Raw genomic sequence first — 50,074 nt, forward strand, 5'->3', positions numbered from 1 at the left:
TGGAACCACCTGATCCCATCCCGAACTCAGCAGTGAAACGATGCATCGCCGATGGTAGTGTGGGGTTTCCCCATGTGAGAGTAGGTCATCGTCAAGATTGAATTCCGAAACCCCTGTCTGCTAACGCAGACAGGGGTTTTGTCGTTTAGCAGGCACAAAAAAGCCAGCGCCGAATCACAGGCGCTGGCTTGGTTCGAGCGCTAGCGAATCAGAACTGATAACTCACTGTTGCGCTCACATTACGTTCCTCCCCCAGGTAGCAGAAGTTCAGACTGGCACAGGACGCGACATACGTCTCATTGGTCAGGTTGTTGGCATTCACCCGCACATCCATACCCTTCAATCCAACCTTGCCCAAGTCATATCCCACCGAAGCATCAAGCAACGTATAGGCCGGGACTTTCATCGTATTTTCCGCATCCGCCCAGCTATAGCCCACATACCGCACCCCGCCTCCAAGCCGTAAACCGTCTAACGCACCGCTATTGAATTTGTAATCCGCCCATACCGACGCCATATGACGAGGCGCCTGCGTCGGTGAGTTGCCCTTGTTTTCGATCAGATTGTCGGCCGTGCTCAAGGTGCTCACCATCGACTTGGAATACGCGATATCGGTGAATGTATAGCTGCCCAAAAGCTTCAGGTTATCCGTCAGTTGCATATGCGCTTCCAACTCAAGCCCCTGGGAGCGAACGGCCCCTACAGCGCGATAGAAGTTTTCCTGCGGCAGTTTGGTCGCCAGGTTCTCCTGATCAATACGAAACCACGATGCGGTAAACAGGTTGTCAGTACCTGGCGGCTGATACTTCAACCCCACCTCCCATTGCGTCCCATCGGTGGGTGCCAATGGGTTGCCTGCACTGTCCGAATAGGAGTTGGGATTGAAGGATTCGGAATAGCTGACGTAGGGCGCCAAGCCGTTATCAAACAGATATAGCGCACCTGCGCGCCCAGTGAGTTTGGTGCGCTTATCACTGATCTCGGTACCTGCTGGCCGGTTCGCTTCAGCAATCCGATTCTCATCGGACGTCTCGACCCAGTCCTGACGCAGTCCGAGGGAAAACCGCCATTTATCCATTTCGATCAGGTCTTGCAGATAGACGCCGGTCTGCTCCAACCGTCGCAAGTAGCTGGTCGGGCTGTAATAGCTGATCGCCGAATTGCCATACACCGGGTTGAACGCGTTGATCGGCTGCAACGAGCCGCTGGTCCAGTCCACCACCGTTTTACGTCGCTGATAATCCGCCCCCATCAGCACAGTGTGTTTGGTCGCCCCGGTAAAGAACTCAGCTTGCAGCATGTTGTCGATGATGAAGGCATGGAGCTTCTCATCACCCCCGGAGTAGTAGCGATTCAGCTCGTTACTGGTCGGGCTGGTCCAGCCATAGGCATACACCTGATCCAGTCGCACCTTGGAGTCCAGATAGCGAAAGTTCTGCCGCGCCGTGAAGACATCATTGAAGCGATGTTCGAATTGATAACCAAACGACTGTTGATCACGCTTGTAACCATCGACCCCAGGCTCGCCCTCGAAAAAATGGCTGGAGATTCGCCGACCATTGCGCTGATGCAATGCGCCATCTGCCGGCATGCCGCCGTGATAGCCGCCATCGGGATCATGTTGCAGATAGGCTTGCAGCGTCAGTGACGTGTCCTCGGTAAAGTCGATGCTGACGGTTGGGGCCAATGCGAAGCGCTTTTCCTTGGCATGGTCAAATTGGGTGTCGGACTTATCCGCCAGCCCAGTCAGTCGATAGGCAATACGCTTGTCGTCATCTACAGGGCCGCTGAAGTCAAAACCCATGCCCCGTTGGCCGTTACTGCCCAGCGTCGCCTGAACCTGATGATAAGGCTCGAACAGGGGCTTCTTGCTGGTCAATGCCACCAGCCCGCCGGGCGAACTGCGGCCATACAGCACCGAAGATGGACCCTTGAGGATATCCACTCGCTCCAGGAAATACGGATCGACCTGCATGGTGCTGTAGGTGCCGCTGTCCCCCATGGATTTGAGCCCATCCAGGTAAATGTTATCCACAGAGCCGTCGCTGAAACCGCGCATCGCCACATAATCGTAGCGATGCGTTGCGCCATAGGGGTTGGTCAGCACACCCGGCGTGTAACGCATGGCTTGAGCAACGGTCTGGGAGCCTTGGTCGTCCATCTGCTCGCGGGTGACCACCGAGACGGTTTGCGAAGTCTCCCGCAAGGCGGTGCTGGTCTTGGTCGCAATCTGGCTGTGCGTCGCGTTATAGCCTTCCATGCTGCCCAAGGCATTGCCCAGGGCAAAGCCTTTGATATCGGTGGTCGGTAAGCTGAGCGCGCTATCTTCTGGCGCCCGCTGTACTACAAAGCTCACGCCATCTGCGGAAACAGCCTGCAACCCTGTGCCGTTGAGCAAGTGATTCAAGCCCTGCTCGATGGAGTATTCGCCGTGTAGACCGGACGATTGCCGGTCCTGGGTGTAAGCAGGTGTGCTGGACAGCGTGATGCCCGCCTGTTGCGCAAACTGGTTGAGCGCCGCGCTCAGCGGGCCGGCAGGAATCTCGTAGCGTTGATGGGTTTGCTCGGCACCCGCTTGCGCGGCCATGCCGGCCAGCGGCACTGCACTGATCCCCATCGCCGTCGACAGCAGCGCCGCACGTACGGCTTTACTCAATAATGGGTAGGACGAGTTACGGGGAAAATACACAGTCATGATTAGGATCCGTGAAGGCAGATAGAGGGCTTACTGTCTAAGCCGGACTCACGGAAAAAAGCCGCCAAAAAAACTCAGGCCGATCGCTCCAGGCTCACCCACCAACGGCTGCGATAGCGCAATTGAACCGGCAGCGTCTGTGGCAGGATCGCCAGCAACTTATCGGTGTCCTCCAGGCGAAAAACTCCCGATAGCCGCAAATCGGCGATATCAGCCGAGCAGCCCAAGTAGCCATGACGATAACGCCCGACTTCTGCAAGAAAGTCGGCCAGGCGCATATCCCGCGTCACGATCAACCCGTCCACCCATGCGCCAATCTCCATATCCAAAGGCGGGGCGAGTAGGGCTCCCGTCTGACGCACCAGATAGCTTTCTCCGGCATGAACCTGCGTCGAAAGCCCATTCACCTGATGCGGTGAGTGGATGGCCACATTGCCGCTGACCACAGTCAACCGCGTGCAATCACTGGCTTGGCGCACAGCGAAACGCCCATCGATTCCTTCGAACAAACCATGGCGTGTCTGCACCAGCAAGGGCGCCGAAGAAGCAGCGCCGCATGTCACCAGGATTTCCCCGCGCAGCAGCGTGATCATTCGCTGCTGCGCGTTGAAGTCCAGGTCCACTGCACTGTCGGTATTGAGTTGCACACGAGTGCCATCCGGCAACTGCACGCTGCGGCGCTCGCCTGTAGCGGTGGCGAGATCCGCGGTCCAACGCTGCCAACCGGTGATATCCCGGCTGAGCCACGCCGCCGAGCCCACTGCCAGCACGCCAGACAGCAGCTTCAATGCTTGCCTGCGGCCCAGGCCCTGCGCGCTGTTTTCCAGTGCCCTATGCGCCCCCGGAATTGTCGCTAGCTGGCTGTTCAACTCCTGCTGTAACGCCTGCACCCGCTGCCAGGCCAATTCGTGGTCGCGGTGGGCTTCTCGCCAGTCTTCACATTGCGCGTGCAGGCGCAGATTGGCGCGGTTGTTACGCAAGCGCAGCATCCAGTGGATAGCCTGTTTGACCACCTCGGGGCTGGGGCCGAAGCGAACCACGTTATCCATGGGCGTCATGTTTCATAACGCAGTACATAACAGTGGTAGAGCGCCTCGGCGACGTAACGCTCGACCGAGCGCAGCGATACACCCATCTGCTGTGCGATCTGCTTGTATGCCAGCCCGTCGCACTGAGCCAAAAGAAATGCCTTACGCACCTTGGGCTTCAGCCCCTCAAGCAATCTGGCAATTTCTTCGAGCAACTCCAGCACCAGCGCACGGGATTCAGCGCTGGGTGCCAATGCTTCGGGTAGGTGGGCGATGGACTCCAGATAAGCCCGTTCGATTTCCTCACGGCGCCAGTGATCAATCACCAGGCCCCGGGCGATGGTGCGCAAAAACGCCCGAGGCGCCTTGAGTTCAAAGCGTTCGGTCTTCTGGAGCAGGCGCACAAAGGTGTCTTGCGCCAGGTCCGCAGCATCGCAGGCGTTGCCCAGACGGCTGCGCAGCCAGGTGTTCAGCCAATTGTGATGGGTGAGGTAAAGCGTCTGTACAACGCTTTCACGCGGGATGTACTCAGAAGATGGCATTCACACAGACCTGGCCAAACGTCACAAATGATAATTACTCGCATTGTTTGGGAGGCCGTAAAATTTTGCAACTCTGATCCTTGTACGACAACCGCTGGTCGGTTTCCTACGTAAAAATCAGATACATCCCACAATTTCCTCAGTTTTGCCGAGGCTTGGCCGAAAGCCTGACGAGCCATGCGTGCACCGAAATAGAGCGTTCGGTTCCATGCTCCGTTTGGCACGCTAACCCCCCTTTGGCAAAAGAAGTCGATGAAATGAATCTCAAGTTCAGTCATAAAATTCTGTTGGCCGCGTCAGGCGTCGTGGTTCTAGCCTTCGCGTTATTCACGCTTTACAACGACTACCTTCAGCGCAGCACCATCAAGCAGAACCTGGAGTCATCCATCCAGCAATCCGGTGAGCTCACCGCCAGCAGTGTGCAGAACTGGCTCAGCGGGCGCATCCTGGTCCTCGAGAACCTCGCGCAAAACGTCGCGCATCAGGGCAGCGCTGCGGACCTTCCAGGGCTGGTCGATCAGCCGGCGTTCACCTCGAACTTCCAGTTCACCTATGTTGGCCAAACCAACGGTGTATTCACCCAGCGCCCTGACGCCAAGATGCCCGACGACTATGATCCGCGTCAGCGCCCTTGGTACAAGCAGGCCGTGGCTGCCGGCAAGCCCATGCTGACGCCGCCATACATGGCTGCCGTGGGTGGGCAGATCGTGACCATCGCCATGCCGGTGAAGAAAAATGGTGAACTGCTCGGCGTGGTCGGCGGTGACCTGAGCCTGCAAACCCTGGTGAAGATCATCAACTCGGTGGACTTCGGCGGCATCGGCCATGCGTTCCTGGTCAGCGGGGACGGTCAGGTGATCGTCAGCCCGGACCAGGACCAGGTGATGAAAAACCTCAAGGACATCTACCCAGGTGCCCAACTGCGTATCGAGAAGCTCAACCAGGACGTGGTCCTCAACGGCCAGGATCGCATCCTGTCGTTTACCCCGATCAGCGGTTTGCCGGGTGCCGATTGGTACATCGGTCTGTCGATCGACAAAGACAAAGCCTACGCACCGCTGGGTAAATTCCGCACCTCTGCGTTGATTGCCATGCTGATTGCCGTGGTCGCGATCGCCGTGCTCTTGAGCCTGCTGATCCAAGTGTTGCTGCGTCCGCTGACCACCATGGGCGTGGCCATGCAAGACATCGCCCAAGGCGAGGGCGACCTGACCCGCCGCCTGGCCGTGACCAGCAAAGATGAGTTCGGCGAGGTAGGCAGTGCGTTCAACCAGTTCGTCGAGCGTATCCACGCCTCCATCTCCGAAGTGTCGTCGGCCACACGCCAGGTGCATGACCTGTCCCAGCGCGTGATGGCCTCGTCCAACGCCTCGATCATCGGCTCGGACGAGCAAAGCGCGCGCACCAACAGCGTGGCGGCGGCGATCAACGAACTGGGGGCTGCTACCCAGGAAATCGCCCGCAACGCCGCCGATGCTTCCCAGCACGCCAGCGGTGCCAGCGAACAGGCTGACGATGGGCGCAAAGTGGTGGAGCAAACCATCCTGGCGATGTCTGAGCTCTCGCAAAAAATCAGCCTGTCCTGCACGCAGATCGAAACCCTGAATGCCAGCACCGACAACATCGGCCACATTCTTGATGTGATCAAAGGCATCTCCCAGCAGACCAACTTGCTTGCGCTCAACGCCGCGATCGAAGCGGCCCGTGCCGGCGAAGCCGGGCGTGGGTTTGCCGTGGTGGCCGATGAGGTGCGCAACCTGGCGCACCGCACCCAGGAGTCGGCCGAAGAGATCCACAAGATGATCACTTCGCTGCAAGTGGGCTCGCGTGAGGCGGTAACCACCATGAACGCCAGCCAGGCTTCCAGCGAAGAAAGCGTCGAGGTGGCGAACCAGGCCGGTGAACGCCTGATCAGCGTGACGCAGCGGATCGTCGAGATCGACGGTATGAACCAATCGGTCGCTGCCGCGACAGAGGAGCAGACCGCCGTGGTGGAAACCCTCAACGTGGATATCAACCAGATCAACCTGCTGAACCAGCAAGGCGTTACCAACCTCAACGAAACGTTGAAGGATTGCGACGCGTTGTCCCAGCAGGCCAGTCGCTTGAAGCAACTGGTCGACAGCTTCAAGATCTGACGACGCGCGCAGGAGCGAGTGATCTCGCTCCTGCCGCTCAGCCGAGCATCCGCTGCACGTTGTCCAGGGCACTGTCGGCAAACGCCTGCATGAATTGTTCAAACCCCGCCCGCGCCGCTTCTACCGGCTCGGCAACAATTGTCCAAGTGGCCCTGGCGCTGTGTTCGCCCAGTGCTTCCACACGCATCGCCGCCCATAGCCTGGCAATTCCCAACGTGTTGTAGAGCGTCGTCCAGGTCATGCACATGACGTCGTCGTCCCGGCTGTTGAGTTGCTCGACGACGCAATGCCCATCGCGGAAAAATTTCGTACGCAAGGCGCCGATGCCAGCGCCGGTCATGGTGATGTGCGACAGGGCTGGAATAAACGTATCAAAGCCGGCGAAATCACCGACCAACGCCCACAGCTGAGCGGCATCGCAGGCGACCACCACCTGGGCCACCACTGGTGCGCCAACGGGGTTGCGGATCAATGTATCGGGTTGCAGCGGTTTCATGGAGATGTCCTGGCGCGGTTCAGAGAAAGCCGATGGCCTGTAGATAGTCACAACCCCGGCGTAACAACGCCGGGCTTTTTTCGGGGTACTGCACGCGCATTTTTTGCACGCCCCAGCGCGCGTTGGCGTGATGGATCATGACGGTATCGCCGATGTCTTCACCCAGGCCGTCCAGGTAAAAACCCAACACGCCAAACAGCGCGTTGTCGCGGCCTATCGTTTGCAGCGCGCATTGCCAGCGGGCCACGCTGACTCGCTCGAACCGATAGCCTGCCTGGCTGAATGCATCGAGGTAGTCGCTCCAACTCAGTGGCTGCGGATTGTGCAGGTTGAAGACGTTGCGCCCGGGTTCACACTGGCCACAATGGAAGGCGAGAAACTGCGCGAAAAAGTCCACCGGCATCAGGTCGTGGTTTGCCTCCAGGCGCGGCACCAAACCCAATTGCAACGAGCCCTTGAGCATCAGCATCAGGCGGTTCTTGTGCGGCTGGCAAACCCCGCTACGACTGTTGAAGCTGATATTGCCCGGGCGCAGGATATTCACCCAGGCGCCTTGTTCCACCGCGCGCCCGACCAGCCGCTCGGCGACCCATTTGGACAGGTTGTAACCGTTCTTGATGTACAGCGGCAGGCTGCTTGCGGCAGGTGTTTCGAGGACGTGCCCTGCGGCGTCGATGCTGCTGCACGCCGACAGCGTCGAGATGAAGTTGAAGACCTTCTTGCAGCGGGTTTCGCACAGGCGCAGGCATTCCAGCACCGGATCGACGTTATCCCTGGCCAGCGTGGCATAGTCCAACACATGGTTGACCCGCGCCGCGTTGTGCACCAGCACACCGAAGCCCCCCGCGAGGTGCTCATACACATCGTCGGTCAGGCCCAAGCGAGGCTGGCTGATATCGGCGGCATACACCTGCACCCGGCGCAGGTCGAGGTGCTCCAGGCGGTACTCGCACAGTGCCTGGGCAAAGCGCTCCTGCGACGAGTGGCCGGGTGACTCGCGCACGAGGCACGCGACCTGCGTGGCCCCACCGGCCAGCAGCGCCTCGACGATATGCACACCGATAAAACTATTGGCGCCCGTCACGATGACTTTGCGCGGATCGCCCGCGCGGTCTGCGGCCAGCACCTGCACCGGCAGCACTCGCTCGGCATCGCGAATCGCTTGGTTGCACGGCGCGGTAGAGGGCACACCATCTGCCATCAGTGAGGCGAGTGTGCGAATCGTCGGGGCTTCGAAGAACCGGTTCAACGCAAGGCTGCGGCCAAACCGCTCGCGGATACGCAGCAGCAGGGTAGAGAGCAAGATGGAGTGCCCGCCGAGGTTGAAGAAGCTGTCGTCGACAGACAACTCGGCCACGGGCACTCGCAACAACTCGCTCCACAGGCCTGCCAGCTGTGCTTGAAGCGGTGTTTGCGCCGGCTGGTCGGCGGCGCCCGGTATCGGTCGAGCCGACAAACCCAGCAGCGCCTGGCGATCGACCTTGCCGCTGCTTGTGTAGGGCAGGCTCGGCAACTCGGCCCACACGCCAGGTTGCATGTACTCCGACAGCCGCTGGCGCGCGTACAGCTTGAGCGCCGTCAGCGTGGCGCCGGGTTCCGGCTGGGCGACCACGGCATGGATTTTGTACTCGGGCCCCACCACCACGGCCACCTGGCGGTACAACCGACTGTCGCGCAGGCACTGCTCCACTTCCTGTGGCTCAACTCGAAACCCGCGGATCTTTACCTGCCCGTCACGCCGCCCGCCGAGCACGATGCCGTCGCTTGTCCACTGCGCCATGTCCCCACTGCGATACGCCTTCAAGGTCTGGCCGTCGGGCAGTGACAAGGTCATGAACGGGTTGTCCTGCGGTTGCACGGCGTCCACATACCCCAGGCTCACCCCCGGGCCGACGATAAACAATTCCCCGATCACTTCTTCGCCCACCGGTTGCAGGTCGTCGTCGAGGATCAGCACTTGGCTGTTGGCGATGGGATGGCCCAGGCTGCAATTGTTGTCGCCCGGTTGCAGGCGCCGATGGGTGACCAGCACCGTGGTTTCGGTGGGCCCATAGAGGTTGTGCAGTTGGCACTGGCCGGCTAGCCGCTCGATGACATGGGGTTCGCAGGTTTCACCGCCCGTCAGCAGGTGCTGCATGCCCAAGGGCGGATCCGGCGGCAGGATGCTGAGCAGCGCCGGCGGCAGAAACCCATGGGTGACGCGCTGCTGGCGGATCAGTGCGACCAATTGCTGCGGATCGCAGCGTTGCGCCGCGCTGGGCACGATCAACTGCGCGCCGGCGATCAGGCTGGGGAAAATATCCATCAGTGAAGCATCAAACCCCAGCGAGGCGAATTGCAGCACGCGACTGTCTTCACTCAGGGCCATGCGGCGGGCGAACCACGCGGTGAAATGCGCGAGGTTGCCTTGGCTGAGCTTGATGCCCTTGGGCCTGCCGGTGGTGCCTGAGGTGAACAGCACCATGCACGGTGTATCCAGGCTGGGGCGATGTTGCAGCAACGCTGGCGTGGTGGCCTGTTTGTCGATGGTGCTGACATCCAGCGCAACAAAATGCTCGCGCAACGGGTGCCGGCCATTGTCGAGCAACACGCGCGCCCCGGCGCTTTCCAGCTGGGCCTGCTGGCGTTGTGGTGGATGCTCCGGCGCCAACGGCAGGTACACCGCGCCGCAGCCCAGCAGGGCGAGAAGGCTGGCGTACAGCGCGGCGGATTTCTCCAGGCACACACCGACCACCACGGGCGTCGCAAGATTGCCCAGCAGCGGTCGTAGTTGTTGTTGTATCGCCAGCGCTTGAGTGTGCAGTTGCCGATAAGTCAGCACATCGCCCCCGATGTTCAACGCTGGCCGCTCGGCGAAGGTTTGAAGGCTGGCCTGCAAGCGTTCGATCATGGGTACTTGGGCGGCTTGCAGCAGGTCCGGGTCAGCGGTGCGATTGAATCGATGCAGGAACGCCACGGCGTCCAGGCCCAGCAAGCCCTGTTCAGGCCACGTGTTGGCGCAGGCCTCGCTGGGTAAATATCCTGGGTCGCGGGCGAAGCCGCTGACGTGCAGCGCCACCCATTGCGCCAATGTGTCGGTCGCCTGCTGGCGCAAGCACTGGCCATTGCCGCTCGGTTCCTCGGGTGCCTCCAGGGTGGCCAGCAGCCGTTGTTGGTGGTCATAAGCGCGCAGTTGCAAGGCGGGCAGGCCGTATTCGGTCAGCGGGCCAACCCCCAGGCGCAGGCTGATCCTGGGTACTTGGGCCAGGTGGGCCGGTAGCGGCAGGCTGGCATCTTCGATAAGCAGATCGGCCAACGCCTGCGCAGTCCCATGACCGTATTGCTCGACCCACTGCCTCACGGCCTGCAAGGCTTTGCTGGTACCGACCCAGCTAATGTGCAGGCGCCTCATGACGTGCTCCCGGTGACGGGCAGAAAATCCCCCAGCGCCTGTGCCACGCCGGGCGTCTGTAGCAACCCGCTGCGGTTCAGGAAGCCCATGATATTACCGATCAGCGGGTGTTGGCGGGTGATGGGAAACACCAGCGCCTCGACTTCATCTCTCAGTGCCTGGCGCACCGCCGTGTTGACGTCCAGGTGTTCGATCAATTGCAGGTCAAAGCGCTGTTGCAGGTCATTGGTCAGGTAGTGCGCCAGGAACGTGGGCAGGACATGGGCGATGGCGTTGCGGTCATCCGGGCTTGCTCCTTGCCAATAGTGGCGCACCAGGTGCGTCCAGAACTGCGCGTGGCGGCCTTCGTCACACAGATGATCCGCCATCAGGCCGCGCACGGATGCCTTGACGCTGTGGTCTTTGGCGAACGCCGCCACATCATGGGTGACGGTATTTTCAGCAATGGCCACGCAGATCAGTTCCACGGCATCGCGCAAGTGCTTTGGAGCCTGTGCCAGCGCGAGCGGCAGAGCGCGGCTCAGTTCGATCTGAGGCGGCAGGTCGAGCGGTGGGATGCCGGTCATGCCTACGGTCTGTTGCAGGAAGTCCAGCGCGACCAGGGCGTGATAGTCCTCGTCCACCACCACCGTCATCGCGGCGTATCGGACAGTGGCAGGGAAGGGCAGCGAGAAGCGGTTCTTGGCAATACTGCGCGCGGTCTTGTCGACGATCTCGGTCTCGAAGATCACCACGTCGTTGATGAATTTGTAGAAGCTTTGCAACAACACAAAGTCGCGCCATTGCGGACACTGTTCGAGAAAGGTTGCACTGAGCGCCAGCGGTTGGCGCGACAGGGGGTAGATCAACTTGTCGTCGTCTTCCAGCAAGCGGCGCGGGCGTGTGCGCACGGTGGCGCGGCGCTCCCAGTCTTCGGCCACGCAGTGGTAGTCACTGACATTCATGGATGTGCCTCCTGCAATGAGGCGTGCACGTCGTCCCAGAGCGCGATGCGACTGTTCACGGCCGCGAGGGCGGTATCGGCGGTTTGCTGCTGGCGCTCGGGGTCGGTGCCGGTGAGGCATTGCAGCAATCGCTGGGCGCCTGGCCCGTGGTCCTGGGTGTCCAGTTCGATATGGCGATTGAGGTAATGGCTTAGGGTGGGGGCGCGGCGATGGATGATTTCACAGCCCTGGAGCAAGCGTTCGAACATGGCTGGGATAACACTCTCCCGACCATGCAGGAAGGCCGCTGCCACGCAGTGCGTCGGCGCGTGCAGCGCGATATCCAGGGTCTTGGCGACAAAGCGCACCACGCCCGGCAGCACGTCAATCTGTTGCAGCGCAGCAGCGGCCTTCACACCTTGGCGTTGCAGGGCGATGAAGGTGTCGATGGCGACGGTGCTGGCGCCCACTTCTGCCATGGCGTCCCGGTACAGCTCGAAATGACTGCAATGACCGCGCTCCAGGTGCGCGTCCGACTCTTCGCTGAGCACGATTTCATTGATCAGCCGTGCGGCCTCGGAGTTGGTCGGTGGGAGCCAGGGCAGTTGTGTGCATGTCAGGTCTTGTTGCAGGCGTTTGGTGAGGGTCATGAAGTCCCAGACGGCAAACACATGGCTTTGCATAAACACTTGTAACTTGCCAAGAGAGTTGATTTCGGTAAATAACGGATGAGTGCACATCTGTGATTTTTTTTGTTCTAACAAAAGTTGATACATGGTTGATGCCTATGAGTTGCGGCGACTGCTCTGACAGCCGTGATGGCTTTTACAGATGAAGTTGGATCGACAATGCGTAAGCAAAGCGCATGCGGCGCCCGCAAATGCAAGGAGTTGCGCAGTCGATTGAAGTATTTGGTTTATTGAAAAGATAATAAGCTGATTAAACGTTTGGATGAGCTTATGAATGTATTAGATGTTTTTTCGAAAAGTTACTGTGTGCGTAACTTGTAGAATTGTAGGTGAGAAGTTTCCCTGGCGTGTGCGGGCGTTATTTAATCGAGAGGTTTTATAATCGCGCGGGGTTTCCTGGATTGGACGGTTACCCCGCAATGTCCGATGTGCACTAGCGTGCATTTTTCCTGTTGGCAGCATCAAGACTGTTCAGGTAGGTGGTGATCACCTCCATGCCGCGCGTCAGGTGATTGCGCAGCGTCAGCACGCTTTCATCGACTTTCTTCTGCGTTACAAGGTTCAGCAGCTCACGGTGGTCCTCTTGGGACGTCTCGCCCAGACCCATCGCTTCAAGGTTGAAGCGCAGGAAGCGTTCTTCCTCGTTCAAACCGTGTTCAACCAGTGTGAGCAACCGCTGGTTGGGAGCCTTGCCATACAGTGCCATGTGGAACAGGCGATTGAGGCGGCCCATCTCGGAGTAATCCTTTTCCCGCTCCAGGGCACTGATACAGGCGTCCGCCTCGGCGATGTCGGCCGCGGTGAGCAGCGGAATCGACAGGCGCAGCGCTTCGGACTCCAGCAACATGCGCAGGGCGTAGGTCTCCGCCGAATTGTCTTCGATCAAGGGTGCAACCACGGCGCCTTTGTGGGTCACCACATGCAGCAATGATTGGGCTTCGAGCTGGCGCAAGGCTTCGCGCACGGGCATGCGGCTGACCCCGAACAGACTGGCCAGCTCTTGCTGGCGCATGGCAGTGCCACAGGGCAATCGGCCATCGAGGATGGCATTGCGCAAGGTTTCTTCAATCACGGAGCGAGCAAGATGGGCGGGAATGGGCCCGCTGACTCGGATGCTACTCAAGGGGTTCGGCTTCTGCGTCACGACTACGCTGTCCTCCTTATTAAAATGGGGTGGCGCCAATTGGATCCAAAGAACACTAGAGGCTGCCCTACGGCTTGTCAAACGGGCAAGAATTGCCGCTTGTAAGCGGTTAAACACCTGGCTCAAGGCGCCCACATCGGGCTTTTCCAGCGTCTTACACGTCACTGTCATAGTGCTATGAACTGAGCGCTTCGTCGCCCTTGTTTATGCCTTAACCGCCGTACGGCATAGGTTGCGACGCTACTTTCCCGCATATGTATATTCTCTAACGGTATTTAAAATGCGGTTCTTATATCTATAAAGTCACTCTCCTGTCTGACCGGGAGTGACCTCATGTCCGCCACCTCTACTGTTCCAACAGCGACCTCTACCGCCCAACGCTTTGAGATTCGCCCGCTGCCCGGCAGTGTCGGCGCCGAGATCATCGGCCTGGACTTGTCCCGACCGGTCAACGACGAGGACTTCGCGCGCATCCACCGCGCGCACCTGGATCACCATGTGGTGGTGTTCCGCGACCAACGCATCACCCCCGAGCAACAGATCGCTTTCAGCCGTCGATTCGGCGTGTTGCAGATCCATGTGCTCAAGCAGTTCCTGCTGGCCAACCACCCGGAAATCCTGATCGTCTCCAACATCATCGAAAATGGCCAATCCATCGGCCTGGGGGACGCGGGCAAGTTCTGGCATTCGGACCTGTCCTACAAAGAACTACCGAGCCTGGGCTCGATGCTGCATGCCCAGGAGCTGCCGTCCGAAGGCGGCGACACCTTGTTCGCCGACATGCACAAAGCCTGGGACCAACTCCCCGAGCACCTGCGCAAGGCCGTCGAAGGCCGCAGCGCCGCGCATTCCTACACGGCGCGTTACAGCGAGACCAAATTCGAAGGCAACTGGCGCCCAACGTTGACCCCCGAGCAACTGGCCCAGGTGGCGGAAGTGGTGCACCCCATCGTACGTACCCACCCGGAAAACCGCCGCAAGGCGCTGTTCGTCAGCGAAGGCTTCACCACCCGCATCGTCGGCCTGCCGGAAGACGAAAGCCGCGACCTGCTTGCCCAGCTCTACGCCCACAGCGTGCTGCCGCAAAACATCTACCGCCACCAATGGCAGCCCCACGACCTGGTGTTCTGGGACAACCGTTCACTGATCCACCTGGCCGCCGGTTGCCCCAGCCACCTGCGCCGCAAACTCTTTCGCACCACCATCCAGGGCGACGCGCCTTTCTGATTCGGAGCATGACCATGTCCAAGAGAATTCCATTCGCACGGCTGGCCGCGACTGTCGGCCTGGGTGTCAGCCTGCTGGCCGGCAGCCTTGTTGCACCGACGGCCGCGCAGGCCGAAGGCGAGATCCGCATCGCCGAGCAGTTCGGTATCGTCTACCTGTTGCTTAACGTGGTGCGCGACCAAAACCTCATCGAGAAATACGGCAAGCAGGAAGGCATCGACATCAAGGTCGACTGGACCCAACTGTCCGGTGGCGCAGCGGTCAACGACGCCTTGCTGTCCGGTTCCATCGACATTGCCGGCGCCGGCACCGGCCCGCTGCTGACCATCTGGGACCGCACCCACGGCAAGCAGAACGTCAAGGCGGTCGCGTCCTTGGGCAACTTCCCCTACTACCTGGTGAGCAACAATCCCAAGGTCAAGACCATCGCCGATTTCACCGAGAAAGACCGCATCGCCGTCCCGGCAGTGGGCGTGTCGGTACAGTCGCGCTTCCTGCAATACGCCGCCGCCAAGCAGTGGGGCGACAAGGAATTCAACCGCCTCGACAAGTACACCGTCGCCGTCCCGCACCCCGACGCCACGGCTGCACTGATCGCCGGCGGTACCGAGTTGACCGGGCACTTTTCCAACCCGCCGTTTCAGGACCAGGCTCTGGCCAACCCCAACGTGCATGTGGTGCTGAACACCTATGACTTGTTCGGCCCGAACTCGCCGACCGTGCTGTTTGCCACCGAGAAATTCCGCAACGACAACCCGAAAACCTACAAGGCCTTCATCGACGCATTGACCGAAGCCGCGCAGTTCGCCCAGAACGACAAAGGCGCGGCTGCCGACACATACATCCGCGTGACCAAGGCCAAGATCGACCGCGCCGAGTTGCTGAAAATCATCGACAACCCGCAGTTCGAATTCAGCATCACGCCGAAAAACACCTACCCGCTGGCGGAATTCCTCTACCGCGTCGGCGCCATCAAGCACAAGCCTGAATCGTGGAAGGACTACTTCTTCCAGGACGCCAAGCCGCTGCAAGGAAGTTGAGATGAACGCGCCCTTGCAAGGCCACGCGGCCAGCAACCTGCACACCGTCGCCCCGTTGCTGGCGGTGGATAACGTCAGCCTGGAATACCGCACCCCCGAACGCGTGGTGCGGGCCACCCACCAGGTCAGTTTCGAGATCGACCCGGCCGACCGCTACGTGCTGCTCGGCCCCTCGGGTTGCGGTAAATCCACCTTGCTCAAGTCCATCGCCGGGTTTATCAAACCCTGCGAAGGCGAGATCCGCCTGCTCGGGCAAAAGGTCGAGCAACCCGGACCGGACCGCATCGTGGTGTTCCAGGAATTCGACCAGTTGCCGCCGTGGAAAACCGTCAAGCAGAACGTGATGTTCCCGCTGCTGGCGTCCAAAACCTTGAAGCGTCGTGAAGCTGAAGAACGTGCGCTGCACTACCTGGAAAAAGTCGGCCTGAGTGCTTTCGCCGATGCTTACCCGCATACCCTTTCCGGCGGCATGAAAGCCCGTGTGGCGATTGCTCGCGCGCTGGCCATGCAGCCGAAAATCCTGTTGATGGACGAGCCCTTCGCCGCTCTCGACGCCCTGACCCGACGCAAGATGCAGGAAGAGTTGCTGCTGCTCTGGGAAGAAGTGCGCTTCACCCTGCTGTTTGTCACCCACTCCATTGAAGAAGCGCTGGTGGTGGGCAATCGCATCCTGCTGCTGTCGCCCCATCCGGGGCGCGTGCGCGCAGAAATCCACAGCCATCAATACGACCTGCACAGCCTGGGCGGTGTGGAATTCCAGGCGTCGGCGCGGCGGATTCATCGCCTGTTGTTCGATGAAGCGCCCGAGGCCGAGCAAGCGCTGGGCTTCGCCGATATTCGCATCGCTTACTGAGGGGCAACTTGTGCGCCAAGAATACGAAATACACCTCGAACCCCTGCTCAGCGTCCCCGTGGAACGCGAGCTGCCCCTGCGTCAACGCCTGTGGCAGCAAGGCTGGCTGCGCAAGGGTTTGATCCTGATCGTGCTGGCGATCCTCTGGGAAGCCGTCGCGCGCTATCAGAACAACGACCTGCTGCTGCCGAGCTTCTTGCAGACCTTTGCTGCGCTCTACGACGGCCTGCTCAGCGGCGAGTTGCTGAGCAAGGTGAGCATCTCGCTGGTGGTGCTGCTCAAGGGCTACCTGATCGGCATCGTGCTGGCGTTTGCCCTGACTACCCTGGCGGTCTCGACCCAATTGGGCCGCGATCTGCTCAGCACCCTGACCTCGATGTTCAACCCGTTGCCGGCAATTGCACTGCTGCCGTTGGCGCTGCTGTGGTTTGGCCTGGGGCAGAACAGCCTGATCTTCGTGCTGGTGCATTCGGTGTTGTGGGCGCTGGCGCTGAACACCTATTCGGGGTTTCTTGGCGTGTCCGAAACCCTGCGCATGGCCGGTCGCAACTACGGCCTCAAGGGCATGCGCTTTGTGCTGTTCATCCTGATCCCGGCCGCGCTGCCGTCGATCCTCGCCGGCCTCAAGATTGGCTGGGCGTTCGCCTGGCGCACCCTGATCGCCGCCGAGCTGGTGTTTGGTGCAACCAGCGGCAAGGGCGGCCTGGGTTGGTACATTTTCCAGAACCGCAATGAACTGTACACCGACAAGGTGTTTGCCGGGCTGGCCGTGGTGATCCTGATTGGCCTGCTAGTGGAGAACCTGGTGTTTGACACCTTCGAGCGCCTCACCGTGAAGCGCTGGGGCATGCAGCGCTAAACAGGAATGATTGCTCTTTGCCCGCCGTGAACCCGATAATGCCGGCCGATTTTGACGCTACGATGGCGTCGAGCGGCTCTGGTAAAAGGATTTACGAACATGCGCTTTTTTGTCTTGGCGGCGGCCTTGTTGTTATCGACCTCGGCGTTGGCGGAGTTTGTGCCCGAAGCCGTGTCCATGCCCAAACCGGTTTATCCCGCATCGTTGACCAACACCCAGGGGCACGCGCGCATCAGCTTGAACATCCACAACGACGGTTCGGTCAGCGATGTAAAAGCGCTCTCTGCCACCCGCCCCGAGTTCGGCGTAGCGGCGGTGGAGGGCGCGCAGCTGTGGCGCTTCAAACCCTGGACGGTGACGGCCGAGCGGCTGGCCGTGCTGGAGGCGCAGAACGACATGATTTTCACGCCTGAACCGCCGAGGAAGGAATCCGAGCGGCTGACCTTCACCCAAACGACCTATCAATCCTGCAGCGCGTTGAACGACGAAGTCGTCCAGTTCCGCCGCGATCACCCCTCTCGCCCGCTCGTCCAGATGAAGAGCTTTGCCATCACCCGTGTTGCGGTGATGTTCTCGGCGCTGAGCGGTAAAAGCGACTACAACCAAAGCCTGATCCAAGCCGACGAGCTGGAAAACGCCCTGCCGGACATCGTGAAAAAGTGTCAGGCGAATCCCAAAGCCCCCTACGCCAATTACCTGCCCCGCAGCCTGCGGCGCTACCTGTAAAGCCTGCTACGATTGCGCGCAATTCACTCCCAACGAACCACGAGTGCTTGGCATGCAACTACCGGACATGAACCTGCTGGTCGCCCTCGACGCCTTGCTCGACGAGGGCAGCGTCGTCGGCGCCGCGCGCCGCATGAACCTCAGCCCGGCGGCCATGAGCCGCACCCTCACGCGGATTCGCGAAGCGGTGGGCGACCCGATCCTGGTGCGTGCTGGTCGCGGCCTGGTGCCGACGCCCAAGGCGCTGCAGCTGCAAGCCCAGGTGCGCAACGTGGTGGAACAGGCAGCGCTGGTGTTTCGTTCGGCGGACCAGGTGGACCTGAGCACCTTGCGCCGTCGTTTCAGCGTGCGCGCCAATGATTTCTTTATCGGCGTGTACGGCGGTCGCCTGTTCGACACCATGGAGCGCATGGCGCCGCTGTGCGAGCTGTGCTTCGTGCCCGAAGGCGACACCGACGACGAAGCGCTGCGCGAAGGACGCCTGGACCTGCGGGTGAGCAACACCATGCCCAGCAGCCCGGAGGTGAAGGTGCAGAACCTGTTTTCCACCACCTTTGTCGGCCTGGCGCGGGAAGACCACCCCCTGTTCGACGACGACATCACCGCCGCGCGCTTTGCCAGCTATTCCCACATCAGCATCTCGCGGCGCGGCATTGCCCGAGGGCCGATTGATACCGCGTTGAACGCCCAAGGCCTGGAGCGCCGCGTGGCGATGATCGCGCCGGGGTTTCATGGCGCGATGTTCATGCTGCCCGACTCCGACCTGATCCTGCCGGTGCCCAAGGAAGCGCTCTACAGCGCCAACCGCCTCAAGTTGCCACTGCGCGCGTTTGCCCTGCCGATCTCCCTGCCGACGCTGGTATTGGCGCAATCCTGGCACCCGCGCTTCGACAAAGACCCGGCACATAAGTGGCTGCGCGAGACCATGCGCGAAAGCTGCCACGCCACGTGGCTGGAAGCCCAACCGACCTAAAGTGAACGCGGTTCAAAATGTGGGAGCGGGCTTGCTCGCGAAAGCGGAGTGTCAGAAACACATTATGTGAATGACCCACCGCATTCGCGAGCAAGCCCGCTCCCACACAAGCCAGCTCCCACAGGAATTCGTGTTGGGTTTGAGCATTGCGTCTGGCGCACTTATAAGCTGCCGACATGTAACTTTTTGTCATGTGTGTGCCTGATTAAACTGCTCGGGTATTTCCCATTCCGAGTTATCCGTTCATGACTTCCCTCGCTGCCCCCGCACTCCAGGCCGCAGCCAAACCCATCGCCATCACCCCGCCCGTCTTCGGCCCGCGCATCATCATCGGCCTGGTCGGCGTGTTGTTGGCGGTACTGGTGTCCGGCCTCAACGAGATGGTCACCAAGGTCGCCCTCGCCGACATCCGTGGCGCGCTGTACATCGGCTTTGACGAAGGCACCTGGCTGGTCGCTGCCTACACCGCCACCTCCGTCGCGGCCATGGCGTTTGCGCCCTGGTGTTCGGTGACGTTTTCCCTGCGCCGCTTCACCCTCTGCGCCATTGGCCTGTTCACCTTGTTGGGCATCCTGTGTCCGTTCGCGCCGAACTACGAAAGCCTGTTGCTGCTGCGCACCGTGCAAGGCCTGGCCGGTGGCGCGCTGCCGCCGATGCTGATGACCGTGGCGCTGCGTTTCCTGCCGGCCAACGTCAAGCTGTACGGCCTGGCCGGCTACGCGCTCACCGCCACCTTCGGCCCGAGCCTCGGCACGCCGTTGGCGGCGTTGTGGACCGAATACGTCGGCTGGCAATGGGCGTTCTGGCAGATCGTCGCGCCGTGCCTGTTGGCGATGGCCGCCGTGGCCTACGGCCTGCCGCAAGATCCACTGCGCCTGGAGCGCTTCAAGCAATTCAACTGGCGCGGCCTGCTGCTGGGGTTCCCGGCGATCTGCATGCTGGTGATCGGCATCCTCCAAGGCAATCGCCTGGACTGGTTCGAGTCGGGGCTGATCACCTTCCTGCTCAGCGGCGGTACGGTTTTGCTGGTGCTGTTTATGATCAATGAATGGTCGCACCCGATGCCGTTCTTCAAGCTGCAAATGCTCGGCCTGCGCAACCTGGCGTTTGCCCTGATCGTGTTGGCCGGCGTGCTGATGGTGCTGACCTCGGTGATTATCATCCCGTCGAGTTTTCTCGCTCAGGTGCAAGGCTATCGCCCACTGCAAACCGCGCCGGTGATGCTGCTGATGGCGCTGCCGCAATTGATCGCGCTGCCGCTGGTAGCGGCGTTGTGCAACTTGCGCTGGGTCGATTGTCGCTGGGTGCTGGGCCTAGGCCTGGGCATGCTGGTGCTGTGCTGCGTGGGCAGTGCGCATCTCACGTCTGAATGGATTCGCGACGATTTCTACGGCCTGTACCTGCTGCAAATCTTCGGGCAGCCGATGGCGGTGTTGCCGTTGCTGATGCTCTCCACCGGCAGCATCCAACCCACCGACGGGCCGTTCGCCTCGGCCTGGTTCAACACCGTCAAAGGCCTGGCCGCCGTGATCGCCACTGGCGTGATCGACACGCTGACCACCCAGCGCCTGCACTTCCACTCGACCATGTTGGTGGACCGTCTGGGCAATTCGCCCCTGGCCGACGGCGACGCGCCGGGCCTGGCGCACCGCCTGCACGAGCAGGCCGTGGTGCTGACTTCTTCGGATCTGTATTACGTCATGGCCGCGGTCGCGGTGGCGTTGATCCTGCTGATTTTCTGGATGCCCACGCGGATCTTTCCGCCGCGCGCACCGACTTGATTAAAGGACTGTTCATGAAACGCAAAGACAAAATTGCCGTCACCGTTATCGCCGTATTTGCCGTCGGCATGCTGGTGTACCTGGTTGCACCGGGCGTGCTCGGCAGCAAGCGCCAGACCACCAACGACGCCTTCGTCGCCGCCGACTTCACCCTGGTGGCGCCGCGTGTGGCCGGTTTTATCAAGGAAGTGCTGGTCGAGGACAACCAGCGCGTCAAGGCCGGGCAACTGCTGGCGCTGATCGACGACCGCGACTTTCGTGCCGCCGCCCAAGCCGCCGACGCCGATACCCTGGTCGCTCGCGCCCAACTGAAAAACGCCAGCGCCACCCTGGAGCGCCAAAGCTCGGTGATCGCCCAGGCCCAGGCCACCGTCGCCGCCGACCGCGCCGAAATGGCCTTCGCCGAACACGAACTGAACCGCTACAACCACCTCGCCGGTGTCGGCGCGGGCACTGTGCAGAACGCCCAGCAGGCCAAGACCCGCATCGACCAGGCCACCGCGCGCCTGGCCAACGCCACGGCGGTGCTCGCGGCCGAACGCAAGCAAGTGGAAATCCTCAGCGCCCAGCGCGATGCCGCCGAAGGCGGGCTCAAACGCGCCCAGGCCGCGCTGGAAATGGCCAGCTACCAACTGTCGTACACGCGCATCGTCGCGCCGGTGGACGGCATGGTTGGCGAGCGCGCGGTGCGCGTCGGCGCCTATGTGACGCCGGGCAGCAAGATCCTCGCCGTGGTGCCGTTGGCCGAGGCCTACGTGGTGGCCAATTTTCAGGAGACCCAGCTCTCCCATATGCACGCCGGCCAAACCGTGCAGGTGCGCGTCGATAGCCTCGACGGCGAGCTGCTCAATGGCCATCTGGAAAGCCTCGCGCCGGCGACGGGGGTGACGTTCGCGTCGGTCAAGCCAGACAACGCCACCGGCAACTTCACCAAGGTGGTGCAACGCATTCCGGTGAAGATCGTGCTGGAGCCGGGCCAGGCGCTGACTGAGCGCCTGCGCGTGGGCATGTCGGTGGAAGCCAGCGTCGATACGCAACCGGTGGCGCAGCAGCGTGAGGTGGCCCAGCAATGAAACGAGTCGCCTGGCTCACCTTGAGCCTTATCAGCCTGAGCGCCTGCACCGTCGGCCCGGATTTCCACAAACCGCAAAGCGCAGCAGTGACGCAATGGAGCGAACCCCAAGGCCGCCAAGCCGCCAGCCGCGCCGTCAGCGACCCGCTGCAAGAGCGTTGGTGGGACGTGTTCCACGACGCGCAACTCTCGGCCCTGACCCGCCGCGCGCTCACCGACAACCTCGACCTGAAACTCGCCAGCAGCCGCCTGCAACAAAGCCGTGCGGTGCGCCAGGTAACCACCGCCGAGCGTTACCCCAACGTCGATGCGACAGGCGCTTACCAGCGCAAGCGCAACAGCGGTAAAGGCTTGAGCGACCCGTCCGGCGAGAACGGTCGCGCCGCGTTCAACCAGTGGGATGCGGGCTTCTCGGCATCCTGGGAGCTGGATTTCTGGGGCCGCGTCAAACGCGAAACCGAAGCCGCCGATGCCACCTTGCAAGTCGCCGAAAACGACCGTCGCGCGGTGCTGCTCGCGGTACTCGCTGAAACCGCCCAGGACTACATCCAGCTGCGCGGCGTGCAAAACACCCGCGCCGTCACCGAGCAAAACCTCGACGTGGCGCGCCACAGCCTCAAGCTCTCGCAACTGCGCCTGGCCGACGGCGTGGCGACCGACCTGGACGTGGCCGAAGCCGCCGCCCAAGTCGCGACCATCGAAGCGCGCCTGCCGGATTTGCAGCAGCGCCAGGACCAGTTGATCAACGCCCTGAGCCTGCTGATGGGCGAGCCGCCGCAAGCGCTGCACGCGCAACTGTCCAAAGACGCCGCCGTGCCGCAAACCCAGCGCCAGGTCGCCATTGGCCTGCCGTCGGAGCTGGCCGAACGGCGCCCGGATATCCGTCAGGCCGAAGCGCGCTTGCACGCGGCCACCGCGAATATCGGCGTGGCCAAAGGCGATTTCTACCCGCGCATCACTTTGTCCGGCAGCCTGGGTTCCCAGGCCATGCAATTGACGGATTTCGGCTCGTGGGGCTCACGCGCTTTTGCCTTCGGCCCGCAGTTCAGCCTGCCGCTGTTCAATGGCGGGCGTCTGGAAGGCATGCTGAACCTGCGCGAAGCCCAGCAACAGGAAGCGGCGCTGGCGTACCAGCAGACCGTGCTGCGCGCCTGGCATGAGATCGACGACCAACTGACCCGCTACAACGCCAGCCAACTGCGCCGCGACAGCCTGGCCGAAGCGGTGCGTCAGAACCAGATCGCCCTGGTCACGGCACAACATCAGTACGTCGAAGGCGTGGTGGATTTCGTCAACGTCCTCACCGTGCAAGGCGCGCTGCTGGCCACGCAAGAGCAATGGGTGGAAAGCTCCACCGGCGTGTCCCTGGCCATGGTTGGCCTGTACAAAGCGTTGGGCGGTGGCTGGGAATCGGTGTATCCGCTGCACACCGCCGGGCGTTAAGTACAAAGAGTTTTTGTCAGTCGCGAAATAAACTGTAATGATAATTGCTCTCAATAGTGTATCTGAGCTTTTTCATGGACAGCGCGACTGACGGCCAGCAACAGCTTCACCTCCTGTACCGCGACCATCACGGTTGGCTGCAAGGCTGGCTGCGCAAACGCCTGGGCGACCGTGAGCACGCCGCCGATGTGGCCCAGGACACCTTCCTGCGCCTGCTGGTGTCGGGGCGCTTTCCCGGTGACAAGGAAAGCCGCAGCTACCTGGTGCAGATCGCCCGCAACCTGGTGATCGACCAATGGCGGCGCCTGCGCATCGAGCGCGCGTACCTGGACAGCATCGCGCACCTGCCGGAGCCGGAGTCACCGTCCCTGGAAACCCGCGCGCTGATCCTCGAAACCCTGATGCAGATCGACGCCATGCTCGACCGCATGCCCGACAACGTGCGCCGTGCCTTCCTGCTGTCGCAGTTCGAAGGCCTGAGCTACGCGCAGATTGCCGAGCGCCTGGGGGTGAGCCTCAGCTCGGTGCAGAAGTACATGACCCGCGCCATCGTCGCCTGCTACCAAGTGGCCTACGCCGAATGAGACACGACGCGCCCATCGCCCCGGCCGTTGTCGAGCAAGCCAGCGAATGGCTGATGCTGCAATGGGGCGGCGACCTGCACGGTGAGCAACGCCAGGCGTTTGCCCAGTGGCAGGCCGCCGACCCGGAGCACCGCCGCGCCTGGCAACGCTTGCAGCACTTGCAACAAACCCTCGGCGGCGTGCCCGCCGACAGCGCCCGCGCGGTGTTGCGCGACACCCCGGACCCCCAGCGCCGCGCTGCCCTCAAGCTGCTCGGCCTGTTGTTGCTGGCCGGCGGCAGCGGTTACCTGGTGCAGCGCAGCGAACCCTGGCAAGCGGCGTTCGCCGAGCATCGCACCGCCACCGGTGAAATCCGCCATGTCACCCTCAGCGACGGCACGCGCCTGGACCTCAACAGCGACAGCGCAGTGGACCTGCGTTTCAGCGCCACCGAGCGGCGCATCCGCCTGATCCGTGGCGAGGTCTTGCTGACCAGCGGCCACGATCCGGTGCGCCCGTTGATCGTCGAAACCCCGGCCGGTGATGTGCAGGCGCTGGGCACCCGTTTTGCCGTGCGCGAAATGGCCGACGGCAGCCGCGTCGATCTGTACGAAGGCCGCTTGCGCATAACCCCGTTGCACGGCGCGGCGGTGCAGATGAAGGCCGGCGACAGCCTGTGGTTCAACCCCCGGCAAAGCTCGGCGCTGATGGCGGTGGACGCCAACCGCAGCAGTTGGACCGAGCACCGCCTGATCGCCGAACGCCAGCCGTTGGGTGAGTTCGTCGCGCAACTGAGCCGCTATCGTCCCGGGTTGCTGCGCTGTGATCAGGCGGTGGCCGGGTTGTTGTTGACCGGCGTGTTTCCGCTGGACGACACCGATGCCATCCTCGCCGCGCTGGAGCGCTCGTTGCCGGTGCAGGTGCAGGCGGTCACGCGCTACTGGGTGACGATCAAGGCGCGGGTCTGAAAAAAAATTTTTGCAAAGCACTTGTCGGTTTCTGCGGCCCGCTCGGGATACCTCTTGAAAGCCAATCAAGAAGCGATTTCACGGGGAGTCCTGCAATGCCGCACCACCAGATCAAACCCTTGGCCCGCGCCCTGCGCCGTGGCGTGTTTGTCGGCCTGCTGGCGACGGTGCCCTTGGCGCCGAGCCTGGTGCAAGCCGCCGAAAGCGCCGAAACGCAACGCGCCTATAACATCCCGGCGGGCAACCTCGACCAGGCATTGAACCGCTTCGCCAGCGCCTCGGGGATTTTGCTCTCGGTGGACGCTTCGCTCACCGAGGGCAAGCGCAGCGCCGGCCTGCAAGGGCGTTACGCGGTGGGCGCCGGGTTGGAGCGGTTGCTGGCCGGCAGTGGGTTGGTGGCGGTGCAGGCCCAGGGCGGTTGGTCATTGCAGGCGATTTCCGGCAGCGGCCCGTTGCAATTGGGCGCCACCCAGATCAGCGGCGAGCAGGCCCAGGAAAGCGCTTGGGGCCCGGTGGACGGTATCGTCGCCACACGCAGCGCCTCGGGGAGCAAGACCGACTCGGCGCTGGTGGAAATCCCCCAGACCATCAACGTGATCAGCGCCGCCGAGATCAAGGCGCGCGGTGCGCAGAGTGTCACCCAGGCGTTGCTCTACACGCCGGGCATGGCGGCGGGCGGCTTTGCCGACCGGGTCAAATTGTTTGACGAACCGACCTCGCGCGGCTTCTCGCCGACGCCGCTGTACCTTGATGGTTTGCACCTGCCCTACGGCGGCGGCAGCACCGGTGGCGCGTTGCAGATCGAGCCGTATTCCCTGGAGCGTATCGAAGTGCTCAAGGGCCCGGCCTCGGTGTTGTACGGGCAGAACCAGCCGGGCGGCATCGTCAATATGGTCAGCAAGCGCCCCAGCGAAACCCCGGTGCACCAAGTGGTGCTGGAAGCCGGCACTTACGAGCACAAAAGCGCGGCCATCGACCTCGGCGGCCCACTGGATGAACAAGGGCAGTTTCTCTATCGCCTGACGGGCTTGTTCAGCGACGGCCAGGACGAAATCAACTACGTCGAAAACAAACGCCAGTTCATCGCCCCCAGCCTCACCTGGCGGCCCAACGACGACACCAGCGTGACCCTGTTCGCCCAGTACCAGAAAGACAAAGGTGTGCCCGAGGCCCAAGGCCTGCCGGCGTCCGGCACGTTGTGGGCCAACCCCAACGGCAAGATCAAGCGCGACCTGTTTATCGGCGAGCCCGGCGTCAACCAGTACAACCGCGAGCAGTACGTGCTGGGCTACGAGGTTTCCCATCGCCTCAACGACACCTGGACCCTCAAGCAAAACGCCCGCTACGCCGAGGTTGACGACCGCTATACCGCGCCGTTGCACGGCTACGCTTTCATCGCCAACCCGGCCACCGGTGTGCAGGACCAACGCTACCTGCAACGCTACGCGGTGGACTGGGCGCAGAACAACAAAGTGTTTGGCGTCGACAGCATCGCCCAGGCTGAATTCGACACCGGCGCGCTGGCCCATACGATGATTTTCGGCCTGGATTACTACCATTCCGGCTCGCTGTTCCACGGCCTGTACGACCGTACTGCGCCGGCGATCGACCTGTTCAAGCCGGTCTACGGCCAACGCATCGACTACCGCCAGCCGTACCGCTGGGACCGCACCCTGAGCCAGACCGGCCTGTATGTGCAGGACCAGATCAAGTGGGACAAATGGGCGCTGGTGCTCGGCGGCCGTTATGACTGGGCCAGCGTGGTCAACAAGGAGCCGATGCAGGGCACCCGCTTCGCCAGCAAGGACGAAGCCTTCACTGGCCGCGCGGGCTTGGTGTACCTGTTCGATAACGGCCTGGCGCCGTTTGTCAGCTACTCCGAATCCTTCCTGCCGCTGACCGGCACCGATGCCGATCGCAAGCCGTTCGATCCGTCTACCGGCAAGCAATATGAAGTCGGCGTGAAGTACCAGCCGCCGGGCCAGAAGAGCTTCGTGCAAGCGTCGGTCTACCAACTCGACCAGGAAAACGTGATCACCACCAACCCCAACGACACCTTTAGCACCCAGAGCGGCGCCATGCGCTCTCGGGGCGTGGAGCTGGAAGCCAAGGCTGTCCTCAGCGACGCCTGGGACATCATCGCCTCGGCCGCGCGCAACGACATCAAGTACACCAAGGACGAAGAGGGCCGCCAAGGTCGTCACCCGGCTGGTATCTCGCCGCTCACCGCCTCGATGTGGGTCAACTACACCGTGGTCGGCGACACCCCGCTGGCCGGCCTCGGCGCAGGACTGGGCGTGCGTTACGCACGGCAAAGCCTAGGCGACTACTACGAAGGCGCGTTCAACGTGCCGTCGTACAGTGTCTACGATGCCAGCCTGAGCTACGACCTGAGCCGTTCGCCGCTGAAACTCAAGGGCGTGAAACTGGCGTTGAACGTGCAGAACCTCACCAACAAAACCTACGTGTCGCAGTGCACCAGTGATCTGGATTGCTACTACGGCGAAGGGCGTACGGCGGTGTCGAGTTTGACGTACGACTGGTAAGTAATCCTTCGTAGGAGCGTTCTTGATTTTGTGGGCACAGAAGGCATTGCCGGTTTTGGGCATTAGCCTTCAGGCCCCAATCAAGGACGTGATTCAATGTTTATCGATAATCCCTACGCCCCCCCGCGTGCCAATCTACGTCATCCGGCTGTGCCTCAGCCCACGTTTTTTGTGGTTTCACCGCGCAAATTGGTGCTCATGGTTGTGTTGTCCCAAGGTCTGTACCTCGTTTATTGGAGCTACAAGCATTGGGCCAATTACCGCCAGGCAAGTGGTGCTCGAATTTGGCCATGGGCGCGTGGTCTGTTTGCGGTGTTTTTCTACTATTCACTGGCGATGAAAGTCAGGCAAAAACTTGCGTTGACTGACGCGCGCCACCGCTGGTGGCCTAGGTGCCTGGCCCTCGCGCTGACGGCGAGCGCGCTGCTACCGCAGGCAATCACTTGGCTGGTTGAACCCATGACGGCGATGAAGCTCAGCTTCTGCCTGTTGATCCTCGACGCCGCCTTGGCGGTTCAGATCCAGCACGCGGTCAATCTCACCGAGGATGACGCCGACGGTGATGCAAACGGCCGACTTACCTGGGCGAATGGGCTCTGGATACTCATCGGAATGGGAGTGTTTGGCTTGACCTTTGCCTGGACGCTGCAACCGCCTGAGTGGTATCACCCCTAGCGTGACGCTCCACGCCAGTGTTTGTAGGCACTGGCGTTCGCTAAGCCTTCAACGATTCTGCAAAAACACCACATACCCCCGAAACCACTCACTCCCCTTCAAATACTCCGGCTCCTCCCACACCCCACCCTGAATCAGTCCCACCTTGAACGGCAGCCCCATGCGATTCATCCTGGGCAAATACGCCGCGTAATCCGCAATGCTGTGGCGCCCTTGATAGGTCTGCACCACCACTTCATCCACCACGCCTTTGAGTTGGGCGATAGCAGCCGGGTCGGCGTTGCTGCTCCAGTCCATCAGGCCGGTGATACTCAGGCGCAAATCGGCCGGCAGGCGTTGGCGCAGGTCGCGCAGGAAATCGGCGTATTCGTGCAGGTATTGGGTACGGGCGTCGAAGTCGATCTGGATGCCGACCACGGGGTTGCCGGCGTCGCGCCAGCGTTGCACTTGGCCCAGCACTTGGCTGTAGACCGGTTCGGGCCAGTGCAGGGTGTGGGCGCGGTAGACCACCCAGATGTCGCCGTGAGTCAGGCGCGGTATGCCGATGCCCTGGGCGATGAGCTGCACGCCGCGTTGGGGCGCGCGGCGGGTGGAGTTGATCTGGCCCTGGAGGATGTACAGGGTGTTGGCCTGTTTGAGGACTGGCTGGGGCGCGACGCCGCTCCACAGCCAGAAGGCGTCGTAGTCGCGGGCGTCCACCGCGCCGAACACCGGGCTTGCGAGGAGCAGCAAGCCGAGCCACAGGTGTTTCACCAGTAGTACTGCGCCGATTTGCCCCACTGGGTGTCGGCGAAACCGCTCTTGAGCTGGCGGAACCAGGCTTTGCGCACCGCCGGCGTCACGTCCTGGCCGCCGCAGCTGTTATAGCCGGCCGGTGCGTAGCAGTTGATCGCCCGAAACAGCGCATAGGCCTTGTCGTTCTTCGGCGCCTTGGCGTCGCCGATCACCTGTTTGTAGCCGTCCAGGCGCGAGAAGGTTTCGCCCTTGAAGTCCGACGCGCTGCTGCCCAGGCTGCCGGCGGCGCGGGCCTGTTCCAGTGGCATGCCGTCGAGGTTGTTGCGCAGGATGAACTCACCGAGGCAGTTCAAGCCCTGTGGGTTTTTGGCGTCGGCCTGCAAGGTCGCGGCGGTTTGCGCGATGCTGGGGCAGGCGTAGCCGGATTCGGCTTTGTCGCCGTTCCACTGGAACAACCGCAAGGTCTGGCTGGCGCTGTAGACATAGCCCAGGCTGGTGCCGAGCTTGTCCTCGGGGGCCGGCGTCGGCAGTTGCTTGAGGTCTTCGGCGAAGCTGGCGAACTGGCCGCGCAGCAGGTTTTTGTAGAGCAGCACGAATTGTGCGGTCTCGCGTTCCAGCGGGTCGCTGGCCTGGGCGAGTTGTTGGCGCAGCAAGTCAGGCCCGGCAACGTTGCGCAGCAAGATGTAACGCACCTGTTTGGCGCTGATCGGCGAGTCGGCGGCAAACACCTTGGCCAATTGGCCGCTGCGCTCGTAGTGCAGGGCCAGGGCCAGCTCCAACTGGTCGCGTTGCAGCGGTTGTTTGGCCAGCGGCAGCAGTTGCAGCCACAGGGTCTCGGCGGCCTTCCAGTCCTTTTTATCTTCCAGCGCCAGTGCGCGCAGGGTCTGTTGGCTGAAGGCGAAATAATCCAGGCTCGACGGCACATCCTGGGGCAAGTGCTTCAGGGCGCTGTCGGGTTGATGCTCGACGTACAGCGCATACGCCGCGAGCAGGTAGTCGTACAGCGCCGGCTCATTGGCAAACACGGCTTTGCGCTGGGCGAGGTCGTCGCGGGTGAGTGTCGGCGGGGTGTGGGCCCGCATCCGCATCAGGTCGCTGACCAGTTGAATCATCGGCGTGTCGATCGGCCCGCCGGTCACCGACAGCAGCTTCACGTCGGCTTCTTCCACCAGTTCATCCACCGACACATTGCGCTGCGCCTCGGTGGCTTGGGTCAGCCCCCAGGCGTAGGCGTCGGCGAGTTTGACGTTGTCATCTGCCAGCCAATACACGCGACGTAGCAGGCCACGTGCGGAGGCGCTGTAGGCACCCTGTGGATAAGTTTTCAGGTAGTTGCCAAAGCCCTGCTCGGCAGCGGTCAGTGCAGACTTATCCACACGCTCAAGGTTGGGTACACCGTATTCATCGTAGGTGTTGGCCTGGGCCTGGTTCAGCGCGGTGCGGGCGGTCATGTACAGCGCGGTTTCTTTCAGCCATGGCGAATTGGCGCTGGCGAGCGCCGAGAAGCCGCGCTCAGCCTCGGCAAAGCGGCCGCTGTAGAAGTCGGCGGCGGCTTGCAGGTACGTGCGAAACAGTTGGCCGTCGCTGGACTGGATCTGCTGCGGGTCGGCGATGACCGGGCCATCCCAGGTGCAGGCGCCCAGCAGTTGCAGGCGGGATTGCGCCAGAAGCTGGCGCTCGGCCGCTGGCATGTCGGCCTTGACCACTTGGCGGATAAACGCGGTGGCGCTGTCATCGTCGTTGCTGCGGCAGCGGCTGCCTTCGCCGTTGAGGAAGGCTTCGCCGGCGGTTTTGTACTCTTCGCGCTTGATGCCCAGGGGTTCCAGCAGGGTGTCGAGTTCGGCGGTGGGGGAATCGTCGGAGTCGGGTTGCGTTTCGCCGCTGCCGACCGGGGTCAGGCGGTACACCGCAAACGGCACCGGGCCGAAACCCTGGGCCAGGTCATCCTCGTTCAAGGCGTTGGGCGTCAGCGCCACGGTTTTTTTGTCGGCCAGCAACAGGCGCAGGTTGACGCGGCTGTCGTTGCCCGGGCTCAGGAAAGGCAGGTTGTTGCACGTGTCGAGGCTGTCACGCGAGACCCGCCAGTCGGGGTAGCAAGAGTCGTCGGAGCTGGCCAGTGCCGGCAGGGAAGTGCTGGCCAACAGAGCCAGTGCCAGAGGTGACAGAAAACCGATGCGCATGACGTGTCCTTGATCCTGAGTCCTTGGAGGGAGGCAATCATAGCCTGATCTCACAAAAGCTTCGGTGAAGGCCTACGCAAATCACTGATTTATCCGATACCAGCAGCGAGTTGCAGGCTTTTGTCCTAGAGTGGCGGTGTTTGCGCAGTGGCAGGGGAATCGAGGTGCGTCGGTCTGTGGTGGAGCAAAACGAAAAGGTCAGGGCGTTGCCCACCTACAACCGCCTCACGTGGGAGCGCGCCGGCTGGATCAGCCGCCTGTGGTGGGTGCCGATCCTGGCGTTGGCCATGGCCGTGCGGTTTTATCAGCTGACGGCAGCGGCGATCTGGGGCGACGAAGGCTCCAGCCTGCTGCTCAGTGAGTACGCGGTGGGTGACCTGTGGTTTCACGCGGCCCACGATGTGCATCCGCCCCTGTATTTCTTGATCCTGCGCGGCTGGATCGAACTGTTCGGCGACAGCATCGGGTCCATTCGCAGCATGAGTGCGATCCCCGGCGTAGTCGCCGTGGGCCTGGGTATCTGGCTGACGCGGCAACTGTCCACCCGTCGCGCTGCGGTGCTAGCGGGAGTGTTGTTGGCGCTGCTGCCGACGGCGGTGCGCTACAGCCAGGAAGTGCGCATGTATTCGCTGCTCGGCGTGTGGCTGCTGGGCGCGACGTTGGCGCTGGTGTACTGGGTGCGCAACCCCGAGCGCACGCGTTACCTGGCGATGTATGTTGTGTTGATGAGCGCCGGTTTCTATACCCATTACTTCACCGCGTTGTGTGTGCTGGTGCATTGGGCCTACCTGGGCGTGCTGTGGCGTACCCAGCCGCGCGGCGAACGCCTGCTGGCGCGTCCGGCCTGGTGGGTGACCAACGGCGTGATCGTGTTGTTGTACCTGCCCTGGCTGCCGAACCTGCTGGACCTGGTGCAGCACGTCGAACAACTCAAAGTGGGCGGCGACATTGGCTGGGAAGACCCGGTTGGCCTGCTGTCCCTGCCGTCGATGATCTGGCAGTTCGTGTTGCAGGACGAAGGCGTGGGCTTCTGGCCGCCGCTGTTTTGGGCACTGCCGTTGCTGCTGCTGAGCATCGTGGGCATTACTGTCTGGCGCGACCGCGAGCGCTACCGGCCCGCCAGCCTGCTGGCCCTGTTTTTACTGGTGCCGCTGTTGCTGGTGTACGGCGTGTCGTTTGTTTCCCCGGTGTTTATCGAGCGCTACCTCACGGTGTATGCCTTGGGCTTGCCGATCCTCGTGGCCCTGGCCATCGACCGCCTGCCGTCGCGCCTGGCCTGGCTGGGGACGGCGTTGTTCGTGCTGTTTGTCGGGGTGGAACTGGTGGGGCTGAAGAACAACTTCACAGTGGATGAACACGACCAGTTCAACGTGCCCGTGGAATTCGTCAACCGCAATTACCAGGAAGACGACCGCATCGTCCTCAGCGACATGATGTGGTACCTGAGCTACGTGTATTACGACCAGACCGACGCGCAATTGCAGCTCTACACCCCACCAAAACCTGACGGCACGCCCACCCGGCCCAACGCTTATGGCTTCGGCACCTTGGTGGACCAGGACGGCGGGCGTATCTACCTTGACCGTCTATCGGCATTGCCCGCCGAGACCCGCCGCGTGTGGCTGATCAGCAGCAACGAGGCTCCGGACGACTTTGCGCCCTTGCCAGAAGGCTGGCGCGAACTCAGTCGCCAGGACGGCGGCGGTGCGCGGGCGCGTTTGTTTGTGTTGTGCAACGTCGCGTCAGCGCAACCCGAGGGTTGCCGCTAGACTCGGTCTAACTTTCATTGATCAGGGACTCACCATGGAACCGCCTGTGCACGACCTGCCTGCATTGTTCAAACAGCTTGGCCTGCCGGATGACCCGGTGAGCATTGACCAGTTTGTGGCCGTTCATTCGCCGCTCAAACCAGAGCTGGAATTGGCCGATGCGTTTTTCTGGACACCCAGCCAAAGTGCGTTTTTGCGTGAAGAAAAACGCAAGGATGCGGATTGGGCCGAGGTGGTGGATGAGTTGGATGTGTTGTTGCGTAAGGGGCGCGGGGTGTAAAAAAATATCCGACAAAATGCTCTTATGTAAAAAAAAATGGTGAGCGGTAAAAAAATCTGGGCTTTAATCGGTTCACTGAATTTTTTCCTGGGACGCTCACCTTGGCTACCGTCGGATATGCCCATCTCTGTGAGGCACTGGATTTAAAAGTCATCGCACCCAATCGGGTCGCGATGATCAAACCCGTGACCAGAATCACCTTGATCGGCAACTGCCTTGCTGTCCCTCTTGCTGTCGCGCCTGCGCAACACGCCTTGTTTGACCATGTGCTGTTCGCGCTTAAGCATGAAGGCGTCAATCTCGCCGTACTCGCTCAGGTATTTGAAAAGCTTGGCCCAGAGCCGCTTCTGGCTGCGCTGGTAGACTCCCCAAATGGCGCGTTTATCCGAAAAGCCTGTTTTTTATGGGAAGCCTTTACGGGGCAGTCGCTTGATTACGCGGCGCCTGTTCGGGGGGGCGTCGTAGCCTTATTCGATCCTTCCCGGTATGTGACCGGCCCAAGCATCCGCAATAGCCGTTGGCGAATCGACTTCAATGGCCTGGGCTCTTTGCATTACTGCGCGACCGTGGAGCGAACGCCCGAGTTGGATGCGTTGCTGGCGCTTGACGTGTTGCGCCGCGCCAAAGCCTTCATGGCCACCCTGCCACCTGAAATGATGGATCGCGCGACCCAGTGGGCTTACCTCCACGAAACCCGCGACTCGTTCGCCATCGAAAAAGAGCAGCCCAGCGAAGAAAAATCCCGGCGCTTCGTCCAGTTGCTACGCCAGGCCCACGAAGGCCGCTTGCTGACTGAGGACTATCTGGTCGAACTGCAAAACAGCACCGTCTCCAATCCCTTCGACAAAGCCGTCGCATTTCGCCACGAACAAAATCATCTGCACAACGGCTTGCGCGGCGCGGCGGGTGTCAGCTACGTGCCACCGGCGCCTGAGTTGTGTCACGAGCTGATGGAAGAGTTGATGGCCTTTGCCAATCAGCCTGTGCGGGAGGTTGATCCTCTCGTCGCTGCGGCCGTTACCGCGTTTGGTTTTGTATTTTTGCATCCCTTCATGGACGGCAATGGGCGACTGTCGCGCTTCCTGATCCACCAAACGCTGTGCCACTACGGCGCCTTGGAAAACGGCTTGCTGTTGCCGGTTTCCGTGGCGATGAAACACGAAGAGCCAGCCTACCTGGAGGCGCTAAAAGCCTTCTCCCAGCCGACACGAGACTTCTGGAACGTCACCTGGCTGGACGGCGAGCAAATGGCCTTCGACTTCGTCGGCCACCCCTCGATCTACCGCTATTGGGACGCCACCCGCTGCGTCGAATTCACCCTGAAAATGGCCCACCGCGCCCTCGAAGTGGAGTTGCGTGAAGAAACCGAATTTCTCGACCGTTATGACCGCGTGATCAAGGCGGTCAATCAGCGTTTTGACGTGCGTGGCAGTGATTTGTCGAAGCTGGTGATGATGTGCCTGGATAACGAAGGCAAGGTTTCCAGGCACCGCAGAAAGCAGTTTCAGTACAGCGTGGCGGAGGAGGTGTTTGAGTTTATCGAGGCGGAGGCGGGGCGGGCTGTGTGTGAAGTTGGGAAATATCCTATCGACTAAGGGGAAGTGGACGATGGTGGCCAGTGTGAGGAGCCCGCTATTAACAGGCGCTGACTTCCCTTTCTGGACACATCATGAAGCGTCTGATCCCACGTGCCGACATTGAAAAATATGACCTCACCAAAATCGAAAGTCCTTATTTTTCCAGGATAGAAGTGAGGGCGTTCTTTCGTGCCCCCTATACGTTGCCTGGACTGTGCGAGCTGCTGAGGGAGTGCAATATTTCTCCAGTGTGCGGTGTCGCAGAAAAAGATCAGCGGCGCGTTCTGGAAAAATTGGCAGAGGGTGATTGGTTGTTTGTGATGGATCGCCCTTTTCTCTCATTAAGCCGAGAGTGTCGCGTCAAGTACGGCCATCTTATGGGCCGCCGACTCTATGTCGGGCCAGGCAAATGGGAGACGGTCAGCATCGATTTTGACGGCGTGAAAAACACTGCGATTCTTGCCGCCAATCGGCTGGTTTCCGCGGGCGATGAGGGACGGTTGTTTTTATCGGATGGGAAGGACTTTGCGAACACCACCAGGGTCATGACCCAACGATGGGTAAGGCTTGATGGTCGCAACGAGCAACTTATCCAACGGTCTGTCGAACGTCGGTATGGGGAGTTGCGGCATATAAAACAGCGTTATCTGGAGGGTGATGACAACTGGCAGGTGGGCGGTAAGTCGTGGCACTGGCAGCCCGTGACGCCAGATGTGGCCTACGAATACAAGGATGCAGGGCAATGACACGCAAGCAGGTCTTTTGGTTTTGGGGGGCTATGGATGCCTTTTTTCTAGCCAGATATGCCGTGAACAGTGCGTTGGGGGGAAGGGTCCCCTTTTTAAGCGATATTGAGAGTGCTTTATGGCTGCTGCGTGAACATAGTGTTGTGCAGCTTTACCTATTCGGCCTCGCCATGTTGTTGCAAGTTTCCATGGTGATTTCTTGCCTGTTGTTCTTTTTCGGTCGTGAAACGGTGAAGTGGGTTGTCTATGTTCAAACCCCTTTGCGACTGGCTTTTATAGTCCCTTCTGTTTCGTTATTGCTGGTGGGTGCCCAGTTCGTTCTCAACTACAACCCGGTGTTGCTGGTCGCTTTGGTGATTACCTCCGAGGCACTGAAGGTCTGGAGCGTGCGGCGCTGGAGCAAAACCGGCCAGCCTGAGCCACAATCCTGACAGCCAGTACTGATCCAAAATGTGGGAGGAGACGTGCTCCCTCCCACAATTTTTCCATTCATCCGCAAAATTGTTTCAAAACTTGACGGCCTCCCGTTCATCCATCATATTGATAGTTAGCAAACTAACTGTATGCGAACTATCCAGTGTCTCAGTCCCTCGAACAACTCCAGATGAACCTCAGCAGCAGCATGGTGGTGGGCGCCCGTAACTGGCGCAAAATCTGCCAGACCACGCTGGTGAGCTACGGTATTTCCGAAGCCTGCGCCGTGCCGCTGTTGATGATCGGCCGCCTGGGCGACGGTGTGCATCAGGTAAAAGTAGCCCAGGCGTCGGGGATGGAAAGCCCGTCGCTGGTGCGCCTGCTCGACCAGTTGTGCAACGGCGGCTACGTGTGCCGCACCGAAGATATCCACGATCGTCGCGCCAAGGCCCTGAGCCTCACCGAGCGGGGCCGTGAGCTGGTGCAAGCGGTGGAAGTGCAACTGGTGCGCCTGCGCAAGGAAGTCCTCGCCGACATCGCGCCCGACGACATGGCCGCCGCCTTGCGCGTGCTGCGCGCCTTTGAGGCGGCAACCCTTTGAACGGATTTTTCAGCGGCTTCCCGCCGGCCCGCGACTGGTTCTACGGTGTGCGCACCTTCGCCGCCTCGATGATCGCGCTGTACATCGCCATGCTCATGCAAATGCCGCGTCCGTATTGGGCGATGGCCACCGTGTATATCGTCTCCAGCCCGTTTGTCGGCCCCACCAGTTCCAAGGCGCTGTACCGCGCCATCGGCACCTTGATGGGCGCGGCGGCGGCGGTGTTTTTTGTGCCGATGTTTGTGCAGTCGCCCTATGTGCTGGTGGTGGTGATTGCCTTGTGGACGGGCATTTTGCTGTTCCTCTCCATGCACCTGCGCACCGCGAATAACTACGCGTTGATGCTGGCCGGCTACACCTTGCCGCTGATCGCCCTACCGGTGGTGGATAACCCGCTGGCCGTGTGGGACGTGGCCGAAGCACGTACCGAAGAAATCTTCCTTGGCATCGCCGTGGCGGCGGTGGTCGGCGCGATGTTCTGGCCACGCCGCCTGATGCCGGTGTTCGATGGCTCGGTGAGCAAGTGGTTTGCCGACGCCCAGGTCTACAGCCAGCGCTTTTTGACGCGCAACGTGACGCCGGAAGAAGTCAGCAGCTTGCGCGGCGGCATGGTCGCTACCTTCAATACCTTGGAATTGATGATCGGCCAGTTGCCACACGAAGGCGCGCGGCCGCAGACGGTGCGCAACACCAAGGAGCTGCGTGGGCGCATGATCCACCTGTTGCCGGTGGTGGAGGAACTCGACGATGCGCTGTATGCCGTCGAGCAGCGTGCGCCGCAGTACCTGGAGCAACTCACGCCGCTGCTGGAGGCGGCCAGCCAGTGGCTGCAAAGCAGTGCCCAAGACGCCTCGCTGGACAGTTGGCGCGCCCTGCGTGATCAGGTCGAAGCCTTGCAGCCACAAGGCGAAGCGCTGGACGAACGCCACACGCTGCTGTTCTCCAATGCCTTGTACCGCCTCGGCGAATGGATCGACCTGTGGCAAGACTGCCGCAGCCTGCAAGCCGCCATCGCCTGCGAAAGCCAGGTCACCTGGCGCGCCGTCTACCGCCACTGGCGCCTGGGCCGGCTCACGCCGTTCCTCGACCGTGGCCTGATGTTCTACTCGGCGTTTTCCACCGTCACCGCGATCATCGTCGCCTCGGTGCTGTGGATTCTATTGGGCTGGACCGACGGCGGCAGCGCCGTGATCCTCGCCGCCGTCGCCTGCAGCTTTTTCGCCTCGATGGACGATCCCGCGCCGCAGATCTACCGGTTCTTTTTCTGGACGGCGATGTCGGTGCTGTTCGCCAGCCTCTATCTGTTTCTGGTCCTGCCCAACCTGCACGATTTCCCGATGCTGGTGCTGGCGTTTGCCGTGCCGTTTATCTGCATCGGCACGCTCACCGTGCAGCCACGGTTCTACCTGGGCATGCTGCTGACGCTGGTGAACACCTCGTCGTTCATCAGCATCCAGGGGGCCTATGACGCGGACTTCCTCAACTTCGCCAACGTCAACCTGGCCGGGCCCGTGGGTCTGTTGTTTGCCTTTGTGTGGACGCTGATTGCGCGGCCCTTCGGCGCCGAACTGGCGGCCAAGCGCCTGACCCGTTTCAGCTGGCACGATATCGTCGGCATGACCGAACCGGCAACCCTCAACGAACACCGCCACCTCGCCGCGCAAATGCTCGACCGCCTGATGCAGCACCTGCCGCGCCTGGCGATCATCGGCCACGACACCGGCGTCGCCCTGCGCGACTTGCGGGTGGCACTGAACCTGCTCGACCTGCTGGCCTACTCGCCACGCATCCTCGGCGTGCCACGGGTGCTGCTCAACCAAGTGGTCGAAGGCGTCGGTGGCTACTTCAAGGCCTGCCTCAAAGCCGGTGAACGCTTGCCCGCGCCGAGCGGTCTGCTGATGACCCTCGACCGCACTCGCCGCGCCCTCAACGGCCAAGGCCTGCAAGACGAAGACGACACCCGCGTGCACCTGCTGCACGCGCTGGCCGGCCTGCGCCTGGCGCTGTTGCCCGGCGTGGAATTCATTGGCGGCACCGAGCAGGAAGCGCCGCTACCCGATGGAGCGCCTTTATGATCGGTGATCTGGATATCAGCGGGGTGTTCCTGCCCACGCTGCTGGTGCTGATGGGCATTACGTACGTGTTGTTTCTGGTGGTGCATGGGTTGTTGACCCGGCTCCATTTCTACCGCCTGGTCTGGCACCGGGCATTGTTCAACGTGGGGCTCTACGCGCTGTTGCTGGGCGCGGTGGACTCACTCAGTCGATACCTGATGACATGAAAAAACCCTTTTTGACCATCGGCCGTGTAGTCCTCACGTTGTTGATCGTGACCTTTGCGGTCGTGGTGGTGTGGCGCATGGTCATGTACTACATGTTTGCGCCCTGGACCCGTGACGGGCACATCCGTGCCGACATCGTGCAGATCGCCCCCGACGTGTCCGGGCTGATCCAGCAGGTGGACGTGCGCGACAACCAGTTGGTGACCAAGGGCCAGGTGCTCTTCGCCGTGGACCAGGACCGCTTCAAGCTGGCCCTGCGCCAAGCCCAGGCCGCCGTGGCCGACCGCCAGGAAACCCTGGCCCAGGCCAGCCGCGAATACAAACGCAACCGTGGCCTGGGCAACCTGGTGCCAAGCGAGCAACTGGAAGAAAGCCAGTCCCGCGTGGCCCGAGCACAATCGGCCCTGGCCGAAGCCCAGGTGACGGTGGATTCGGCTCAGCTCAACCTCGACCGCTCGGTGATCCGCAGCCCGGTGGACGGTTACGTCAACGACCGTGCGCCGCGCAACCAGGAGTTCGTCACCGCCGGGCGCCCGGTGTTGTCGGTGGTGGACAGCAATTCCTTTCACATCGACGGCTACTTCGAAGAAACCAAGCTCGACGGTATCCACGTCGGCATGGCGGTGGATATTCGCGTGGTCGGCGACAACGCCCGCCTGCGCGGGCATGTGCAGAGCATCGTCGCCGGGATCGAAGACCGTGACCGCAGCAGCGGCGCCAACCTGTTGCCCAACGTCAACCCGGCGTTCAGTTGGGTGCGCCTGGCCCAGCGCATTCCGGTGCGCATCGCGTTTGACGAGGTGCCGGCAGACTTCCGCATGATCGCCGGGCGCACCGCCACCGTGTCGATCATTGGAGACAAGCCATGAAGCAACGGCTGGCCATTGCCGCGCTGGGGCTGATGCTGTCGGCCTGCCAGGCGGTGGGCCCGGACTACACGCTGCCGAATGAGGCCGCGGTCAAACGCGGCGACCTGCAAGGGCAGATTGCAGGCGAGGGCAGCAACGTGGTGTCGGCGCCAGTGCCGGCAGATTGGTGGAAACTGTACAACGACCAGCGTCTGGATGAGCTGGTGCGCCAGGCCATGGCCTCCAACACCGATTTGCGCGTGGCCGCCGCCAACCTGCAACGTTCGCGGTATCAGGTGCAACAGGCCGAATCCGCCGGCGGTTGGAATGCCGGCGTGAAGGCCGAGGCCCAGCGCTTGCAGGAGTCCGGCGAGGCGTTTTTGCTCGCGGACAAAGTCCCGGTGGCGAATATCGGCAGCGTTGGCATCAGCACTTCGTACCAGTTCGACCTGTGGGGCACCTTGCAACGCGGCATCGAAAGCGCCCAGGCCAGCGCCGACGCCGCCCAGGCCGCCGCCGATATTGCGCGCATCACCCTGGTGGCGGATGTGGTGCGCTCCTACACCCAGGTGTGCGCGGCCAACGAAGAATTGGCGATTGCCAATGAATCCCTGGAGCTGCAAGCCCAGAGCACCACCCTGACCCAACGCCTGCGCGATGCCGGGCGTGGCGATGAAACCCAGGTGACGCGCTCGCAAACCCAATACAAATCCCTGCGCGCCGACATGCCGCGCTACGAAGCCGCGCGCCAGGCCGGTTTGTTCCGCCTGTCGATGCTGCTGGCCAAGCCGCTGGACCAACTGCCAGCGGGCACCGGCACCTGCGCCGAGCTGCCGCATATCGCCCAATTGCTGCCGGTGGGCGATGGCGCCGCGCTGCTCAAGCGCCGTCCCGATGTGCGTCAGGCCGAGCGCCAACTGGCCGCCGCCACCGCACGCATCGGCGTGGCCACCGGTGCGCTATACCCGGACATCAGCATCGGCGCCACGGTGGGCACCGTCGGTATTCTCGATAACCTCGGCACCGCGCCCACCAACCGCTGGGGCTTTGGCCCGCTGATCAGTTGGACCGTGCCGACCAACGGCGCCCGCGCACGCATCCACGAAGCGGAAGCCGCGACCCAGGGCGCCCTGGCGCATTTCGACGGCGTGGTGCTCAACGCCATCCGCGAAACCCAGACCGGCCTGGCGCAATACACCGCGCAACTGCAGCGTCGCGACGCCCTGAACGAAGCCGGTGAGTCGGCCAAGGAAGCGGCGGACCAGACACACCGCTTCTTCCAGGCCGGCCGCGCGTCGTTCCTCGCCGACCTGCAAGCCACGCGCACCTACACCGATGTGCGCGCGCAGCTGGCGGCGGCGAACACCCAGGTTGCCATGAGCCAGATCGACTTGTTCCTGGCGTTGGGCGGCGGTTGGGAAAGCGGACGAACGCAAGCGGCGCCAGCCAGCAAACCCTGAGCTTATAGCTATGCTTTGTCAGGTGAGTCGCCGTGACGATTCACCTGACACTGCTCGCGTTTGCTCATGGGGATTCCAATAATGAAAAACCCTTATGCTCCCGCTTTCTGGTGCGTGTTCTTCGCACTGGTGTTGTTATCGGCTGCCTACTTCTACGGGGTCATGCTCGCTCACCAGATCGACAAGGCCATGGTGTTTCTCGACAGCGCCTGCCTGGTGATCGGCACCTTGTCCATCGGCGTGGTGGCCTGGGCGTCGTACCAGAACCATCGGATCAAACGCCGACTGCTCGAACAGGGCAAGACCCGCGTGGCGATCTGGGACACCAAGGTTGCGCTACGCCGCGTCGAAACCGTGTTCGACCGCTATTTCTGGGGCAGCTACTGGCAGCCGGGGCGCACCTTCCAGGAAGTCATGGGCGAACTCACCGGCACGCCCCTGGAAAAAAGCCTCGAAGCCTTGAAAAAGCAGTGCGTGGCGTTGGATCAGCAAGTCGCCGACGGTAGGCATTGGCTGAATAACGCGCGGGAATTGTCCGACGTCGCCACGCAAATGGCCCGTGAGCGCTACCAACTGGACTTCTGCGACCCCAAGGCCGACACCCCGGGCAACGCGGTGATACACCGCGAGTTTGAGGTGTTGGTGTACACCTGGACGGCGCGGTTGAAGAGTTTCGATCACCAGCTCGACGAGATTGAATCGGAATATTCGTGAACCATCTGCTGACCTGACCCCTCTGAAAAGCTGGGCCGTTCGCGGCCGCGAGTGCTAATCTTCCCCCGCTTTTGGCGGGCTTGAGCCAACCCCTTCGGGGTTCAAGGAAGACAGCCCACTTCTCACAGGATTTGATCAGGTCACTTCATGAATAAGCCAGCCGTAGTTCTTTTGGGTTTTGTCGTCGCTGTAGGCGCTGTCAGTGCAGGCGGCGCCTGGTACACCGGCAAGCAGCTGGAGCCGGTGCTGCAAACGGCGGTGCAGGACGCCAACAAGGAACTGCAACGTTCCATGGCCGGCGTCGATGGGCGTCTGGACCTGGAACTGGTGTCCCTGGACCGTGGCTTGTTCAGCAGCACCGCGCACTATCGCCTCAAGGCCCAGGGTTCGTTCTTCGGTGAGCAGAACCCGAACCCGGAATTGCTCTTCGTCGACCATATCGAACACGGCCCGCTGCCGTTCTCGCGCCTGGTGTCGCTGAAGTGGCTGCCGGTCATGGCCACCAGTCACTATTCGCTGGAAAAGAACCCGACCACCGAAAAATGGTTCGCCGCCGCCAAAGACGTGTCGCCGCTCAAGGGCGTGGCCAATATTGGCTACAACCGTTCGGTCAGCGGCAATTTCGAGTTGCTGCCCCTGGAGTTCAAGGACGACAAGTCCTCGGCCAGCTTCTCCGGCCTCAACCTGGACTTCGACAGCAGCGCCGAAGGCAAGAAGGTCAAGGTCAACGGCTACATGAACAGCCTCAAGCTGACCGCCGTCGATGGCGACGGCACACCCTTTGCGGCCGACCTGGCCGGCCTGACGGTGGCCAGCAACCTGGAAAAATCCACCTTCGGCTTCTACACCGGGCAGAACACCGTTGAGCTGACCGACACCAAGCTGACCGTCGGCCCGCAACAAACCGTGCTGACCCTCAAGGGCTTCGAGCAAAAAGACACCAGCGCCGTCAAAGACAACACCATGGACGGCCGCGTCGACTACAAGATCGACGAGATCGGCTACCAGGGCAAACCGGTCGGCTCCGCCGCCATGGCCGTGAGCGTGAAGAACATCGACGTGCCGTCGGGCCTGCTGCTGACCAAGCTGTACCAGGACAAGATGCAGCCGGTGCAAGCCGCTGCCGCTGCGGGTCAACCCGTGCCGGAACTGCAACTGACCGAAGCCGAACAAACCCTGGCCGAAGCCAACGTCAACCAGTTGCTGGCGGCCAAGCCGCAAGTGGCCCTGGAAAACCTGTCGCTGAAAACCACCCACGGCGAAAGCAAATTCAACCTGATCCTGGACCTGACCAAGCCGTCGTCCATGGAACTGCCACCGGTTGAACTGGGCAAGCAGATCATCGCCTTGCTGGATGCCAACCTGACCCTGTCCAAGCCCATGATCGGCGACATTGCCGCCCTGCAAGCCCAGGCCGGTGGCGTGACCGACCCGAAAGCCATCGAGCAGCAATCGCAGATGGCGGCCGAAATGGTCAGTGGCATGGCGGTCGGCACCCAACTGGCGACCCTGGTTGGCAACGACGTCGTTTCCAAGCTGCACTACGCCAACAATGAAGTGACCTTCAACGGCCAGAAGATGACCGTGGAACAATTCATTGGCTTCGTCTTGGCCAAAGCCGGTGCCATGAGCGGCGCGCAGTAAAGATTCTGCCTTCACCCAGAAATAAATAATGGGGGAGTGGAAGTGCCTGTGATCAGGGTCAAACAATCGACGTTCAGGTTGATTGAAGCCCCGTTATCGTTGGCAAGTCCGCTCCCCCATTCGTATTTCAGATTCGCTACCAATTCTGAACAATTGTTCTGAATTAGGCTTTCCCCTACTTTCTTAAGGGATAGTTCCTACAGGAAAGCTAGGTCGGGTCACGAGACGCCGACACCCTGATGCAAATTGCTCAGGACCACCTATCGTTACAGCTTTCCGTGTGTAAGGAAGCTCACGATATGCTGCGAAACCTCCCACTCAGTGCATCAGGCCGGTTACGACTGCTGATCGGGGCAGCCTTGTGCAGCCAGTTGCTGATGCCCGCTTTCGCGGTGGCCGACCCCGCCTACGATGCCCTGATCATTCAGGCGCGCAACGGCAATTTCACGCCGGCCCTGACCCAATTGCGCCAACTCCCTGCCGAGCGCCAGACGCCGGGCCAGGTCAGCGATCACCTGGTGATTGCCGGCTGGGCCGGGCAGGACGCCGAAGTGCTCAAGGTGTACGAGGCTCAGGGCAAAAATCGCAGCCTGACCCCTCAGGCGCTCGCCACCGTCGCGCGTACCTATCGCAACCAGAAGCAGTGGGCACAAGCCGAGGCGGTGTATCGCCAGGCACTTGTGCGTGAGCCGAACAATGTCGACCTGCAACTGGGCCTGGTCCTGGCCCAGGCGGACGGCGGTAAAACCACCGAAGCCGTGCAACGCGCCCGCGCGCTGGTGGCGGCCAACCCGAATGACCCCAACCGGCGCATGGCCCTGGGCTACGCGCTGACCCGCTCCGGTTTCAACTACGACGCGTTGTTTGAATTCGACCAGGCGTTTATCCGCGCCGGTGACAAACCGGAAGTCGCCCGCGAATACATCGTCGCCCTGCAAAAGGCACGCTTGCCGGAGCCGGCGTTACGCCTGGCAGCCAAGCGCCCGGGCCTTATCGATCCAGTGACCCAGCGCCGCCTGGAAGGTGACCTCGCCGCTGAACGCGTGCGCATGGCCGAGTTCGCCACGCGCAGCGAAAAGGAACGCTACGTCATTGCCGACCGCGCCCTGCAGGATTACGACAAGCTTCTCGCCCGCTGGACCCCGGACCCCACCGCCAAGGGCGACGTGGTGGTGTGGCGCATCGACCGCCTCGGCGCACTCAAGGCGCGGGCGCGTACGGCTGAGGTGATCCGCGAGTACGAAACGCTCCAGGCCGAAGGGGTGAAGTTGCCCACTTACGCCGTACGTTGGGTAGCTGCGTCCTACCTCGACCAACGCCTGCCGGAAAAGGCCGCGCCGCTGTATCGCCAGGCGATCACGGCGCCCGATGCCGACGTCGGCGACCGTGTGGAAGACAGCACAGCCTTGTTCTACGCCTTGCTCGAAAACGACCAGGTGGACGAGGCGCGCACCGTCGCGAAGAACCTGGCCGACAGCCAGAAACCCCGGGTTGAACTCAAGGGCCTGCCTATTGGCAACCCCAACGATGAGTGGATGGACGCCCAACAATTGGCCGCTCAGGCCGGCACCTATGGGGCCGATCTGCCGTCCAGCGAGAAATCCCTGGAAGAGCTGGTGGGCAAGGCGCCTGGCAGCATCGGGCTGCGCCTGGCGCAAGCAGAAATGTACCGCGCCCGCGATTGGCCACGGCGCGCCGAGCGTGTCCTCAAGGAAACGGAGGCGCAAAGCCCGCGTGACATCGGCCTGGAGATGTCCCAAGGTTTCACGGCCCTGGACCTGCAGGAATGGCGTCAACTCGACATCCTCACCGACGATGTGGTCGCCCGTAACCCGGACAATCGCCAGGTACAGCGCCTGCAACGCCTGCGCGACGTGCATGACATGGCCGAGCTACGGGTCGAGGCCTACACCGGCAAAAGCTTCGGCGGCGGCAACAACGGCGACGCCGGGGCCGTCTCGGGCAGCCGTGACTGGGGCATTGAGAGCCGGATCTACACGCCGCCCATCGACGAAGATTGGCGCCTGTTCGCCGGTGCCGGTTATGCCACCGCCGACTTTGAAGAAGGCACCGGCCACCACCGTTGGCAGGTGGTCGGCGTCGAGCGGCGCACCCGCGACATGACCATCGAGGCCGAGGTGTCCAACCACTCTTACGGTGATGGCTCCAAACAAGGCGCGGCGGTGTCGATTGCGCGGGACATCAATGACAACTGGCAATACGGCGGCAGCCTCGGCTACCTGCTGTCCACCACACCCCTACGGGCGTTGAACGAGGGGATCACGGCCAACGGCGGCAGCGGTTTCATCCGCTGGCGCGCCAACGAAAGCCGCGAGTGGAAACTGACCCTCAGCCCGTCCCATTTCAGTGACGGCAACGACCGTTTCGAAGCCTTGCTCAGTGGCCGTGAAGGCCTCTACAGCTCGCCGAAAGTGCAAGTGGACCTGGGCCTGGAAGTCGGCGCCAGCCGCAACAGCAAGGAAGACACGATCTACTTCAACCCGAAGTCGGACTTCACCGTGCTGCCGGTCATCAACATCAATCATGTGCTCTATCACCGCTACGAGACTCAGTGGAGTCAGCAGTTCCAGGTCGGTGCGGGCACCTATAGCCAGCAGGATTATTCCACCGGTGGCATCGGTCTGGTGGGTTACGGCCAACGCTACCGCTGGAATGACGTACTGGAAGCCGGCGCGAACCTGAGCCTGATCAGCCGACCTTACGACGGCGATCGCGAACGCGATCTGCGCCTGCTCGTCGACCTCACTTACCGTTTCTAGAAGAGCCTGACCATGACCGTCCTCAGCCGTTGCTTGTTGATTCTGGGCGTAATGCTGGCCAGCGCCTGCGCCCAGCAACCCGCACCTTTTACCCCACCCGCCGAGCGGCCGATTGCGCCCAACGAAGCGCCGTGGCCGAAAAACCATTTCCTCGGCATTGGTTACCATGACGTCGAGGATCGTGACCCCGATCAGGCGGTGGTGGCGGTACGCACCGAACGTTTGATCGAGCAGCTCGCCTGGTTGCGCGAGAACGGCTACCAGGCGGTCAGCGTCGACCAGATCCTCGCGGCCCGCAACGGTGGGCCAGCGCTGCCGCCCAAAGCCATCATGCTCAGCTTCGACGACGGCTACTCCAGCTTCTACACGCGGGTGATGCCGATCCTGCGTGCCTACCGCTGGCCGGCCCTGTTGGCGCCGGTAGGTTACTGGATCGACACGCCGATGAACCAGCCGGTGGACTTCGCCGGCCAACCACGGCCGCGCGGCGAGTTCCTGACCTGGCAGCAGATCCGCGAAGTGTCCCAGTCGGGCCTGGTGGAAATAGCTGCGCATACCGACAACAGCCACAAAGGCATCCTGGGCAACCCCCAGGGCAATCTGGAGCCGGCTGCCACCACGCGGCGTTATGACCCGGCGACCAAGCGGTATGAAACCGAAGCGCAGTTCCAGGCGCGCATGCGCGCTGACGTGAAGGCGATTTCCGACAAGATCCGTGCAGTTACCGGCAAGGCCCCACGGGTGTGGGTATGGCCATACGGTGCGGCTGACGGCACGTCGCTGGCAGTGGTCGGTGAACACGGCTACCAGATGGCGCTGACCCTGGACGATGGTCTTGACGACTCCACCAAGCTGATGAATAGCCCGCGTTTCCTGGTGGCCTCCGACCCGGACGGCGAACATTACGCCAACAGCATCGTCGCCGTGCAGACCAAGGCGCCGATGCGGGTGCTGCACGTGGACCTGGACCATGTCTACGACCCGGACCCGGCCCAGCAGGCGCGCAACCTCGACCAACTGATTCAACGCGTGGTGGACATGGGCGCTGTGACGGTGTTCCTGCAAGCCTATGCCGATCCAAAGGGCGACGGCCTGGTGCATTCGCTGTATTTCCCCAACCGTCACCTGCCGATGCGTGCCGACCTGTTCAACCGTGTCGCCTGGCAACTGCACACCCGTGCCCATGCCAGCGTCTATGCCTGGATGCCGGTGCTGAGTTTTGCCCTGGATCCCAAGCTGCCACGCGTAACCCGCTGGGACCCGAAAACCGGCCAGATCGGCCTCGACCCCGATCAATACCAACGCCTGTCGCCGTTCGATCCAGAGGTGCGCAAGATCATCGGCGAAATTTACGAAGACTTGGCGAGTATCAGCAACAGTGGTCTCGATGGCGTGCTGTATCACGATGATGCGGTGTTCAACGACTTTGAAGACGCCAGCCCTGCGGCGCTCAAGGCCTATGCCGCCAACGGTCTGCCGAACACCATCGAAGCCTTGCGCGCCGACCCGGCTGTGATGCAGCGCTGGACCCGCTTCAAGAGTCGCTTCCTGATCGATTTTACCAACGAGCTGACCGCCAAAGTCCGTGCGATCCGTGGCCCGCAGATCATGACCGCGCGCAATATCTTCGCCGAGCCGATGCTTAACCCGCAGAGTGAAACCTGGTTCGCGCAGAACCTCGACGACTTCCTCCAGACCTACGACTGGACCGCACCGATGGCCATGCCGCTGATGGAAGGCCAGACGCTGAAAAACTCCAACGCCTGGCTGGAAAAACTGGTGGCTACCGTCAAGGCGCGTCCCGGTGCGCTCGACCGCACCGTGTTCGAACTGCAAGCCAAAGACTGGCGGACCAAGGAAGCGCCGGACATCAGCGCCGAGCAGTTGGCTGAATGGATGGGCGTGCTCAAGCGCCAGGGTGTCACGAGTTTTGGCTACTACCCGGACAACTTCCTGGAAAACTCCCCGGACCTGAAGACGATACGTCCGGCCATTTCCAACCAATGGAACCCTTGACCATGTTCGACAGAATCCTGGCTTTATTCGTGCTGGCATTGGTGTTGGGTGTGCCCCTGGGCCTGATCTTCCTGGTCACCGGGCAGTTCCTGATGGACTTCGTGTTTTTCTACCCGCTGTTCATGTCGGCGCTGTGGATTGCCGGCGGCCTGTACTTCTGGCTGCACTGGGAACGCCACTGGCCGTGGGAAGAGGACACCCCGGCGCCGACCCTGGCCGGCAACCCGCTGATCTCGATCATCATCCCTTGCTACAACGAGGGCGATAACGCGGCCGAGACCATTCATGCGGCGCTGGACCAGGTGTACCCGAACATCGAAGTGATCGCCGTCAACGACGGCTCCAAGGACAACACCGCCGCGGTCCTCGATGCGCTGGCCCTGGAACACCCGCGCCTGCGCGTGTTGCACCTGGCGCAGAACCAGGGCAAGGCCGTGGCCTTGCGCATGGGCGCCGTGGCCGCGCGCAGCGAGTACCTGGTGTGCATCGACGGCGATGCGTTGCTCGACCGCAATGCGGCGGCGTATATGGTCGCGCCGATGCTCGACAACCCGCGCCTCGGCGCGGTGACCGGCAACCCGCGCATCCGCACGCGCTCGACCTTGATCGGCCGGGTACAGGTGGGCGAGTTCTCTTCGATCATTGGCTTGATCAAGCGTACGCAGCGGGTATTCGGGCGGATCTTCACGGTGTCCGGGGTGGTGGTGGCGTTCCGTAAAAAGGCGCTGGACCGCATCGACTACTGGAGCACCGACATGATCACCGAGGACATCGACGTCAGCTGGAAGCTGCAACTCGATCACTGGGCGATCTTCTATGAGCCGCGTGCACTGTGCTGGATCCTCATGCCGGAAACCGTCGGCGGCCTGTGGAAACAGCGCCTGCGCTGGGCCCAGGGCGGTGCCGAAGTATTGTTCAAGAATATCCGTGGCATCTGGCAATGGCGCCATCGCTACCTGTGGCCGCTGCTGTTCGAATACTGCCTCTCCACCGGCTGGGCCTTTACCTTCCTGCTCTCGGTGATCTTCTGGGGCCTGGGTAAATTCATGGTGTTGCCGCAAGCGATTGCCGTGGATTCCCTGGTGCCACCGGCATTTACCGGCCTGGTGCTGGCGATGGTGTGCCTGGTGCAGTTTGCCGTGAGCATCCTGATTGACCGACGCTACGAAAAAGACCTGTGGAAAACCCTGTTCTGGACGGTGTGGTACCCGATGGTGTTCTGGCTGGTCAGCTTGTTCACCACCCTGGTCAGTTTTCCCAAGGTGCTGTTCAACCAGCACCAGAAGCGCGCGCGCTGGGTCAGCCCGGACCGCGGGATCAAACCAGCCAATGAGGACGTGTGATCATGAAACTGATCAGAACTCGCCAAAACTCGCTGATGTGGATCATCGACGTGGTGCTGACCCTGTTGGCCTGGGCCGGGTTGATCTGGCTGCTGGCGCGCGGGATCAACGCCATGCTGGAAACCCACGGTGGGCCGCGCATCGAGGCGCCGATCTTCGCGGCGCTCAACACCCTGCAGATCTACCTGTGGATCGCGTTGTTCAACGCGCTGATCCTGGTCTCGTGGGCGCGCTACCAGCAACGCAAAGGCCGCAAATTCGCCCAGCGCCGCGCCGAGGCCAACGCACTCAGCGACAAGAACCTCAGCGAAAGCTTCAAGCTTGGCGAGGGTGACCTGGAGCAACTGCGCAAACCGGGTGTGCTGGTGATCCACAACGACGAAGAGGGCGGTGTGGAGGAAGTAAAATCCCACGTCTCCCGTGATGTGGAAAAGCCGACATTGACCTTGGTGCCGGGGCAGGATCGCGGCAAAGACGCCAGTTGATCTGCGCCCTGTAGATCATTTGGAATGCAGTCAATGTGGGAGGGGGCTTGCCCCCGTGACGGCCTGGCAGTCGGGCGATTTTTACCGGGTGTAAACCGGCTCTAGTGTGGGAGCGGGCTTGCTCGCGAAGACGGCCTGTCAGGCGGTTGAGTTGTGTTGGTTGCACATCGTTCTGAGGTGGGAGCTGGCTTGCCTGCGATGACTATCTATGTGGCGCCGGGGCTTTTGGGTCGGAGTACATATCCATTGCTGCGGTAACGGCTACTTAGGGTTCCGCTCTTACAGCGGCTCACTTTTGGAAGGACCCAAAAGTAAGCAAAAGGTCCTCGCCCGGTATGACTCACCCACATGGGTTACAAATCAGTTCACGCACATAGGTAACAGTTTTTAACTGGCAGGGTCGATTTCGCGAGGATCTGACCATGCCCT

At 61.7% G+C, this 50,074-nt stretch carries 40 protein-coding genes and 1 rRNA gene; 31 read left to right on the plus strand and 10 right to left on the minus strand.

Annotation, left to right across the window (positions count from 1 at the left end):
• A 5S ribosomal RNA gene (rrf, locus tag ACZRMO_RS28860) occupies positions 1-97 on the plus strand; the annotation flags it as partial.
• Positions 98-208: 111 nt separating this feature from the next.
• Here the strand turns inward: rrf and ACZRMO_RS28865 are convergent.
• The 3 genes from ACZRMO_RS28865 to ACZRMO_RS28875 form a co-directional block, all read right to left on the minus strand.
• Positions 209-2,695 carry a TonB-dependent siderophore receptor gene (locus tag ACZRMO_RS28865; RefSeq protein WP_463975105.1) on the minus strand — a complete coding sequence of 829 codons (2,487 nt, stop codon included), beginning with the start codon at positions 2,693-2,695 and terminating at the stop codon, positions 209-211.
• 74 nt (positions 2,696-2,769) lie between these two features.
• Positions 2,770-3,753, minus strand: coding sequence for a FecR domain-containing protein (locus tag ACZRMO_RS28870; protein WP_463975106.1), 984 nt, complete (start codon positions 3,751-3,753; stop codon positions 2,770-2,772).
• Positions 3,750-4,265, minus strand: a complete 516-nt coding sequence (locus tag ACZRMO_RS28875) for a sigma-70 family RNA polymerase sigma factor (protein ID WP_463975107.1) — start codon at positions 4,263-4,265, stop codon at positions 3,750-3,752. Before ACZRMO_RS28875 ends, ACZRMO_RS28870 begins: the two co-directional genes overlap by 4 nt.
• A 257-nt stretch (positions 4,266-4,522) precedes the next feature.
• Between ACZRMO_RS28875 and ACZRMO_RS28880 the strand changes: the two genes are divergently transcribed.
• The gene (locus ACZRMO_RS28880; RefSeq protein WP_463975108.1) at positions 4,523-6,403 is read left to right on the plus strand and encodes a methyl-accepting chemotaxis protein; all 1,881 of its coding nucleotides are present in this window, start codon (positions 4,523-4,525) and stop codon (positions 6,401-6,403) included.
• A gap of 37 nt (positions 6,404-6,440) precedes the next feature.
• Here the strand turns inward: ACZRMO_RS28880 and ACZRMO_RS28885 are convergent, their stop codons facing one another.
• The 5 genes from ACZRMO_RS28885 to ACZRMO_RS28905 form a co-directional block, all read right to left on the minus strand.
• Positions 6,441-6,899 (minus strand): SRPBCC family protein, encoded by a 459-nt coding sequence (locus ACZRMO_RS28885; protein ID WP_463975109.1) that lies wholly within the window; start codon positions 6,897-6,899, stop codon positions 6,441-6,443.
• A 19-nt stretch (positions 6,900-6,918) separates the two neighbouring features.
• Positions 6,919-10,290, minus strand: coding sequence for an amino acid adenylation domain-containing protein (locus ACZRMO_RS28890; protein WP_463975110.1), 3,372 nt, complete (start codon positions 10,288-10,290; stop codon positions 6,919-6,921).
• Positions 10,287-11,234: a diiron oxygenase gene (locus tag ACZRMO_RS28895; RefSeq protein WP_463975111.1), complete on the minus strand. Its 948-nt coding sequence runs from the start codon at positions 11,232-11,234 to the stop codon at positions 10,287-10,289. The genes ACZRMO_RS28890 and ACZRMO_RS28895 overlap by 4 nt, the downstream gene beginning before the upstream one ends.
• Complete coding sequence (locus ACZRMO_RS28900; protein WP_463975112.1) at positions 11,231-11,989, minus strand: DUF3050 domain-containing protein; 759 nt, start codon at positions 11,987-11,989, stop codon at positions 11,231-11,233. The genes ACZRMO_RS28895 and ACZRMO_RS28900 overlap by 4 nt, the downstream gene beginning before the upstream one ends.
• Positions 11,990-12,335: 346 nt before the next feature.
• Positions 12,336-13,046, minus strand: coding sequence for a GntR family transcriptional regulator (locus ACZRMO_RS28905; RefSeq protein WP_463975113.1), 711 nt, complete (start codon positions 13,044-13,046; stop codon positions 12,336-12,338).
• 333 nt (positions 13,047-13,379) lie between these two features.
• On the opposite strand from ACZRMO_RS28905, the gene ACZRMO_RS28910 reads away from it, so the two are divergent.
• From ACZRMO_RS28910 to ACZRMO_RS28970, 13 genes are all read left to right on the plus strand, one after another.
• Entirely contained in the window at positions 13,380-14,273 is an 894-nt protein-coding gene (locus ACZRMO_RS28910) for a TauD/TfdA dioxygenase family protein (RefSeq protein WP_463975114.1), read from the plus strand.
• Positions 14,274-14,287: 14 nt separating this feature from the next.
• A complete protein-coding gene (locus tag ACZRMO_RS28915) occupies positions 14,288-15,313 on the plus strand; it encodes an ABC transporter substrate-binding protein (RefSeq protein WP_463975115.1) in 1,026 nt (341 codons plus the stop codon).
• 1 nt (position 15,314) lies between these two features.
• A complete protein-coding gene (locus ACZRMO_RS28920; RefSeq protein WP_463975116.1) occupies positions 15,315-16,166 on the plus strand; it encodes an ABC transporter ATP-binding protein in 852 nt (283 codons plus the stop codon).
• Positions 16,167-16,176: 10 nt separating this feature from the next.
• The gene (locus ACZRMO_RS28925; protein ID WP_207040836.1) at positions 16,177-17,025 is read left to right on the plus strand and encodes an ABC transporter permease subunit; all 849 of its coding nucleotides are present in this window, start codon (positions 16,177-16,179) and stop codon (positions 17,023-17,025) included.
• 99 nt (positions 17,026-17,124) lie between these two features.
• Positions 17,125-17,751 carry a TonB family protein gene (locus tag ACZRMO_RS28930; RefSeq protein ID WP_463975117.1) on the plus strand — a complete coding sequence of 209 codons (627 nt, stop codon included), beginning with the start codon at positions 17,125-17,127 and terminating at the stop codon, positions 17,749-17,751.
• 52 nt (positions 17,752-17,803) lie between these two features.
• Entirely contained in the window at positions 17,804-18,724 is a 921-nt protein-coding gene (locus ACZRMO_RS28935) for a LysR family transcriptional regulator (RefSeq protein ID WP_463975118.1), read from the plus strand.
• A gap of 245 nt (positions 18,725-18,969) precedes the next feature.
• Positions 18,970-20,505, plus strand: coding sequence for an MFS transporter (locus ACZRMO_RS28940; protein ID WP_463975119.1), 1,536 nt, complete (start codon positions 18,970-18,972; stop codon positions 20,503-20,505).
• A 14-nt stretch (positions 20,506-20,519) separates the two neighbouring features.
• Positions 20,520-21,578, plus strand: a complete 1,059-nt coding sequence (locus ACZRMO_RS28945) for an HlyD family secretion protein (protein WP_463975120.1) — start codon at positions 20,520-20,522, stop codon at positions 21,576-21,578.
• Positions 21,575-23,020 (plus strand): efflux transporter outer membrane subunit, encoded by a 1,446-nt coding sequence (locus ACZRMO_RS28950; protein ID WP_463975121.1) that lies wholly within the window; start codon positions 21,575-21,577, stop codon positions 23,018-23,020. Before ACZRMO_RS28945 ends, ACZRMO_RS28950 begins: the two co-directional genes overlap by 4 nt.
• 74 nt (positions 23,021-23,094) lie before the next feature.
• Entirely contained in the window at positions 23,095-23,604 is a 510-nt protein-coding gene (locus ACZRMO_RS28955) for a sigma-70 family RNA polymerase sigma factor (RefSeq protein ID WP_124526287.1), read from the plus strand.
• Positions 23,601-24,551 (plus strand): FecR domain-containing protein, encoded by a 951-nt coding sequence (locus ACZRMO_RS28960; RefSeq protein WP_463975122.1) that lies wholly within the window; start codon positions 23,601-23,603, stop codon positions 24,549-24,551. The genes ACZRMO_RS28955 and ACZRMO_RS28960 overlap by 4 nt, the downstream gene beginning before the upstream one ends.
• A 95-nt stretch (positions 24,552-24,646) precedes the next feature.
• Positions 24,647-27,097, plus strand: coding sequence for a TonB-dependent siderophore receptor (locus ACZRMO_RS28965; RefSeq protein ID WP_463975123.1), 2,451 nt, complete (start codon positions 24,647-24,649; stop codon positions 27,095-27,097).
• Between the two features lie 96 nt (positions 27,098-27,193).
• On the plus strand, positions 27,194-27,772 hold the full coding sequence (locus tag ACZRMO_RS28970; protein ID WP_463975124.1) for a hypothetical protein: 579 nt from the start codon (positions 27,194-27,196) through the stop codon (positions 27,770-27,772).
• A 48-nt stretch (positions 27,773-27,820) separates the two neighbouring features.
• Here the strand turns inward: ACZRMO_RS28970 and ACZRMO_RS28975 are convergent, their stop codons facing one another.
• On the minus strand, positions 27,821-28,525 hold the full coding sequence (locus ACZRMO_RS28975; RefSeq protein ID WP_463975125.1) for a DUF3142 domain-containing protein: 705 nt from the start codon (positions 28,523-28,525) through the stop codon (positions 27,821-27,823).
• Positions 28,522-30,687, minus strand: coding sequence for a PA5441 family protein (locus tag ACZRMO_RS28980; RefSeq protein ID WP_463975126.1), 2,166 nt, complete (start codon positions 30,685-30,687; stop codon positions 28,522-28,524). Before ACZRMO_RS28980 ends, ACZRMO_RS28975 begins: the two co-directional genes overlap by 4 nt.
• Before the next feature lie 164 nt (positions 30,688-30,851).
• On the opposite strand from ACZRMO_RS28980, the gene ACZRMO_RS28985 reads away from it, so the two are divergent.
• The 16 genes from ACZRMO_RS28985 to pgaD all read left to right on the plus strand — a co-directional run bounded on the left by ACZRMO_RS28985 (position 30,852) and on the right by pgaD (position 49,645).
• Entirely contained in the window at positions 30,852-32,456 is a 1,605-nt protein-coding gene (locus ACZRMO_RS28985; protein WP_463975127.1) for a glycosyltransferase family 39 protein, read from the plus strand.
• A gap of 34 nt (positions 32,457-32,490) precedes the next feature.
• Complete coding sequence (locus ACZRMO_RS28990) at positions 32,491-32,736, plus strand: DUF2789 domain-containing protein (protein ID WP_124526280.1); 246 nt, start codon at positions 32,491-32,493, stop codon at positions 32,734-32,736.
• A 101-nt stretch (positions 32,737-32,837) separates the two neighbouring features.
• Positions 32,838-34,331: a Fic family protein gene (locus tag ACZRMO_RS28995; RefSeq protein WP_463975128.1), complete on the plus strand. Its 1,494-nt coding sequence runs from the start codon at positions 32,838-32,840 to the stop codon at positions 34,329-34,331.
• Between the two features lie 74 nt (positions 34,332-34,405).
• Positions 34,406-35,059: a hypothetical protein gene (locus ACZRMO_RS29000; RefSeq protein WP_463975129.1), complete on the plus strand. Its 654-nt coding sequence runs from the start codon at positions 34,406-34,408 to the stop codon at positions 35,057-35,059.
• Positions 35,056-35,490, plus strand: a complete 435-nt coding sequence (locus tag ACZRMO_RS29005; protein ID WP_463975130.1) for a hypothetical protein — start codon at positions 35,056-35,058, stop codon at positions 35,488-35,490. The genes ACZRMO_RS29000 and ACZRMO_RS29005 overlap by 4 nt, the downstream gene beginning before the upstream one ends.
• 173 nt (positions 35,491-35,663) lie before the next feature.
• Positions 35,664-36,074 (plus strand): MarR family winged helix-turn-helix transcriptional regulator, encoded by a 411-nt coding sequence (locus ACZRMO_RS29010; protein ID WP_124526276.1) that lies wholly within the window; start codon positions 35,664-35,666, stop codon positions 36,072-36,074.
• The gene (locus ACZRMO_RS29015; RefSeq protein WP_463975131.1) at positions 36,071-38,149 is read left to right on the plus strand and encodes an FUSC family protein; all 2,079 of its coding nucleotides are present in this window, start codon (positions 36,071-36,073) and stop codon (positions 38,147-38,149) included. The genes ACZRMO_RS29010 and ACZRMO_RS29015 overlap by 4 nt, the downstream gene beginning before the upstream one ends.
• Positions 38,146-38,355: a DUF1656 domain-containing protein gene (locus ACZRMO_RS29020; RefSeq protein ID WP_010214247.1), complete on the plus strand. Its 210-nt coding sequence runs from the start codon at positions 38,146-38,148 to the stop codon at positions 38,353-38,355. The genes ACZRMO_RS29015 and ACZRMO_RS29020 overlap by 4 nt, the downstream gene beginning before the upstream one ends.
• A complete protein-coding gene (locus ACZRMO_RS29025; RefSeq protein WP_124526274.1) occupies positions 38,352-39,224 on the plus strand; it encodes an efflux RND transporter periplasmic adaptor subunit in 873 nt (290 codons plus the stop codon). Before ACZRMO_RS29020 ends, ACZRMO_RS29025 begins: the two co-directional genes overlap by 4 nt.
• On the plus strand, positions 39,221-40,663 hold the full coding sequence (locus ACZRMO_RS29030; protein WP_463975132.1) for an efflux transporter outer membrane subunit: 1,443 nt from the start codon (positions 39,221-39,223) through the stop codon (positions 40,661-40,663). Before ACZRMO_RS29025 ends, ACZRMO_RS29030 begins: the two co-directional genes overlap by 4 nt.
• 81 nt (positions 40,664-40,744) lie before the next feature.
• Positions 40,745-41,377 carry an NADH:ubiquinone oxidoreductase subunit N gene (locus ACZRMO_RS29035; RefSeq protein ID WP_124526272.1) on the plus strand — a complete coding sequence of 211 codons (633 nt, stop codon included), beginning with the start codon at positions 40,745-40,747 and terminating at the stop codon, positions 41,375-41,377.
• A gap of 147 nt (positions 41,378-41,524) precedes the next feature.
• Positions 41,525-43,021, plus strand: coding sequence for a YdgA family protein (locus ACZRMO_RS29040; protein ID WP_463975133.1), 1,497 nt, complete (start codon positions 41,525-41,527; stop codon positions 43,019-43,021).
• 299 nt (positions 43,022-43,320) lie between these two features.
• Positions 43,321-45,801, plus strand: coding sequence for a poly-beta-1,6 N-acetyl-D-glucosamine export porin PgaA (pgaA, locus tag ACZRMO_RS29045; RefSeq protein ID WP_463975134.1), 2,481 nt, complete (start codon positions 43,321-43,323; stop codon positions 45,799-45,801).
• Positions 45,802-45,813: 12 nt separating this feature from the next.
• Complete coding sequence (gene pgaB / locus ACZRMO_RS29050; RefSeq protein ID WP_463975135.1) at positions 45,814-47,817, plus strand: poly-beta-1,6-N-acetyl-D-glucosamine N-deacetylase PgaB; 2,004 nt, start codon at positions 45,814-45,816, stop codon at positions 47,815-47,817.
• Positions 47,818-47,819: 2 nt separating this feature from the next.
• Positions 47,820-49,160, plus strand: coding sequence for a poly-beta-1,6-N-acetyl-D-glucosamine synthase (gene pgaC, locus ACZRMO_RS29055; RefSeq protein ID WP_017739205.1), 1,341 nt, complete (start codon positions 47,820-47,822; stop codon positions 49,158-49,160).
• A 2-nt stretch (positions 49,161-49,162) separates the two neighbouring features.
• Positions 49,163-49,645, plus strand: coding sequence for a poly-beta-1,6-N-acetyl-D-glucosamine biosynthesis protein PgaD (pgaD, locus tag ACZRMO_RS29060; RefSeq protein WP_463975136.1), 483 nt, complete (start codon positions 49,163-49,165; stop codon positions 49,643-49,645).
• Positions 49,646-50,074 lie beyond the last annotated feature (429 nt).

This window comes from Pseudomonas sp. B611 (genome assembly GCF_055407965.1).

Bases quoted from the DNA above. Each gene is read 5' to 3' on its own strand.
- ACZRMO_RS28930 (WP_463975117.1), top strand. From the start codon at position 17,125: ATGCGCTTTTTTGTCTTGGCGGCGGCCTTGTTGTTATCGACCTCGGCG.
- ACZRMO_RS28960 (WP_463975122.1), top strand. From the start codon at position 23,601: ATGAGACACGACGCGCCCATCGCCCCGGCCGTTGTCGAGCAAGCCAGC.
- ACZRMO_RS29000 (WP_463975129.1), top strand. From the start codon at position 34,406: ATGAAGCGTCTGATCCCACGTGCCGACATTGAAAAATATGACCTCACC.
- ACZRMO_RS28865 (WP_463975105.1), bottom strand. From the start codon at position 2,695: ATGACTGTGTATTTTCCCCGTAACTCGTCCTACCCATTATTGAGTAAA.
- ACZRMO_RS28935 (WP_463975118.1), top strand. From the start codon at position 17,804: ATGCAACTACCGGACATGAACCTGCTGGTCGCCCTCGACGCCTTGCTC.
- ACZRMO_RS28955 (WP_124526287.1), top strand. From the start codon at position 23,095: ATGGACAGCGCGACTGACGGCCAGCAACAGCTTCACCTCCTGTACCGC.
- ACZRMO_RS28885 (WP_463975109.1), bottom strand. From the start codon at position 6,899: ATGAAACCGCTGCAACCCGATACATTGATCCGCAACCCCGTTGGCGCA.
- ACZRMO_RS28890 (WP_463975110.1), bottom strand. From the start codon at position 10,290: ATGAGGCGCCTGCACATTAGCTGGGTCGGTACCAGCAAAGCCTTGCAG.
- ACZRMO_RS28965 (WP_463975123.1), top strand. From the start codon at position 24,647: ATGCCGCACCACCAGATCAAACCCTTGGCCCGCGCCCTGCGCCGTGGC.
- pgaA (WP_463975134.1), top strand. From the start codon at position 43,321: ATGCTGCGAAACCTCCCACTCAGTGCATCAGGCCGGTTACGACTGCTG.
- ACZRMO_RS28950 (WP_463975121.1), top strand. From the start codon at position 21,575: ATGAAACGAGTCGCCTGGCTCACCTTGAGCCTTATCAGCCTGAGCGCC.
- ACZRMO_RS29040 (WP_463975133.1), top strand. From the start codon at position 41,525: ATGAATAAGCCAGCCGTAGTTCTTTTGGGTTTTGTCGTCGCTGTAGGC.
- ACZRMO_RS28880 (WP_463975108.1), top strand. From the start codon at position 4,523: ATGAATCTCAAGTTCAGTCATAAAATTCTGTTGGCCGCGTCAGGCGTC.
- ACZRMO_RS28900 (WP_463975112.1), bottom strand. From the start codon at position 11,989: ATGTATCAACTTTTGTTAGAACAAAAAAAATCACAGATGTGCACTCAT.
- pgaC (WP_017739205.1), top strand. From the start codon at position 47,820: ATGTTCGACAGAATCCTGGCTTTATTCGTGCTGGCATTGGTGTTGGGT.
- ACZRMO_RS28945 (WP_463975120.1), top strand. From the start codon at position 20,520: ATGAAACGCAAAGACAAAATTGCCGTCACCGTTATCGCCGTATTTGCC.
- ACZRMO_RS29025 (WP_124526274.1), top strand. From the start codon at position 38,352: ATGAAAAAACCCTTTTTGACCATCGGCCGTGTAGTCCTCACGTTGTTG.
- ACZRMO_RS28895 (WP_463975111.1), bottom strand. From the start codon at position 11,234: ATGAATGTCAGTGACTACCACTGCGTGGCCGAAGACTGGGAGCGCCGC.
- ACZRMO_RS29035 (WP_124526272.1), top strand. From the start codon at position 40,745: ATGAAAAACCCTTATGCTCCCGCTTTCTGGTGCGTGTTCTTCGCACTG.
- ACZRMO_RS28970 (WP_463975124.1), top strand. From the start codon at position 27,194: ATGTTTATCGATAATCCCTACGCCCCCCCGCGTGCCAATCTACGTCAT.
- ACZRMO_RS29020 (WP_010214247.1), top strand. From the start codon at position 38,146: ATGATCGGTGATCTGGATATCAGCGGGGTGTTCCTGCCCACGCTGCTG.
- ACZRMO_RS28875 (WP_463975107.1), bottom strand. From the start codon at position 4,265: ATGCCATCTTCTGAGTACATCCCGCGTGAAAGCGTTGTACAGACGCTT.
- ACZRMO_RS29010 (WP_124526276.1), top strand. From the start codon at position 35,664: ATGAACCTCAGCAGCAGCATGGTGGTGGGCGCCCGTAACTGGCGCAAA.
- pgaD (WP_463975136.1), top strand. From the start codon at position 49,163: ATGAAACTGATCAGAACTCGCCAAAACTCGCTGATGTGGATCATCGAC.
- ACZRMO_RS28915 (WP_463975115.1), top strand. From the start codon at position 14,288: ATGTCCAAGAGAATTCCATTCGCACGGCTGGCCGCGACTGTCGGCCTG.
- ACZRMO_RS28870 (WP_463975106.1), bottom strand. From the start codon at position 3,753: ATGACGCCCATGGATAACGTGGTTCGCTTCGGCCCCAGCCCCGAGGTG.
- ACZRMO_RS28990 (WP_124526280.1), top strand. From the start codon at position 32,491: ATGGAACCGCCTGTGCACGACCTGCCTGCATTGTTCAAACAGCTTGGC.
- ACZRMO_RS29030 (WP_463975132.1), top strand. From the start codon at position 39,221: ATGAAGCAACGGCTGGCCATTGCCGCGCTGGGGCTGATGCTGTCGGCC.
- ACZRMO_RS28920 (WP_463975116.1), top strand. From the start codon at position 15,315: ATGAACGCGCCCTTGCAAGGCCACGCGGCCAGCAACCTGCACACCGTC.
- pgaB (WP_463975135.1), top strand. From the start codon at position 45,814: ATGACCGTCCTCAGCCGTTGCTTGTTGATTCTGGGCGTAATGCTGGCC.
- ACZRMO_RS28940 (WP_463975119.1), top strand. From the start codon at position 18,970: ATGACTTCCCTCGCTGCCCCCGCACTCCAGGCCGCAGCCAAACCCATC.
- ACZRMO_RS28980 (WP_463975126.1), bottom strand. From the start codon at position 30,687: ATGCGCATCGGTTTTCTGTCACCTCTGGCACTGGCTCTGTTGGCCAGC.
- ACZRMO_RS29005 (WP_463975130.1), top strand. From the start codon at position 35,056: ATGACACGCAAGCAGGTCTTTTGGTTTTGGGGGGCTATGGATGCCTTT.
- ACZRMO_RS28910 (WP_463975114.1), top strand. From the start codon at position 13,380: ATGTCCGCCACCTCTACTGTTCCAACAGCGACCTCTACCGCCCAACGC.